This window comes from Streptomyces sp. NPDC092369 (assembly GCF_044755245.1).
Classification (GTDB): Bacteria; Actinomycetota; Actinomycetes; order Streptomycetales; family Streptomycetaceae; genus Streptomyces.
In genome coordinates this window covers 430,062-487,520 of sequence record NZ_JBIVQP010000008.1, presented here as the reverse complement: position 1 = coordinate 487,520, position 57,459 = coordinate 430,062, and the positions used below count along the sequence as shown (strand labels likewise).

General features: G+C 69.8%; 51 protein-coding genes and 1 tRNA gene (2 of these 52 running past the window's edge). 13 read left to right on the top strand and 39 right to left on the bottom strand.

Features of this window, described 5'->3' with window-relative positions:
- Window positions 1-210, top strand: partial view of a transcriptional regulator BldD gene (gene bldD / locus ACIQI8_RS40200; RefSeq protein ID WP_124002855.1) — the 3' portion only. It extends 294 nt beyond the left edge of the window; the window shows 210 of its 504 coding nt (coding positions 295-504); the start codon falls outside the window, past its left edge; its stop codon occupies window positions 208-210.
- Window positions 211-515: 305 nt separating this feature from the next.
- Here bldD and nusB read toward each other — a convergent pair whose 3' ends face one another.
- The 13 genes from nusB to ACIQI8_RS40135 form a co-directional block, all read right to left on the bottom strand.
- The gene (gene nusB, locus ACIQI8_RS40195; RefSeq protein WP_402362465.1) at window positions 516-950 is read right to left on the bottom strand and encodes a transcription antitermination factor NusB; all 435 of its coding nucleotides are present in this window, start codon (window positions 948-950) and stop codon (window positions 516-518) included.
- Between the two features lie 2 nt (window positions 951-952).
- Complete coding sequence (efp, locus tag ACIQI8_RS40190) at window positions 953-1,519, bottom strand: elongation factor P (protein WP_093831276.1); 567 nt, start codon at window positions 1,517-1,519, stop codon at window positions 953-955.
- A 48-nt stretch (window positions 1,520-1,567) separates the two neighbouring features.
- On the bottom strand, window positions 1,568-2,674 hold the full coding sequence (locus ACIQI8_RS40185; RefSeq protein ID WP_402362461.1) for an aminopeptidase P family protein: 1,107 nt from the start codon (window positions 2,672-2,674) through the stop codon (window positions 1,568-1,570).
- Between the two features lie 149 nt (window positions 2,675-2,823).
- Window positions 2,824-3,696, bottom strand: a complete 873-nt coding sequence (locus tag ACIQI8_RS40180; RefSeq protein WP_402362458.1) for a Pro-rich N-terminal domain-containing protein — start codon at window positions 3,694-3,696, stop codon at window positions 2,824-2,826.
- Between the two features lie 226 nt (window positions 3,697-3,922).
- Window positions 3,923-5,014, bottom strand: coding sequence for a 3-dehydroquinate synthase (gene aroB, locus ACIQI8_RS40175; protein ID WP_402362455.1), 1,092 nt, complete (start codon window positions 5,012-5,014; stop codon window positions 3,923-3,925).
- Entirely contained in the window at window positions 5,011-5,493 is a 483-nt protein-coding gene (locus ACIQI8_RS40170) for a shikimate kinase (RefSeq protein WP_402362803.1), read from the bottom strand. The genes aroB and ACIQI8_RS40170 overlap by 4 nt, the downstream gene beginning before the upstream one ends.
- Before the next feature lie 32 nt (window positions 5,494-5,525).
- Entirely contained in the window at window positions 5,526-6,710 is a 1,185-nt protein-coding gene (aroC, locus tag ACIQI8_RS40165; protein ID WP_402362452.1) for a chorismate synthase, read from the bottom strand.
- 1,054 nt (window positions 6,711-7,764) lie between these two features.
- Window positions 7,765-8,598, bottom strand: a complete 834-nt coding sequence (locus ACIQI8_RS40160) for a shikimate dehydrogenase (RefSeq protein ID WP_402362449.1) — start codon at window positions 8,596-8,598, stop codon at window positions 7,765-7,767.
- Entirely contained in the window at window positions 8,579-10,351 is a 1,773-nt protein-coding gene (mltG, locus tag ACIQI8_RS40155; protein ID WP_402362446.1) for an endolytic transglycosylase MltG, read from the bottom strand. Before mltG ends, ACIQI8_RS40160 begins: the two co-directional genes overlap by 20 nt.
- A 122-nt stretch (window positions 10,352-10,473) precedes the next feature.
- A complete protein-coding gene (ruvX, locus tag ACIQI8_RS40150; protein WP_402362443.1) occupies window positions 10,474-10,938 on the bottom strand; it encodes a Holliday junction resolvase RuvX in 465 nt (154 codons plus the stop codon).
- Between the two features lie 13 nt (window positions 10,939-10,951).
- Window positions 10,952-13,624, bottom strand: a complete 2,673-nt coding sequence (alaS, locus tag ACIQI8_RS40145) for an alanine--tRNA ligase (RefSeq protein ID WP_402362440.1) — start codon at window positions 13,622-13,624, stop codon at window positions 10,952-10,954.
- On the bottom strand, window positions 13,624-13,998 hold the full coding sequence (locus ACIQI8_RS40140; protein WP_402362437.1) for a hypothetical protein: 375 nt from the start codon (window positions 13,996-13,998) through the stop codon (window positions 13,624-13,626). Before ACIQI8_RS40140 ends, alaS begins: the two co-directional genes overlap by 1 nt.
- An 8-nt stretch (window positions 13,999-14,006) precedes the next feature.
- Window positions 14,007-14,468: a DUF948 domain-containing protein gene (locus ACIQI8_RS40135; RefSeq protein WP_402362435.1), complete on the bottom strand. Its 462-nt coding sequence runs from the start codon at window positions 14,466-14,468 to the stop codon at window positions 14,007-14,009.
- A 152-nt stretch (window positions 14,469-14,620) separates the two neighbouring features.
- Between ACIQI8_RS40135 and ACIQI8_RS40130 the strand changes: the two genes are divergently transcribed.
- Window positions 14,621-16,774 (top strand): ATP-binding protein, encoded by a 2,154-nt coding sequence (locus ACIQI8_RS40130; RefSeq protein WP_402362432.1) that lies wholly within the window; start codon window positions 14,621-14,623, stop codon window positions 16,772-16,774.
- A 24-nt stretch (window positions 16,775-16,798) separates the two neighbouring features.
- Here the strand turns inward: ACIQI8_RS40130 and rpsD are convergent, their stop codons facing one another.
- The 3 genes from rpsD to ACIQI8_RS40115 form a co-directional block, all read right to left on the bottom strand.
- Entirely contained in the window at window positions 16,799-17,413 is a 615-nt protein-coding gene (rpsD, locus tag ACIQI8_RS40125) for a 30S ribosomal protein S4 (protein ID WP_124002842.1), read from the bottom strand.
- Between the two features lie 301 nt (window positions 17,414-17,714).
- Complete coding sequence (locus tag ACIQI8_RS40120; RefSeq protein ID WP_402362429.1) at window positions 17,715-19,070, bottom strand: replication-associated recombination protein A; 1,356 nt, start codon at window positions 19,068-19,070, stop codon at window positions 17,715-17,717.
- A 67-nt stretch (window positions 19,071-19,137) separates the two neighbouring features.
- Window positions 19,138-19,800, bottom strand: coding sequence for a vitamin K epoxide reductase family protein (locus tag ACIQI8_RS40115; protein WP_402362426.1), 663 nt, complete (start codon window positions 19,798-19,800; stop codon window positions 19,138-19,140).
- Between the two features lie 146 nt (window positions 19,801-19,946).
- On the opposite strand from ACIQI8_RS40115, the gene ACIQI8_RS40110 reads away from it, so the two are divergent.
- From ACIQI8_RS40110 to ACIQI8_RS40095, 4 genes are read left to right on the top strand one after another with little or no spacing between them, the layout of a single operon-like run.
- Window positions 19,947-20,813, top strand: a complete 867-nt coding sequence (locus ACIQI8_RS40110; RefSeq protein WP_402362423.1) for an ABC transporter ATP-binding protein — start codon at window positions 19,947-19,949, stop codon at window positions 20,811-20,813.
- Complete coding sequence (locus ACIQI8_RS40105; RefSeq protein WP_402362420.1) at window positions 20,810-21,655, top strand: ABC transporter permease; 846 nt, start codon at window positions 20,810-20,812, stop codon at window positions 21,653-21,655. Before ACIQI8_RS40110 ends, ACIQI8_RS40105 begins: the two co-directional genes overlap by 4 nt.
- Window positions 21,652-22,851 carry a sensor histidine kinase gene (locus ACIQI8_RS40100; RefSeq protein WP_402362800.1) on the top strand — a complete coding sequence of 400 codons (1,200 nt, stop codon included), beginning with the start codon at window positions 21,652-21,654 and terminating at the stop codon, window positions 22,849-22,851. Before ACIQI8_RS40105 ends, ACIQI8_RS40100 begins: the two co-directional genes overlap by 4 nt.
- Window positions 22,848-23,474 carry a response regulator gene (locus ACIQI8_RS40095; RefSeq protein ID WP_402362418.1) on the top strand — a complete coding sequence of 209 codons (627 nt, stop codon included), beginning with the start codon at window positions 22,848-22,850 and terminating at the stop codon, window positions 23,472-23,474. Before ACIQI8_RS40100 ends, ACIQI8_RS40095 begins: the two co-directional genes overlap by 4 nt.
- A 236-nt stretch (window positions 23,475-23,710) precedes the next feature.
- Here ACIQI8_RS40095 and hisS read toward each other — a convergent pair whose 3' ends face one another.
- Window positions 23,711-24,973 (bottom strand): histidine--tRNA ligase, encoded by a 1,263-nt coding sequence (gene hisS, locus ACIQI8_RS40090; protein WP_402362415.1) that lies wholly within the window; start codon window positions 24,971-24,973, stop codon window positions 23,711-23,713.
- 13 nt (window positions 24,974-24,986) lie between these two features.
- Complete coding sequence (locus tag ACIQI8_RS40085) at window positions 24,987-25,694, bottom strand: MBL fold metallo-hydrolase (protein ID WP_402362412.1); 708 nt, start codon at window positions 25,692-25,694, stop codon at window positions 24,987-24,989.
- Window positions 25,695-25,874: 180 nt separating this feature from the next.
- Here ACIQI8_RS40085 and ACIQI8_RS40080 point away from each other — a divergent pair, with 180 nt between their 5' ends.
- Window positions 25,875-26,699 (top strand): peptidylprolyl isomerase, encoded by an 825-nt coding sequence (locus tag ACIQI8_RS40080; RefSeq protein ID WP_402362409.1) that lies wholly within the window; start codon window positions 25,875-25,877, stop codon window positions 26,697-26,699.
- 167 nt (window positions 26,700-26,866) lie between these two features.
- Window positions 26,867-28,096, top strand: coding sequence for a DUF349 domain-containing protein (locus tag ACIQI8_RS40075; protein WP_402362406.1), 1,230 nt, complete (start codon window positions 26,867-26,869; stop codon window positions 28,094-28,096).
- 112 nt (window positions 28,097-28,208) lie between these two features.
- Here the strand turns inward: ACIQI8_RS40075 and ACIQI8_RS40070 are convergent, their stop codons facing one another.
- From ACIQI8_RS40070 to pgsA, 15 genes are all read right to left on the bottom strand, one after another.
- Window positions 28,209-30,767, bottom strand: coding sequence for a RelA/SpoT family protein (locus ACIQI8_RS40070; protein WP_402362404.1), 2,559 nt, complete (start codon window positions 30,765-30,767; stop codon window positions 28,209-28,211).
- A 528-nt stretch (window positions 30,768-31,295) separates the two neighbouring features.
- Window positions 31,296-31,835, bottom strand: coding sequence for an adenine phosphoribosyltransferase (locus ACIQI8_RS40065; protein WP_402362401.1), 540 nt, complete (start codon window positions 31,833-31,835; stop codon window positions 31,296-31,298).
- A complete protein-coding gene (gene secF / locus ACIQI8_RS40060) occupies window positions 31,832-32,953 on the bottom strand; it encodes a protein translocase subunit SecF (RefSeq protein WP_402362398.1) in 1,122 nt (373 codons plus the stop codon). Before secF ends, ACIQI8_RS40065 begins: the two co-directional genes overlap by 4 nt.
- A gap of 1 nt (window position 32,954) precedes the next feature.
- Window positions 32,955-34,724, bottom strand: coding sequence for a protein translocase subunit SecD (gene secD, locus ACIQI8_RS40055; protein ID WP_402362395.1), 1,770 nt, complete (start codon window positions 34,722-34,724; stop codon window positions 32,955-32,957).
- 132 nt (window positions 34,725-34,856) lie between these two features.
- The gene (gene yajC / locus ACIQI8_RS40050; protein ID WP_401725232.1) at window positions 34,857-35,360 is read right to left on the bottom strand and encodes a preprotein translocase subunit YajC; all 504 of its coding nucleotides are present in this window, start codon (window positions 35,358-35,360) and stop codon (window positions 34,857-34,859) included.
- A 174-nt stretch (window positions 35,361-35,534) separates the two neighbouring features.
- Window positions 35,535-36,605, bottom strand: coding sequence for a Holliday junction branch migration DNA helicase RuvB (gene ruvB, locus ACIQI8_RS40045; RefSeq protein ID WP_402362392.1), 1,071 nt, complete (start codon window positions 36,603-36,605; stop codon window positions 35,535-35,537).
- Window positions 36,606-36,615: 10 nt separating this feature from the next.
- The gene (gene ruvA / locus ACIQI8_RS40040; RefSeq protein WP_402362389.1) at window positions 36,616-37,221 is read right to left on the bottom strand and encodes a Holliday junction branch migration protein RuvA; all 606 of its coding nucleotides are present in this window, start codon (window positions 37,219-37,221) and stop codon (window positions 36,616-36,618) included.
- Window positions 37,218-37,820, bottom strand: a complete 603-nt coding sequence (gene ruvC, locus ACIQI8_RS40035) for a crossover junction endodeoxyribonuclease RuvC (RefSeq protein ID WP_402362386.1) — start codon at window positions 37,818-37,820, stop codon at window positions 37,218-37,220. The genes ruvA and ruvC overlap by 4 nt, the downstream gene beginning before the upstream one ends.
- Window positions 37,821-37,960: 140 nt before the next feature.
- A complete protein-coding gene (locus ACIQI8_RS40030; RefSeq protein ID WP_124002824.1) occupies window positions 37,961-38,713 on the bottom strand; it encodes a YebC/PmpR family DNA-binding transcriptional regulator in 753 nt (250 codons plus the stop codon).
- A gap of 51 nt (window positions 38,714-38,764) precedes the next feature.
- Entirely contained in the window at window positions 38,765-39,373 is a 609-nt protein-coding gene (gene pdxT, locus ACIQI8_RS40025; RefSeq protein ID WP_402362383.1) for a pyridoxal 5'-phosphate synthase glutaminase subunit PdxT, read from the bottom strand.
- A gap of 8 nt (window positions 39,374-39,381) precedes the next feature.
- Window positions 39,382-40,293, bottom strand: coding sequence for a pyridoxal 5'-phosphate synthase lyase subunit PdxS (gene pdxS / locus ACIQI8_RS40020; protein ID WP_402362380.1), 912 nt, complete (start codon window positions 40,291-40,293; stop codon window positions 39,382-39,384).
- Between the two features lie 147 nt (window positions 40,294-40,440).
- Complete coding sequence (locus tag ACIQI8_RS40015; RefSeq protein WP_124002821.1) at window positions 40,441-40,983, bottom strand: hypothetical protein; 543 nt, start codon at window positions 40,981-40,983, stop codon at window positions 40,441-40,443.
- Window positions 40,984-41,225: 242 nt separating this feature from the next.
- Window positions 41,226-42,398 carry a glycosyltransferase family 4 protein gene (locus ACIQI8_RS40010; protein ID WP_402362376.1) on the bottom strand — a complete coding sequence of 391 codons (1,173 nt, stop codon included), beginning with the start codon at window positions 42,396-42,398 and terminating at the stop codon, window positions 41,226-41,228.
- Window positions 42,395-43,348 (bottom strand): phosphatidylinositol mannoside acyltransferase, encoded by a 954-nt coding sequence (locus ACIQI8_RS40005; RefSeq protein WP_402362373.1) that lies wholly within the window; start codon window positions 43,346-43,348, stop codon window positions 42,395-42,397. The genes ACIQI8_RS40010 and ACIQI8_RS40005 overlap by 4 nt, the downstream gene beginning before the upstream one ends.
- Entirely contained in the window at window positions 43,345-44,073 is a 729-nt protein-coding gene (gene pgsA, locus ACIQI8_RS40000) for a phosphatidylinositol phosphate synthase (RefSeq protein WP_402362797.1), read from the bottom strand. The genes ACIQI8_RS40005 and pgsA overlap by 4 nt, the downstream gene beginning before the upstream one ends.
- 230 nt (window positions 44,074-44,303) lie before the next feature.
- Between pgsA and ACIQI8_RS39995 the strand changes: the two genes are divergently transcribed.
- On the top strand, window positions 44,304-46,502 hold the full coding sequence (locus tag ACIQI8_RS39995) for an elongation factor G-like protein EF-G2 (RefSeq protein WP_402362370.1): 2,199 nt from the start codon (window positions 44,304-44,306) through the stop codon (window positions 46,500-46,502).
- A 209-nt stretch (window positions 46,503-46,711) separates the two neighbouring features.
- The gene (locus ACIQI8_RS39990) at window positions 46,712-48,379 is read left to right on the top strand and encodes a hypothetical protein (RefSeq protein ID WP_402362367.1); all 1,668 of its coding nucleotides are present in this window, start codon (window positions 46,712-46,714) and stop codon (window positions 48,377-48,379) included.
- Window positions 48,380-48,411: 32 nt separating this feature from the next.
- On the opposite strand, the gene ACIQI8_RS39985 is transcribed toward ACIQI8_RS39990, so the two are convergent.
- On the bottom strand, window positions 48,412-48,972 hold the full coding sequence (locus ACIQI8_RS39985) for an HIT family protein (protein ID WP_402362364.1): 561 nt from the start codon (window positions 48,970-48,972) through the stop codon (window positions 48,412-48,414).
- A 67-nt stretch (window positions 48,973-49,039) separates the two neighbouring features.
- Here ACIQI8_RS39985 and ACIQI8_RS39980 point away from each other — a divergent pair, with 67 nt between their 5' ends.
- Complete coding sequence (locus ACIQI8_RS39980) at window positions 49,040-49,708, top strand: potassium channel family protein (RefSeq protein WP_402362361.1); 669 nt, start codon at window positions 49,040-49,042, stop codon at window positions 49,706-49,708.
- A 37-nt stretch (window positions 49,709-49,745) separates the two neighbouring features.
- On the opposite strand, the gene thrS is transcribed toward ACIQI8_RS39980, so the two are convergent.
- The 3 genes from thrS to ACIQI8_RS39965 form a co-directional block, all read right to left on the bottom strand.
- Window positions 49,746-51,722, bottom strand: coding sequence for a threonine--tRNA ligase (thrS, locus tag ACIQI8_RS39975; RefSeq protein WP_402362358.1), 1,977 nt, complete (start codon window positions 51,720-51,722; stop codon window positions 49,746-49,748).
- A gap of 344 nt (window positions 51,723-52,066) precedes the next feature.
- Complete coding sequence (locus ACIQI8_RS39970) at window positions 52,067-53,302, bottom strand: hypothetical protein (RefSeq protein ID WP_402362355.1); 1,236 nt, start codon at window positions 53,300-53,302, stop codon at window positions 52,067-52,069.
- On the bottom strand, window positions 53,299-53,865 hold the full coding sequence (locus tag ACIQI8_RS39965) for a DUF4365 domain-containing protein (protein WP_124002811.1): 567 nt from the start codon (window positions 53,863-53,865) through the stop codon (window positions 53,299-53,301). The genes ACIQI8_RS39970 and ACIQI8_RS39965 overlap by 4 nt, the downstream gene beginning before the upstream one ends.
- Window positions 53,866-54,033: 168 nt before the next feature.
- On the opposite strand from ACIQI8_RS39965, the gene ACIQI8_RS39960 reads away from it, so the two are divergent.
- Window positions 54,034-54,759, top strand: a complete 726-nt coding sequence (locus ACIQI8_RS39960; protein ID WP_402362352.1) for a 3'-5' exonuclease — start codon at window positions 54,034-54,036, stop codon at window positions 54,757-54,759.
- A 53-nt stretch (window positions 54,760-54,812) separates the two neighbouring features.
- Here the strand turns inward: ACIQI8_RS39960 and ACIQI8_RS39955 are convergent.
- A tRNA-Val gene (locus ACIQI8_RS39955) sits at window positions 54,813-54,884 on the bottom strand.
- Between the two features lie 39 nt (window positions 54,885-54,923).
- A complete protein-coding gene (locus tag ACIQI8_RS39950; RefSeq protein ID WP_402362349.1) occupies window positions 54,924-55,379 on the bottom strand; it encodes an SRPBCC family protein in 456 nt (151 codons plus the stop codon).
- Between the two features lie 102 nt (window positions 55,380-55,481).
- On the opposite strand from ACIQI8_RS39950, the gene ACIQI8_RS39945 reads away from it, so the two are divergent.
- Window positions 55,482-57,459, top strand: the 5' portion of a protein-coding gene (locus ACIQI8_RS39945; protein ID WP_402362346.1) for an SCO7613 C-terminal domain-containing membrane protein. 437 nt of this gene lie beyond the right edge of the window; only the first 1,978 of its 2,415 coding nucleotides appear in the window; the start codon lies at window positions 55,482-55,484; its stop codon lies beyond the right edge, outside the window.

Genomic DNA, 57,459 nt, shown 5'->3' with positions numbered 1-57,459 from the left:
AAGGCGGGCCCGCTGCAGCGGTACGCGGCCACGATCCAGTCCCAGCGCGGCGACTACAACGGCAAGGTGCTGTCGATCCGCCAGGACGACCTGCGCACACTCGCCGTCATCTACGACCAGTCCCCCTCGGTCCTCACCGAGCAGCTGATCAGCTGGGGCGTCCTGGACGCGGACGCCCGGCGCGCGGTGGCCTCCCACGAGGAGAACTGAGCCGTACAGCGCTTGAGCAGAAACGTGCCGCCGGGGTGGCCGGAACTTTGGGGTTCCGGCCACCCCGGCGTTCTTTTGTCCGTGCTCCATCGCCGTTCACGTCTCGGGAGACGTGAGGCCGGCTCCCCAGGGGCGCGGGGCTGTGTCGATATGCGGCTCCGCCGCGCGGGCGCGACAAGCCACACACGGCCCGCAGCCGCCCTACGACGTCATCACCCACCCCCTTGGGCGCACGAACGCCGGGAGCCCGCAGCAGGCGCGCTGCGGGCTCCCGGCGTTCGTGGTGGGCGCTACGCCCGGAGGACCTACGCCTGGTCCCGCCTCAGCGAGGGCTTCAGCTCCTTGAAGCGGGCCAGCAGGCCATTGACGAACGCGGGCGAGTCGTCCGTCGAGAACTCCTTCGCCAGCTGCACCATCTCGTCGAGGACGACCGCGTCCGGGGTCTCGTCGACCCAGATCAGCTCATAGGCGCCGAGCCTCAGGATGTTGCGGTCCACGACCGGCATCCGGTCGAGCGTCCAGCCGACCGAGTACTGGGCGATCAGATCGTCGATACGCCGCTCGTGCTGGGCGTAGCCCTCGACGAGCTGCATCGTGTACTCACTCACCGGCGGCTGCCGGGTGTCGTCCCGGGAGAGTCGGATCCAGTCCGCGAGGACCGTCAGGACGTCGGCGCCGCGCTGGTCGCCCTCGAAGAGGATCTGGAAGGCGCGCTTGCGGGCCGTGTTGCGAGCAGCCACGGTTAGCTGTTCACCCGGCCGAGGTAGTCGCTCGTGCGGGTGTCGACCTTGATCTTCTCGCCGGTGGTGATGAAGAGCGGGACCTGGATCTGGTGGCCCGTCTCCAGCGTGGCGGGCTTGGTGCCGCCGGTGGAGCGGTCGCCCTGGACGCCCGGCTCGGTCTCCTGGACGACCAGCTCGACGGCGGCCGGCAGCTCGACGAAGAGCACCTCGCCCTCGTGCTGCGCCACGGTGGCCGTGAAGCCCTCGATCAGGAAGTTGGCGGCGTCGCCGACGGCCTTGCGGTCGACCATGAGCTGGTCGTAGGTCTCCATGTCCATGAAGACGAAGTACTCGCCGTCCATGTACGAGAACTGCATGTCGCGCTTGTCGACAGTGGCCGTCTCGACCTTGACGCCGGCGTTGAACGTCTTGTCGACGACCTTGCCGGAGAGCACGTTCTTGAGCTTGGTGCGCACGAAGGCAGGGCCCTTGCCGGGCTTGACGTGCTGGAACTCGACGACGGACCAGAGCTGGCCTCCGTCGAGCTTGAGCACCAGGCCGTTCTTGAGGTCGTTCGTGGAAGCCACGGTTGCGGAATCTCCTGGACTGACGTGGACGACCACGGGGCACGCGCGTTACAGCGCTAGAAGCTCCTTGGTCGTAATGGTGAGTAGCTCGGGTCCGCCGTCCGCCTCGGGGCGGACGACGAGCGTGTCATCGATCCGGACACCGCCCCGGCCCGGGAGGTGGACCCCCGGTTCGACGGTGACCGGCACGCAAGCGTCCAGTTTACCCATGGCCGCAGGGGCCAACTGCGGGTCCTCGTCGATTTCGAGCCCCACCCCGTGCCCCATCAGCGCCGACAGCCCCTCCGCATGCCCCGCCGAGTCCAGTACCTGACGGGCCGCCCGGTCCACATCGCGGTAGGCGGCGCCGGGCGCCAGAGCCTCGCGGCCGGCGCGCTGGGCGGCGAAGACGAGGTCGTAGAGCTCGATCTGCCAGTCGGCGGGCGAGGTCCCGATGACGAACGTACGGCCGATCTCGCAGCGGTAGCCGCGGTACCTCGCGCCGAGGCAGACCGAGAGGAAATCGCCCTCCTCGACGCGGCGGTCGGTGGGCAGGTGTGTGCGCCGGCCGGCGTTGGGGCCGGTCGCGACGGAGGTGGCGAAGGCGGGGCCGTCGGCGCCGTGGTCGACCAGTCGGCGCTCCAGTTCCAGGGCGAGGTGGCGTTCGGTGCGGCCCACGAGGATGGATTCCAGGAGTTCGCCCAGGGCCTGGTCGGCGATCTCCGCGCCGATGCGGAGGCAGGAGATCTCCTCCTCGTCCTTGACCACTCGGAGCTGTTCCACGGCCCCGCCGAGGTCTGCGACGCGGATGCGGGGGGCTACCGAGCGGATCTCCCGGTGTCTGGCGACGGTGAGGTGGTGTTCCTCCACCGCGAGGGATTCCGCGCCCTGGGTCTTGGCGAGACCCGCGGCCGCGACGGCCGGGTCGCCTGCGCTGCTCGGGAGGCTCTGTACGCGGATCGTCTCGTCGGGGCGGCCGTCAGTGGGTCTTTCGTCCGGCGGGCCGGTGCAGAGGAGAAGGTCTTCTGTTTTCCCCAGGAGCAGGACGGACCCCTGCGGGGACGCTCCTGCGAGGTAGCGGACGTTGGCCGGGCGGGAGATGAGCGCTGCCGTGTTGCCGGCGGCGTTGCATTGTTCCCTGAGCCGGGTTCGGCGGATTGCGTACATCTCTGACATGAGATGAGCGTAGGAGCGGTGGGTGATTTGTGCCGGTTGGAGGAGTGCCGTTCGGGGGACGCGGGGGGACCGGTTGTGTCCCGACTGACGGCCGGTGGGGGTTGCTCGCGCAGTTCCCCGCGCCCCTGGGTTGGCAAAGTCCCCTGCGTCTACCAGTTCGGGGGGCTTGCTATTGATCTTGCCAGTACGTCGTTCAGGACCGCGGCCGTCTGGGCCACGTCCAACTGGGAGTTGTCGATGATGGGGAGGCCCGAGCCGTACCAGCCCGCCATGCGGCCGTGGATGCGGGCGACCTCCTCGTCGGTGAGGCGGCGGTTGCCGGCGCGCTCGGCGTTGCGTTCCAGGACTACTTCGAGGCCGGGGAGCAGGACGACGGGGAGGAGGCCGGGGCCGACGTGGCGCTTCCAGCCGCCGAGGCCGACGACCGGGCGGTCGGGGAAGACGGCGTCGTCGAGGATGCAGGAGATGCCGTTGGCGAGGAAGTTGCGGGCGGCGAAGCCGCAGGTGCGGCGGGCCAGGCGGTACTGCGCCTCGGAGTGGTCGTTCCAGCCGGACTGCGGGTCGGCGAAGCCCGAGCGGACCCATTCGCGTACGTCGTCGAGGCTGATGTGGGCCGTGGGGACCCGGCGGTGGTCCGCCCAGTACTTGGCGACGCTCGTCTTGCCCGCGCCGGCGGGGCCGATCAGCAGAACGGCGAGGGTGGTGGACGTCGGGTCCGCGCCCGCCGTGGCGGTCGGCGGGACGCTCGGCATCGCGACCGGGCCGCCGGGCGGCAGCGGGACGTGGCCGGTGGTGTCCGGGACGAGGGGCGGTGGAGTCGGGGCCTGGGGCGGTGCGGGCGGCGGGGCCATGGCCGGAGGGGCTCCGGGATAGCCCGGGGCCTGAGGCGGTGGCGGCACGGGGGCCGAACTCTGGTGCGGGCCCGGGTGACCCGGGTGGTGCGCGGCCGGCGACCAGCCGGCGGCCGGTCCGTGCCCCGGCTGATGGGGCGGCGGCAGCGGAGAACCCACTGCGTGCTGCATCCGGTGCCACTCCGTCTCACTCTTTTTGGCTCAGTTCGCCTCCGGGGCGCTGCACCCCTTCGGCTCACTCGCCGCAGGCGATGGGCGCTGGCGAGGGGGCCGACCCCCACTCCCTACCGAACGGTACCTTCCCCGGCCGCCGTTTGGTGAACGGCCGGGGGCGGTCCGAAGTGCCCATGCCCACAAGGGCAGATCGGCATTTCGGACGGACGGCGCTCCAGTGGACCTACTCGCCCACCTCGCCGTACGCGGCGAGCAGTACGGCCGGGTCGGGGCCCTCCAGGACGGTCGGCTTGGCCAGGCCGTCCAGCACGATGAAGCGGAGCAGGTCGCCGCGGGACTTCTTGTCGACCCGCATGTTCTCCAGGAGCTTGGGCCACTGGTCGTAGCGGTAGTGCAGCGGCAGCCCGACCGATTCGAGGATCGTGCGGTGGCGGTCGGCCGTCGCGTCGTCCAACCGCCCTGCCAGACGGCCGAGTTCGGCGGCGAAGTGCAGGCCGACAGAGACGGCCGCGCCGTGCCGCCACTTGTAGCGCTCGTTCTTCTCGATCGCGTGGCCCAGCGTGTGGCCGTAGTTGAGGATCTCGCGCAGGCCCGCTTCCTTGAGGTCCGAGGAGACCACCTCGGCCTTGACGCGGATGGAGCGTTCGATCAGCTCGGCCGTGTGCGGGCCCGCTGGGGTGCGGGCCGCCTGCGGGTCGGACTCGATGAGGTCCAGGATCACCGGGTCGGCGATGAAGCCCGCCTTGATGATCTCGGCGAGTCCGGAGACGTAGTCGTTGACCGGCAGGGAGTCCAGCGCGGCCAGGTCGCACAGCACGCCGGCCGGCGGATGGAAGGCGCCCACCAGGTTCTTGCCCTCGGCGGTGTTGATGCCGGTCTTGCCGCCGACGGCCGCGTCCACCATGGCAAGGACGGTGGTCGGTACGGCGATCCAGCGCACCCCGCGCAGCCAGGTCGCGGCGACGAATCCGGCCAGGTCGGTGCTGGCCCCGCCGCCCACGCCGACGATGACGTCGGAGCGGGTGAAGCCGGACTGGCCGAGCGCCTTCCAGCAGTAGGCGGCGACCTCGGCGGTCTTGGCCTCCTCCGCGTTCGGCACCTGGATGGCGACGGCCTCGAAGCCCTGCTCGGCCAGATCGGCGCGGAGCGCCTCGCCGGTCTCGGCCAGCGCCTCGGGGTGCACGATTGCGACGCGCTTGGCCTTCTCGCCGATCAACCCGGCCAGTTCGCCGAGGAGTTGACGGCCCACCAGGACCTCGTACGGTTCGTTGCCCGCTGTGCCGCCGACCTGGATCCGGGTCACTGCCTCGCTCATGCTTCCTTCAACTCCAGTGCGTCCAGGGCGACTTGGGTGACCTCTTCGGGCGTACGGCCGTCGGTGGACACGACCGCGGTGGCGATCTCCTCGTACAAGTGCCGCCTGACCTCCATCAGTTCGCGCCACTGCTTGCGCGGGTTGATCATGAGGAGGGGGCGGGCGACGTTCAGGCCGGTGCGCTTGACGGCTTCCTCGACGTCCATCGAGAGGTAGACGACCCGCTGCCCGGCCAGCAGCGCGCGGGTGTCCTCGTCGAGGACCGAGCCGCCGCCCAGGGCGAGGACGCCGTCGTGCTCGGCGAGTGCCCGGCGCACCGCCTGCTTCTCGATCGCGCGGAAGGCGGGCTCGCCCCCGTCGACGAAGATCTCGGCGATGGTCCGGCCCTGCTCGGCGACGATGTCCTCGTCGGTGTCCCGGTAGCCGACGCCGAGGCGCTCGGCCAGCAGTTGTCCGACGGTCGACTTGCCGACCCCCATCGGGCCCACCAGCACGACCACGGGCGCGGGGCTCACCGGATGGCCAGGTGGTCGAGGTAGGAGCGCACATTGCGGCGGGTCTCGGGGACCGAGTCGCCGCCGAACTTCTCCGCGACCGCGTCGGCGAGGACGAGCGCGACCATCGCCTCGGCGACGATGCCGGCGGCCGGCACCGCGGACACGTCGGACCGCTGGTGGTGGGCCTGCGTGGCCTCGCCGGTGACCACGTCGACGGTCCGCAGGGCGTGCGGCACGGTGGCGATGGGCTTCATCGCGGCGCGTACACGCAGCAGTTCACCGGTGGACAGGCCGCCCTCGGTGCCACCGGAACGCCCTGAGACCCGTCGGATGCCCTCGTCGGTGTTCACGATCTCGTCGTGCGCCTGCGAACCGGGCACCCGGGCCAGCTCGAAGCCGTCGCCGATCTCGACGCCCTTGATGGCCTGGATGCCCATGAGGGCACCGGCGAGGCGGGCGTCCAGCTTGCGGTCCCAGTGGACGTGCGAGCCGAGGCCCACCGGCACACCGTAGGCCAGGATCTCGACCACACCGCCGAGGGTGTCGCCGTCCTTGTGGGCCTGGTCGATCTCGGCGACCATCGCCTTCGACGCGTCCGCGTCCAGGCAGCGCACCGGGTCGGCATCGAGCTTCTCGACGTCGGCCGGCGTGGGCAGGACGCCCCGCGGGGCCTTGGCCGCGGCCAGTTCGACCACGTGCGAGACGATCTCGATGCCGGCCGTCTCCTTGAGGTACGACCGGGCCACCGCGCCCAGCGCCACCCGGGCCGCGGTCTCCCGGGCCGAGGCGCGCTCCAGGATCGGGCGGGCTTCGTCGAAACCGTACTTCTGCATGCCCGCGAGGTCGGCGTGGCCGGGGCGCGGGCGGGTCAGCGGGGCGTTGCGGGCGAGCCCGGCGAGGATCTCCGGGTCGACCGGATCGGCCGCCATGACCTGCTCCCACTTGGGCCACTCGGTGTTGCCCACCATGATCGCGACCGGTGAGCCGAGCGTGAGACCGTGCCGGACGCCACCGAGGAAGGTGACCTCGTCGCGCTCGAACTTCATCCGGGCACCGCGGCCGTAGCCGAGCCGACGCCGGGCCAGGTGGTCGGCGACCATGTCGGTGGTGATCGGCACGCCGGCGGGAAGGCCCTCCAGCGTCGCGACAAGTGCGGGACCGTGGGACTCTCCCGCGGTCAGCCAACGCAGCCTGCTCAACGATGCTCCTCAGTGCTCGCGCCCTGGTACTGCCTGCGTACGCGCGTCCTCGCGTACGGCGACGGCAACCAGGTGCGCGGCCCGGACCGCCGTCCTCGATCCTCCCACGTCCGGACGACGGGTCCGGCCCGCGGTCCATCAAGCGGACAGGTCCGTGGCCTACCCACGGGCCGCCCGCATGTGCTTGCCCACCTTGCGCATAGTGCCGACAGGCACAGGGCTTGAGCCCTCGCATCTGCTCGGTGTCCAGCCGCTACCTGTACAACTAAATTCCAGGCGCCCCTGGACGCACAGTATCCACCCCCGTTATAAATAAGACACGATATATAAACATTAAGAATAATGGCACTTATCCCCACATTTCACTACCCGACACCTCCTTGACGGCAGCATGAAGACTTTGAAAAGATCCACGACAGCACAGATTGCCCCGCATGCACGTTTAGCAGCTCCACCTTTCACAAATCCAACACAAGACGGAAGGAAGTAGAATGATGAGGAAACATTTCACACTAACCTTCGCTGGCTGCCTACTAATGGGAGTTGCAGTCACCACGGGAACGGCGCAGGCCGACTCAGCCGACTACTACGCGGACTGCCTCACTACAGGCGCATTTGGCTCCATGTCCGGGACATTCGAAGGTGGCCTTACCGAACCTGTCGACATAGCCCTTGGCGTTGACGACATGAATGCAGACGGACATCACGTGGCAGTCCGACTTATTACCAAAGACAGCAACGGAGATCGCCATAACTGGTCCTGGCATCATTGGTACGATGGGCAAGGAACGGGTTACACCTGGTACACAACAGCACGAGATTCCGACAAGGGAATCAGAGACCTAGGGGTACAGGTCGGCCGTTTCGAGGGAAGCGACCTCTTGAATTCATGCACGGAGTGGGCCTAATTCTAACGTAGCACGCGATGACCGCGGCCTGTCACCCCCTCCACTCATTGCTGAACTATAGGAATCCACGGGTTTCTAAGTTCCGATGATTGAATTCGAACCGTAATGGATCACTCATTCGATGAGTGATCCATTACGGTTCGGCCTTAACGGGCCAATGCCGCCTCGCCCACCTCTCTAAAAACCTCAACAGGTACAGCACTTCCCGTCATTCTTTCCACTTGTAGCACCGCTTGGTGAACAAGCAAATCGAGTCCCCCGAGGACAGCACCTCCATGCATCGACCAGCGTGCAGACAATGGCGTAGGCCACGGGTCGTAGAGTACGTCAAAGAGGACCCCCGGCCGGTCCGGAACGCTAGCAGCGAGCATGTCAATTGCACCAGCCGGGGTAGTGGCTATAACAAGTGGGAAGTTCAGGGATTCGGCCACGTCCGCCCAGTCAGTGACACGTACGTCTATACCGAGGCGCTCGCCCCACTGCCGCATCTCAGCAGCGCGGGCCGCGTTGCGAACATACACGACCACCTCACCGACACAGATCCGAGACAGCGCAGCAAGCGCCGAAGATGCAGTGGCTCCAGCACCGAGGATCGCTGCGCTGTCGACTTGCTCGATGCCACGTTCTTGTAGGGCAGCAACCATCCCGGGAATATCAGTGTTGTCACCGAGACGGCAGCCACCCTCGGCGAAGACGACCGTGTTAACGGCGTCAACCGAGGCGGCTGTCTCGCTGATCCTATCGAGCAGTGGGATAACGGCCCGCTTGAGCGGCATGGTCACCGACAGCCCGGCCCACTCCTCGCCCAGCTCGGCGAGGAAGCCAGGCAGGGCGTCCTCGTCGAGCTCGAACCGGTCGTACGTCCAGTCAGTGAGCCCCAGTTGCGCGTAGGCGGCGCGATGCAGTAAGGGGGAGAGGGAGTGGGCGATGGGCTTGCCAATAACGGCGGCCCGTCGAGCGTCAGTTACCCGTGCTTTCATTGAATTTATCCTTGAGCTTCTGGAATTCTTCGTGAGTCTTGGCGAATTCTGTCTTGCTGACGCCATCGGTCGCCACGAAGTAATACCAACCCTGCTTCGTCGGATTCAAGGTCGCCTTGAGCGCGACTTCACCCGGGTTGTCGATCGGGCCCGGAGGTAGACCCTTGTTGGTGTACGTATTGTACGGGTCCTTGTTGGTGTTGATCTCCTTCTCGGAGATGTCGATGTTGCTCTCGTTCTTCACGTAGTTGAAGGTCGAGTCGAACTGGAGGAAGCCGTAGGTCTCGGGATTCACGAGATCGAGGCGGTTGTAGACTACCTCCGCCATCTTGCGGTAGTCGTCCTCGGTCTTGCCTTCGGCCTGAACCAGGCTAGCGACCGTGACCAGCTCCAACGGGCTGTCCAGCTCGAGGGCCTTGGCCTTGGCCTCCAGGTGGTAGCTGTCGTACTTCTGGGCGGCGGCGGTCACCATCGCCTTGAGCACCGTTTCCGGTTTCATACCCTTGGCCGCCGGATATGTGCCAGGCCAGAGGAAGCCCTCCAGCGGGTCCTTGATCTTGCTACTGTCGTTCGCCCAGTCAGGAAGCCCGAGAGTCTTGTACTTCTCTCCGGCGATTTTCCCGGTGGTACCGGACTTCAGATCGAGTTTCTCGTCGATTCTTTGGTAGACGGCAATATTGCGCAGCCCCGGGGCAACCAACACGTTGTTCTGGCTCTTCGGGTCGAGCATCATCGCGACGGCGCTCTCGCCGGACATCTCCGTCTTCAGCAGATAGGCGCCTGCCTGAATCGTTTTTCCCTTGGAGTTCTGCGACTGGGCGGCGACGAACGCGTCGACACTCTTGACGACACCCGCCTCCTTCAGCCGCCGGCCGATCTCATAGCCGCCCGCGCCCTTCGGGATCTCGACGCTCACCGTCTTACTGGTGCCGTCACCCGCGTAGTCCGGCGCCGAGCCGAAACGATTTTGGTAGAACTGGTACCCGAAGTAGGAGACCCCGCCGAGTCCGCCGCCGAACACCAGCACTACCACCAGGCAGGCGCAGCCGCTGCGGCGTTTCTTGCCTTTGCCGTCCTTGCCCTTCCGCTCGCCCCGGCCGCGGCGACTGTCGGCCTCGTCGTCGGGCTCCTCGTCGTCATCGCCACCGCCGCCCGCGAAGAAGGCGTGCTCGCCCTGGTCGGGTCCGGGGTCCCAGTCGGGTTTCGGCTCCGGCTCGGGCTGCCTGCGACTGGGCGGCTCGGGCGGCGGATACGCGTCCGGCGTGCCGTAGTAGTCGGGCTGCTCGCCCCCGTACGAGGCGGCCTGCTGACCGTAGGGATCGGAGGGGTCCGTGTACTGGACGTGTGTGCCGGAACCCCAGGCTCCGTTGTCGTAGGGCTGCTGCTGGGGCCGGCCGCTGTTGTCGTACGGCTGCTGGGTGTGACCCGCGTAGTTCTGCTGCTGCCCCTGGACGCCGTACTGCTGTTCGTACTGCTGCTGGTCGTACTGCTGCTGGGCATACTGCTGTTGGTCGTACTGCTGCTGGTCGTACTGGGGATACTGCTGCTGCGCCTGACCGTAGGCGTTCTGCCCGCCGTCGCCCCACTCGCCGTACTGCTGCTGGGGCTGCTGCTGGTCCGAATAATGCTGCGGCTGGCCGCCGTAGGACTGCTGGCCCGACTGGGCCTGCTGTCCCTCCCATCCACCGTCCCCGAACAACGGGTCCTCGGGATGCCACGGTTCGGAGCCGTGACCCCGGCCATACTCAGTCATCGATCCCCTAGAGCCGACGGACGGCGCGGCACGCGGCTGGTGGGCCGGATTCCGTTTCGCCTCTTGCTGTGCGGTGGCTGTTCGAAAACCATCGCATCGCGCGGAACGTTACCGTATCGCGATCAGATGACCACTTCGACGCCTTCGCCGGGTGCTTTACCTGACACCCGTTCGGATTCAAGTGCTTGCTGCAAAATAATCACAGCGGCGGCCTGATCGATGACGGAGCGTCCCTTTTTGGCCTTCACTCCGGAGGCACGCAGCCCTTGACTGGCCGTCACCGTGGTCATCCGCTCGTCGACCAGTCGGACCGGGATCGGCGCGATGCCCTTGGCCAGTTCGTGGGTGAAGGTGCGGACCTTGACCGCGGCCGGTCCCTCGCCGCCCTTGAGGGAGCGGGGCAGACCGACGACGACCTCGATCGGCTCGTACTCCTCGACGAGTTCCCGCAGCCGACGATGGGCCGCGGGGATGTCCCGTCCGGGGACCGTCTCCACCGGAGTGGCGAGGATCCCGTCGGGGTCGCACGAGGCGACCCCGATACGGGCGTCCCCGACGTCGATCGCGAGCCGACGTCCTCTTCTCATCGTCGGACCGCTTCTACTTGGCCGTCTCGGCGACGAGTCGTTCGACGGCGTCGATCGCCTCGCCGACCGCGGCCGGGTTCTGGCCGCCGCCCTGGGCGACGTCCGGCTTGCCGCCGCCACCGCCACCGAGGGTCTTGGCGGCCGCGCGGACCAGTTCGCCGGCCTTGAGACCGCGGTCACGGGCGCCGTCGTTGGTCGCGATGACCGTGAGCGGCTTGCCGTTGTTGACCGTGAAGAGCGCGACCACGGCGGCCCGGCCGCCCTGGATGCGACCGCGCACGTCGAGGACCAGCCGGCGCAGGTCGTCCGGGGTCGTGCCGTCCGGGACCTGCCCGGTCACGACCGCGACACCCTGCACGTCCTTGGCCGACTCGACGAGGCCGGCGGCGGCCTGCAGCACCTTCTCGGCGCGGAACTTCTCGATCTCCTTCTCGGCGTCCTTCAGCTTGCCGAGCATCGCGGAGACCTTCTCCGGCAGCTCCTCCGGACGACCCTTGATCAGCTCCTGGAGCTGCGCGACGACCGTGTGCTCGCGCGCGAGGAAGTTGTAGGCGTCGACACCGACGAGGGCTTCGATACGGCGGACACCAGAGCCGATCGACGACTCGCCGAGCAGCTTCACCAGGCCGAGCTGGGCGGTGTTGTGCACGTGCGTGCCGCCGCACAGCTCCTTGGAGAAGTCGCCGATGGTCACGACGCGGACGCGCTCGCCGTACTTCTCGCCGAACTCGGCGATGGCGCCTTCCTTCTTGGCCTGGTCGATGCCCATGACCTCGGCGCGCACGTCGAGATCGCGGGCGAGCACCTCGTTGATCTTCTGCTCGACGTCGGTCATCACGGCCGTCGGAACGGCGGAGGGCGAACCGAAGTCGAAGCGGAAGCGGCCGGGCTGGTTCTCGGAACCGGCCTGCGCGGCCGTCGGGCCCAGCGCGTCGCGCAGCGCCTGGTGGGTGAGGTGGGTGGCCGAGTGGGCGCGGGCGATGGCCGTGCGCCGGCGGCCGTCGATCGAGGCGAGCGCCTTGGCGCCGACGGTGACCTCGCCGACCTGGACGACGCCCTTGTGGACGTAGACGCCCGGGACCGGCTTCTGGGTGTCGCGGATCTCGATGACGGCACCGGTGTCGACCTTGATGCGGCCGGTGTCGCCGATCTGGCCGCCGCCCTCGGCGTAGAAGGGGGTGCGGTCGAGGACGATCTCGACCTCGTCGCCCTCGGTGGCGGCCGGCGAGGAGACGCCGTCGACCAGGATGCCGACGACCGTGGTCTCGCTCTCGGTCTCGGTGTAACCGATGAAGTCGGTGGCCCCCGAGGCGTCGGCGATCGCCCGGTACGCGCCAGTGCCGGCGTGGCCGGTCTTCTTGGCCTGGGAGTCGGCCTTGGCGCGCTCCCGCTGCTCCTTCATCAGACGGCGGAAGCCGTCCTCGTCCACCGAGAGGCCCTGTTCGGCGGCCATTTCGAGGGTGAGGTCGATCGGGAAGCCCCAGGTGTCGTGGAGCAGAAACGCCTTGTCGCCGGCGAGGACGGTGCCGCCGCCGGACTTGGTCTCGCTGACGGCGGTGTCGAGGATGTTGGTGCCGGCCTTCAGCGTCTTGAGGAAGGCGTTCTCCTCGGCGACGGCGACCTTCTCGATGCGCTCGCGGTCGGTGACCAGCTCCGGGTACTGCTGGCCCATCATCCCGATGACGGTGTCGATCAGGTCGAGGACGACCGGGCCGGTGGCGCCCAGCAGGCGCATGTTGCGGATGGCGCGGCGCATGATGCGGCGCAGCACATAGCCGCGACCCTCGTTGCCGGGGCTCACGCCGTCGCCGATGAGCATCACGGACGTCCGCATGTGGTCGGTGACCACGCGCAGGGAGACGTCGGAGTCGTGCGCGGCGCCGTACTCGACGCCGGTCAGCTCGGTGGCCTTCTTGATGACCGCCATGGAGGTGTCGATCTCGTACATGTTCTGCACGCCCTGCAGAATCATCGCGAGACGCTCCAGGCCGAGGCCCGTGTCGATGTTCTTGCTGGGGAGTTCCCCGAGGATCTCGAAGTTGTCCTTGCCGATGCCCTCGCCGCGCTCGTACTGCATGAAGACGAGGTTCCAGATCTCCACGTACCGCTCGTCGTTGACGGCGGGACCGCCCTCGGCGCCGAACTCGGGGCCGCGGTCGTAGTTGATCTCGGAGCACGGGCCGCAGGGTCCGGGGACGCCCATGGACCAGTAGTTGTCCTTCATGCCCAGGCGCTGGATGCGCTCCTTGGGCACACCGATGACGTCGTGCCAGATGCGCTCGGCCTCGTCGTCGTCCTTGTAGACGGTGATCCAGAGCTTCTCCGGCTCCAGGCCGTAACCACCCTTGTCCTGAGGGCTGGTGAGCAGCTCCCAGGCGTACTTGATGGCGCCTTCCTTGAAGTAGTCGCCGAAGGAGAAGTTGCCGCACATCTGGAAGAAGGTGCCGTGGCGGGTGGTCTTGCCGACCTCTTCGATGTCGGGCGTGCGCACGCACTTCTGCACGCTGGTCGCACGCGCCCACGGCGGCTTGACCTCACCGAGGAAATACGGCTTGAAGGGGACCATGCCGGCGGGGACCAGGAGCAGAGTCGGGTCGTCCGCGATGAGCGACGCCGAAGGGACGACGGTGTGGCCGCGCTCCTCGTAGAAGCTCAGCCAGCGGCGGCGGATCTCTGCCGACTCCATCAGTGGTCCTCATTCCGGTTGTACGGGTTCTTCGTCGACGAGGTGTTCGTCGGCGAGGACGTCGGGGCTTCGATGTACTTGGTGGCGCTGCGGTTCTCGATCGCCGCGTAGCGCCGGGGCGCGGGGAGTTCGGGGGACGCGTTGATGCCCAGCGCCTCGCCCAGCTCTTCCTCCCGCCGGGCCATGTTGTCGCGGACGTCGAGCGCGAAGCCGACCGCCCGGTCCTTGAGCCGGTGACCCGCGTCGAGCGCCTTGTTGGCCGCGGCGGCGGCCAGGTTCTCGGGGGTCAGCTGCTTCAGCTTGCGGTTGACCTTGGTGGTGGCCCAGACACCGGCGGCGACGCCGGTCGAGAACCAGAAGGTACGACGGAACATCGCTGGTCTCAGTCCCTCTTTCCGCGGAGGTCTCGCTTGCCCCGCCGCGTGCCCGGGACCGTGCGGCCCACGATCACGGTACGCCTGGACGCCTTGGCGGGCGCGGGCACGTCGTCCCGGCGGGCGCCGAGGGCGCGGCGGACGCCGTAGCCGAAGGCCGCGACCTTGACCAGGGGGCCGCCGAAGGTGGAGGCGACGGTGGTGGACAGCGCCGACGCGTTCGACGTGACCTCCTGGACGTCGGTGGCGATCGCGTCGACCCGGTCGATCTGCGTCTGCGCGGAGCGCACCGCCGCGGAGGCGTCGGCCAGCAGCGGGACCGCCTGATCGGTCACGTCCGCCACCAGCTTGGTCGTCGCCCTGAGCGTCTGGGCCAACCTCACCAGCGCTACGGCGAGGAAGGAGACCAGGATCGCCCAGAAGACGGCCACCAGGATCCCGGCCACCTCTCCACCGGACACCGCGTGCACCCGCTCCCTGAAACGTGCCTGAACATCGAGAAAGTCGTGACCGAGCCTATCGCGCCGGGGATGCCGCTCTGTACCGGATTCCGGGCCGCGAGGGCAAGAGTTGCGGGAAGCGATTGTACGGAGTGATTACGGTTCAGTACGCTCCGTGTCCCATGCGAGGTTCTCAGCCAGGCGGTACCCCTGTGACCGGCAATCTCCCCCTGGAGCTCGACGCCTTCGTCGGCCGCACGGCCGAACTCACCGCACTGGCGCGGTCTCTGGACGGCGCGCGGCTGGTCACCGTGACCGGGGCCGGCGGGGTCGGCAAGTCGCGGCTCGCGGTGCGGGCGGCCTCTCGGCGCGCGCCACGGGACGGGGTGTGGCGCGTCGAGCTGGCGCAGGTGAGCGATCCGGACTTCGTCGACTACGCCGTCGTGGACGCCCTCGGCCTCACCGACCACACGACCAGGCCCCCGCGCGAGACGCTGCTCGCGCATCTCGCCGAGCGTCAACTCCTGCTGGTCCTGGACGGGTTCGAGCATCTGGTGGACGTCTGTGCCGGCCTGGTGGGCGAGCTGCTGCGCGAGGTGCCCGGGCTCCGGGTGCTCGCGGCGGGCCGCAGGCCGCTGGCCGTGGCGGGCGAGCGGGTCTTCCCGCTGGCGCCGCTGGACGAGCGCGAGGCGGTGGAGCTGTTCCTGCGCCGGGCCGCGCAGCAGGGGCTGGAGACGGCGGACGGGCCGGAGGTACGGGAGCTGTGCCGGCGCCTGGACGGCATCCCGCTGGCGATCGAGCTGGCCGCGGGACGGCTGCGGGCACTGCCTCCCGAGGAGCTGCTGGCCCGGCTCGACGACCGGTTCCGCCTGCTGACCGGCGGTGGCCGCGACGCGCTGCCGCGCCATCAGACGCTGCGGACGGCGATCGGCTGGAGCCATGAACTGTGCACGCCCGAACAGCGGTTGCTGTGGGCACGGCTCGCGGTCTTCGCCGGGCAGTTCGACCTGGAGGCCGTCGAGTACGTGTGCGGCGGACACGGCCTGGTCGCCGACGGCGTCCTCGACGTGCTCTCAGAACTGCTCGCGCAGTCGGTCATCGTGCGCGAGGACACGCCCTCGGGTCTGCGCTACCGCATGCTCGACACCGTCCGGGCCTACGGCGCCGACTGGCTGGAGGCGACCGGGGACGCGGCCCGGCTGCGGCGCCGGCACCGCGACTGGTATCTGGGCCTGGCCACCTGGTGCGAACTGGACTGGTTCTCACCGCGCCAGGCGGAGGTCGCCGTGCGCGTGGAGGCGGAGCTGCCGAATCTGCGCAGCGCCCTCGAACACTGCCTCACCGAGCCGGAGGAGGCGCACCTGGGCCAGTACCTCGCGGCCTCGCTCTGGTTCTACTGGGCCGGCTGCGGCCGTCTCTCGGAGGGCCGGCACTGGCTGGAGCAGGTCGTACGGCTGGACTCCGGCCACGAGGACTCCCGCCTCAAGGCCCTGTGGGTGCTCGGCTACGTGGCGATCCTCCAGGGCGACCGGGTGCCCGCTCTGGCAGCCCTCCAGGAGTGCCGCGAGGAGGCGGAACTCTCCGCCAGTCCTACGGCGGTGGCGTACGCGGAACACCGCACGGGCTGTCTGGCCCTGGTGACCGACGACATGCCCCGCGCGGAGAAGCTGCTGCGCTCGGCGCTCGACCGCTACCAGGAGATCGGCGAGCTGAACAGCAGTGTCCTGATGGGCCAGGTCGAGCTGGCCATGTCGCTGGCGTTCCAGGGCGATCTGGCCGGCGCGGTGGGCCTGTGCGAGGACGTGCGCCGGGTCTGCGAGGACCACGGCGAGCGCTGGACCCGCGCCTACGCGCTGTACGTCCTGGCGTACGCGGCCTGGGCCGACGGCGACCTGATCCGCGCCCGCGCCCTGCTCACCGACTGCCTCGGCAGCGCGCACGCCTTCCACGACCTGCTCGGCTCGGTGCTCGCGGTCGAACTGCTCGCCCTGGTCACGGCGGTGCAGGGCGACGCGGCCGAGGCCGCGGTGCTGCAAGGGGCGGCCGGCCGGATGTGGCGCTCGGTGGGCCTGCCGCTGTTCGGCTCGGCGTACTACAACGCCCCGCACGAACTGTGCGAGGCGAAGGCCCGCGAGGGCCTGGGCGACGCACGGTACGAGGAGTGCGTACGGGAAGGGGCTCGGCTGGTGCGGGAGGCGGCGGTGTCCCGGGCGCTGGAGCGGCCGCTGGACGGGCTGCCCGCGCCCCGGGGGCCGGTGCTGCGGGCCCCGGCGGGGGTGCAGACGCACGAACCCGCCGCCTCCCGCGCCCACAAGGGCGGGGAGACGGCGGGCTGAGGTGGTGCTACCGCCTGCCGGTGATCAGCGGGCGTAGTACTCGACGACGAGCTGCTCGTCGCAGATGACCGGAACTTCCTTGCGGTTCGGCTCGCGGTCCAGGCGGAAGGCCAGGGCGCGGAGGTTCACCTGGAGGTAGCGGGGGGTCTCGCCGTCGGGGGCGAAGCCACCCTCACGCGCGACCTGGAACAGGGTCTTCTCGCGGCTGCGCTCGCGGACCATCACGACGTCGTCGGGACGGACACGGAACGACGGCTTGTCGACCTTGCCACCGTTGACCTCGATGTGGCCGTGCACGACCATCTGACGGGCCTGGTAGATGGTGCGGGCGATGCCCGAACGCAGGACCAGGGCGTCGAGACGGCGCTCGAGCTCGACGATCAGGGCCTCACCGGTCTTGCCCTGCACCTTGGAGGCACGCTCGTAGGCACGGACCAGCTGACGCTCGGAGAGGTCGTACTGCGCGCGCAGACGCTGCTTCTCCAGCAGACGGACCTTGTAGTCCGAGTTCTGCTTGCGGCCACGGCCGTGCTCACCCGGCGGGTAGGGGCGGGCCTCGAAGTACTTGACGGCCTTCGGGGTCAGCGCGATGCCGAGGGCACGCGACTTCTTGACCTTGGGGCGGGACTGATTCGCCACTGTCTCTCATTTCTTGTGTTCGGCTTGTCAGAGTCGTGGGAGGTCGCATCCGCAGCCGGGGAAACCCGCCTCGTCCTGACGGACGGAGTGGGCAGCCGCTCCCCTGATCTGGGCACTCTGTGCAGCACGCGAGTGGCCCACCGACCGGTCCCATCCTGCGACGAGTGGTGGTGGGCTGCCCGCGACACCGTTCAACGGTGCGCGACGCTCCTGGAGCCGGTCCACGAGGGACCGGGTCTCCGGCCGGTTGTCCCGCTCTGACTGCGCGGAACTCGGCACTTCGAGGGATTCTACAGGGTGCTCAGGACCGCTTTCGACCCAGGTGCTTGCGGGTCCACTCCACCGCGTCCGCGTACCGCGCCTCCGCGCCGTGCCGGGTCGGGGTGTAGTACTCGCGGTCCTTGAGCTCCTCCGGTGCGTACTGCTGCTCGGCGATGCCCTCCGGCAGGTCGTGCGGGTAGACGTACCCCTGCGCGTGCCCGAGCTTGGCCGCGCCCTTGTAGTGCCCGTCCCGCAGATGCATCGGCACCGGTCCCGCGTGCCCCTTGCGTACGTCGTCCAGGGCGGCGCCGATCGCTGTCGTCGCCGCGTTGGACTTGGGGGCCAGAGCCAGCGCGATGGTGGCGTGGCTGAGGGTCAGCGCGGCCTCCGGGAAGCCGATCATCGCGACGGCCTGGGCGGCGGCCACCGCTGTCGGCAGGGCGTTGGCGTCGGCCAGGCCGATGTCCTCGCTCGCCGAGATCATCAGGCGGCGGGCGATGAAGCGGGGGTCCTCGCCGGCCTCGATCATGCGGGCCAGGTAGTGCAGGGCCGCGTCGACGTCCGAGCCGCGGATGGACTTGATCAGGGCGCTGGCGACGTCGTAGTGCTGGTCGCCGTCGCGGTCGTACTTCACCGCGGCCCGGTCGACGACCTCCTCCAGCGTCTGCAGGGCGACCTCCGCCTCGCCCTTGTCGAGGGCGGCCCCGGCGGCTGCCTCCAACGCGGTCAGGGCGCGGCGGGCGTCGCCGCCCGCGATGCGCAGGAGGTGCTCCTCGGTGTCCTCGGGGAGGGTGACGGCGCCCTTGAGGCCGCGCTCGTCGGTCAGCGCGCGGCGGAGCAGGGCGCGCAGGTCGTCGTCCGTGAGGGGTTCGAGGGTCAGCAGCAGGGAGCGGGAGAGCAGGGGGGAGATGATCGAGAAGTACGGGTTCTCCGTGGTCGCCGCGATCAGGGTCACCCAGCGGTTCTCGACGGCGGGGAGCAGGGAGTCCTGCTGGGCCTTGCTGAAACGGTGGATCTCGTCCAGGAAGAGGACGGTCTCCTTGCCGTAGCCGCCGGTGGCGCGGCGGGCGCCCTCGATGACCGCGCGGACCTCCTTGACGCCCGCGGTGATCGCCGACAGCTCGACGAAGCGTTTGTTGGTGGCCTTCGAGACGACGTACGCCAGAGTCGTCTTGCCCGTGCCCGGCGGTCCCCACAGGATCACGGACGACGCCCCGGCCGGGCCGCCGGCGCCCTCGCCGACCAGTCGGCGCAGGGGCGAGCCCGGCTTCAGCAGGTGCTGCTGGCCCACCACCTCGTCGAGGGTGCGCGGGCGCATCCGAACGGCCAGGGGGCTGCCGGTCGGGTCCTTCTCCTGGCGTTCTTCTGCTGCTGCGGTGAACAGGTCGGGCTCCACGCTGAAACCCTAGTTCACCGCACTGACAGTCGGGTCCGGGCCGTCGGACGGTCCGTACCCGTCCCCGTCAGCTGGTCCAGAAGTCCCACCAGCGGGTCAGGATCAGCATGCCGATGATGCCGATGTGCAGGACGGGCAGGACCCAGGTGAACTCGCCGAAGAACGACTTCAGCCAGCCCGGGCTCGGCAGGAAGCCCTTGCGGACGTTGAACGAGGTCACGTACCAGAACATGATGATCGTGGCGACCCAGGCCAGCGAGCACCACAGGCACAGCGCGTTGATCCGGTACAGGGACTGGAACTGCAGCCAGGTGCAGAAGCCCACACCGAAGAGCGTGCCGAAGTTGAAGGTCAGCCAGTACCAGCGCGGGTAGCGGGCCCGGGCGAGCAGGCTCATGCCGACGCAGATGACGATGCCGTAGCAGACCAGGCCGAGCATCGGGTTCGGGAAGCCGAAGGCCTCCGCCTGCTTGCTCTCCATGACGCTGCCGCAGGAGACGACCGGGTTCAGGCTGCAGCCGGGGGTGAAGGACGTGCCCGCCACCTTGGCTTCCAGCAGCTTGAACTTGTCGACCGTGATGACCCACGCGGCGAGCAGACCGGCCGCGCCGGTGATGATCAGCAGCAGGGCGAGGGCACGGCTGCCGCCCTCCGTGCGCGGTCCCGCCGAGGCGCTTTCCTCGGAAGGCTCGGGCTCGGTGGAGACGTCTTTGACTGTCGTCTTGCTCATCACGCCGATTCCATCTGCTTGAGAGTTGGACCTTCTTCAGGCAGGTGCCATTGTGCCGCACGGAGGCCTCTGTCCACCGTTCGGTGGACATAAGGAGGTACGCACGGTCGTCCCTGAGCGTTCGATTCCGGACGACGCTGTACGGCATGACAGCACACGCGGACGAACTCGCCGTGGACGTTCGAGGCCTGCGCAAGCGGTACGGGGACGTGATCGCGGTCGACGGCATCGATCTCGGCATCCGGCGCGGCGAGGTGTTCGGCCTGCTGGGACCCAACGGCGCCGGCAAGAGCACCACCGTGGAGATCCTCCAGGGCAACCGCGCGCGGGACGCGGGCGAGGTGTCCGTGCTGGGCGCGGACCCGGCGAGCGGCACGCGCGCGTGGCGATCGCGTGTCGGAATCGTCTGGCAGGACGAATCCGCGCCCGCCGAGTTGACGGTCCGCGAGACCGTGCGGCACTTCGCCCACTACTACCCGAGGCCGCGCGACCCGGAGGAGGTCATCGGACTGGTCGGCCTGGAGGCCAAGGCGGGCGCCCGGATCAAGGCCCTCTCCGGCGGACAGCGCCGCCGCCTCGACGTGGCTCTGGGGGTGATCGGCGACCCCGAGCTGCTGCTCCTGGACGAGCCGACCACCGGATTCGACCCGGCGGCCCGGCGGCAGTTCTGGGACCTGATCCGCAAGCTGTCCGGCGAGGGCACCACCATCCTTCTCACGACGCACTACCTGGAGGAGGCGGAGGCCCTCGCCGACCGGCTCGCGGTGATCGCCGAGGGCCGGGTCGTCGCCGAGGGCGAGCCGGCCACCCTGCGGGAGCACTACGGCACCGGCGCGACCGTCGGCTGGATCGAGCCCGACGGCACCGCGCGCAGCGAGCACACGGACACCCCCACCAGGACGGTCGCCGCGCTCACGCACCGCTTCGACGGCGAGATCCCGGGCCTCACGGTGGCCCGCCCCACGCTGGAGGACGTCTACCTCCGGCTGACCGGACAGGAGGACGGACGATGACCACGACAGCCGTACGGACCCGGACCGACGCGCCCGCCGGACGCCTGCCCGGAACGTGGGGACTGGGGATCAGGCGAGGCGGGCTGGAGATCAGACAGTTCTTCCGGCAGCGCGACCAAGTGGTGTTCACGTTCGCGTTCCCGGTGGTGTTCCTGTTCCTGTTCGCGTCGATCTTCCACGACGACGTGCGCGGATCGGGCGTCACCGCCTCGCAGTTGTACGTCCCCGCGATGATGGCCTCCGGGATCATGTCCACGAGTTTCCAGTCGCTGGGCATCTCGATCGCCGTCGAACGGGACGAGAAGGTGCTGCGTCGGCTGCGCGGGACGCCGATGCCACCGGCCTCGTACTTCCTGGGCAAGATCTGGCTGGTTCTGTTCACCGGGATCCTGGAGACGGCCGTCCTGCTTCTGGTCGGCACCACCCTGTACGACGTCGACCTGCCGTCGGACGCGACCAGGTGGCTCGACTTCGGCTGGATCTTCGTGCTCGGTCTGACGGGGTGCGCGCTGCTGGGCATCGCGATCAGCTCGGTGCCGAAGTCGGCCAAGAGCGCCAGCTCCGTGGTCGTACTCCCCTTCCTGGTCCTGCAGTTCATCTCCGGGGTGTACATCTCCATCGACACCATCCCGGACTGGATGCTGAACGTCGGCGCCCTGTTCCCGCTGAAGTGGCTGTGCCAGGGGCTGCGGGGCGTCTTCCTGCCCGACTCGGCACAGGTCCTGGAGCAGGCCGGGAGCTGGGAGTTCGGGCGGATCGCGCTGGTGCTCGCGGCCTGGTGCGTCGGAGGATTGGTGCTGTGTCTGCTGACCTTCCGCTGGAAGACCCGGCGCGACGGATGACCGGCCCGGGCGTGGCCCGCGACGAGCACGCCTGGGACCGGACGATCCGGCTCTGGGACGCGTACTTCGCGGTCGCCTGGGCGGCCACCCTCGCCTTCGTGCTCGCCGCGGCGCATCCGGCCCTGCCCGTCCGCGCGGTCGCGGCGGCGCTGCTCGTGCCGCTGGTGCCCTGGTACGCCCTGGTGGGGCGCCGGTTGCTCCAGGAGGATCCGCCCGACCAGCGGCAGGCGCTGCGCTATCTCGCCGGGGCGATCGCGCTGTTCCTGCCGTCGGCGGTCCTGGTCGGGGAGACGCGCCTGATGGCGTTCGCGCTCGTCCCGCAGTGCTTCATGACGTTGCGGATGCGCTGGACGCTGGTGGCCGTGACGCTCATCAACCTGGCGCCGGTGGCGGGTTGGGCACTGCTGTGGCACCCCGGCATCGAGGACCTGTTCGCCAACTCCCTGTTCGCCGTGGTCACCTTCGTCTTCTCGGTGGTGGTCGGCAGCTGGATCGTCCGGATCATCGAACAGAGCTGGGAGCGGGCCGAGTTGATAGCCGAGCTGGACGCGAGCCGCCACGAGGTCTCCCGACTCTCGGCGGCGCACGGCGCGTTGGCGGAGCGCGAACGCATGGCCCGCGAGATCCACGACACGCTCGCGCAGGGCTTCACCAGCCTGCTGATGCTGATCCAGGCCGTGGAGGCGGAACTGGACCACGACGCCCCGCAGGCCCGCCGCCATCTCGCCCTGATGGACGAGACGGCCCGCCAGAACCTCGCCGAAGCCCGCGCCCTGGTGGCCGGCGGCGCACCGGCCGACCTCGCCGGCGCGTCCCTCCCCGACGCACTGCGCCGCCTCGCGGCCCGCCACGAGGCGACGCTCGAAGTGACCGGTCCGGTCCGCGCGTTGCCCGCCGCCCCCGAGGTGGTGGCCCTGCGTTCCTGCCAGGAGGCACTGGCGAACGCCCGCAAGCACGCGGGGAGTTCGGCGGAAGTGGGTGTAGCACTGACCTACGCGGAGGACACGGTGACGGTGTCCGTCCGGGACGACGGCTGCGGTTTCGACGCGGGCGTGCCGTGCGGGGGCTACGGCCTGGCCGGGTTGCGGGCGAGGGCGACGGAGGTGGGCGGGAGGGCCCGGATCCGCAGTTCGCCTGGTGACGGCACGACGGTGACGGTGGTCCTGCCGGTTGCTCTTCCGAGGAGCACTCCATGACGATCCGGATCATCCTGGCCGACGACCATCCCGTGGTACGGGAGGGTCTGCGCGCGATGCTCAGCGCCGAGCCGGACCTCGAAGTCGTCGCCGACGCGGCGAGCGGTCCGCAGGCGGAGGCGTTGGCGGCCGAACTGCGGCCCGACATCGTGCTGATGGATCTGCGGATGCCCGGTGGTGGGGGCGTGGACTCGATCGTGCGGATGAGTGAGACGGGGTTGTCGTGCCGGGTGATCGTGCTGACGACGTACGAGACGGACCGCGACATTCTGCGGGCGGTGGAGGCCGGGGCGGCGGGTTATCTGCTCAAGGACATGCCGCGGGCTCAGTTGGCGGAGGCGGTTCGCGCTGCGGCGCGCGGGGAGACGGTGTTGGCGCCGTCCGTGGCCGCGCGGTTGGTGGACCGGTTGCGGGTGCGGCCGGAGCGGCCACGGTTGTCCGAGCGGGAGGTTGCGGTGCTGCGGTTGGTGGCGGAGGGGTGTACCAACGCGGAGATCGGGCGGCGGTTGTTCATCGGGGAGTCGACGGTGAAGACCCATCTGCTGCGGGCCTTCGGGAAACTGGGGGTCGATGACCGGACGGCGGCGGTTACGTGTGCGATGCGGTACGGCTTGCTGGACTGAGTTCCTTCGCCCCCGCCGCCCCTACCCGTCCCATCCTGGGGCTCCGCCCCAGACCCCGCTCCTCAAACGCCGGAGGGGCTGGATTGAGCGGACCGGCGCTTGAAGGCCACGGTCCGCACCACTCAGCCCGTCCGGCGTTTGAGGACGAGGCCGTTCAGGCCGAAGCGGGGGTCTGGGGGCGGCAGCCCCCAGAAGGATGGGACGGGTAGGGGCGGCGGGGGCGAAAGAGGCAGGTCCTAGCCCAGCCTCGACTCCAGTTCGGCCACGATCTCGTTCACTCCGATCGCCGTCTGCTCCCCGGACTCCATGTCCTTCAGCTGCACCACGCCCTCGGCGAGGTCGCGTTCGCCGGCGACAACAGTGAAGCGCGCGCCACTGCGATTCGCGTTCTTCATCGCGCCCTTGAGGCCCTTGTGCCCGTAGGAGAAGTCCGCCGCGATCCCGACCTTCCGCAACTCCGTGACCTTGGCGAACAGCAGCCGACGAGCCTCGTCGCCCAGCGGCACCGCGAACACACTGGTCGTGGAAGGGAGTTCGAGCTCCACGCCCTCCGCCTCCAGGGCCAGGACCGTGCGGTCGACGCCCAACGCCCAGCCCACGGACGGCAACGCCGGGCCACCGATCATCTCCGACAGTCCGTCGTAGCGGCCACCACCGCCCACCGCCGACTGCGAGCCCAGCCCGTCGTGGACGAACTCGAAGGTCGTACGCGTGTAGTAGTCGAGGCCACGCACCAGCCGGGGGTCGTCCTCGAAGCTCACGCCCGCCGCCGTGATCAGCTCGCGGACCTCCTCGTGGTACGCCTTGCAGGCGTCGCACAGGTAGTCGCGCAGCAGCGGCGCGTCCGTCAACTGCTTCTGGACGTCGGGCCGTTTGTCGTCCAGGACGCGCAGGGGGTTGATGTCCGCGCGGCGGAGGGTCTCCTCGTCGAGGTCGAGGCCCCGGAGGAAGGTCTGCAGCGCCTCCCGGTACACCGGACGGCACTCCTTGTCGCCCAGGCTGTTGAGGAGGATGCGGAACTCACGCAGCCCCAGCGAGCGGTACGCCTGGTCGGCCAGGATGATCAACTCGGCGTCCAGCGCCGGGTCCTCCGCACCGATCGCCTCCGCACCGACCTGCGAGAAGTGGCGGTAACGGCCCTTCTGGGGACGCTCGTAGCGGTAGTACGAGCCCGAGTACCAGAGCTTGACGGGGAGGTTGCCCAGCTTGTGCAGGTTGGCCTCAAGTGCGGCGCGCAGTACGGAGGCGGTGCCTTCGGGGCGCAGGGCGAGCTTGTCGCCGCCCTTGGTCTCGAAGGCGTACATCTCCTTGGTCACGATGTCGGTGGACTCGCCGACACCGCGCGCGAAGAGTTCGACCTTCTCGAAGCCGGGGGTCTCGATGTAGCCGTAGCCGGAGTTGCGCAGGGGCGCGGCGATCGCCTCACGGACGGCCAGGTACTTGGCGCTGTCCGGCGGGATCAGGTCGTACGTGCCCTTGGGGGCCTGAAAGGTGCTCACGGGAGGTCTCTCGTCACATTCCTCGTCGGGGAGCGTCCGCGCTCCCGAGGCCGGCGGCCACCTGCCGCAGATACGGGTTGGTGGCGCGCTCCTGGCCGATGGTCGTGTATTCGTTGTGACCGGGCAGCACCACGGTGGCGTCGTCGAGCGGCAGGACCACGCGGGCCAGCGATTCGAGCATGTCGTCCATGGAGCCACCGGGAAAGTCGGTGCGTCCGATGGAGCCGGCGAACAGCAGGTCGCCCGAGAAGAAGACCGGCGGGATGTCCGCCGACTCGGGCATACCGAAGGTCACCGACCCCTTCGTATGGCCGGGCGCGTGCGTGACGGACAGCTCAAGGCCCGCCAGTTCCAGCTTCGCGCCGTCGGTCAGCTCCTTGACGTCGTCCGGCTCCCCCACTGTCAGCTCGCCCATGAGTGGCATGCCGATGGTGCGGCCGAGCGCCTTCTCGGGGTCGGCCATCATGTAGCGGTCCTCGGGGTGGATCCAGGCGGGTACGCCGTGCGCGCCGCACACCGGGACGACCGAGGCCACGTGGTCGATGTGGCCGTGGGTCAGGACGACGGCGACGGGCTTGAGCCGATGCTTCTTGAGCGTCTCCTCGACTCCCGCGGTGGCCTGGTGGCCCGGGTCGATGATCACGCACTCCTCACCGGCGGCGGGGGCGACGAGATAACAGTTCGTCCCCCAGGCCCCGGCGGGGAACCCGGCAATGAGCACGATCGTCCTTCGTTGTGTCGATACGGGTGCGCTCGGAAGAGGCGGCACCTGCCGTCAGAGCCTACCGGCGCTGCCGAATCCTCAGCGAACCCATATACGGTACGGGACACACGCAGGCGGTCGGCACAACAAGACGCACGCGTCCCAGTAGACGTACGAGACGCATGAGGAGAAAACCCCGTGGTCACCCAGGAACAGCGGAAGCGGCAGCTAGCCCGGGAGAAGTTCTTGCGGCAGCAGCAGCGGCGCACGGCCTCGCGGCGCAAGGCGCGCATGCGCAACTCGGTGATCGCGTCGGTGCTCGGCGTGATCCTGATCGGCAGCGTCGCCCTCTACACGACCGGAGTCCTGAAGGACGACGACAACAAGGCCAACGCGAGTTCGGAGACGACTCCCAGTGCCGCGGCGTCCAGCAAGGCACCGGCGGATCCGTGCGAGAAGCCGGCCGCGGGCTCGGTGAAGAAGCTGAGCTGGAAGAAGGAGCCGGCCCTCACCATCGACAAGTCGGCGAAGTACACGATGAACCTCGCGACGACGTGCGGTGACATAGGCATCGCGCTGAAGACGTCGGCGGCCCCGCACACGGTGAATTCCTTCGACTTCCTCGCAGGCAAGGGCTTCTTCGACCACACGAAGTGCCACCGGCTCACCACCAACGGCATCTACGTGCTGCAGTGCGGCGACCCGACGGCGGCCGGCAGCGGCGGTCCCGGATACACCATTCCGGACGAGAACCTGAAGGACAAATCGCTCAAGGGCGGCATCTACCCCGCGGGCACCGTGGCGATGGCCAACACCGGTCAGAAGCACACCGGCGGCAGCCAGTTCTTCCTGGTCTACCAGGACAGTCAGCTGCCGGCGAGCTACACGCCCTTCGGCACGATCTCCGACTCCGGGATGAAGGTCCTGAAGAAGATCGCCGCCGCCGGAGAGAACACCGGAGCGGGTGACGGAGCCCCGAACGCTACCGTTGTGATCAACAAGGCGACGGTCACGAAATCCTGATCGCGTCCTGATCCCATCCCGACCGCATCCCGCCCCGAGGTGCGAAACTTCGGTCGCGCGGGATGCGGACAGGCAACCCGCCGGTCGCCTATGTTGGCCGTGACGAAACTGTGGACGATGCCCGGGGGCGCTGACGCCCCACGCAGGCATCATGTGGAGGAGGCGCTGTGAGCAGCGACCCGTGGGGCCGCGTCGACGAGACGGGGACCGTGTACGTGCGTACGGCCGACGGCGAGCAGGTCGTCGGTTCCTGGCAGGCGGGCTCCCCTGAGGAGGCGCTGGCCTACTTCGAGCGCAAGTACGAGGGCTTGGTTGTCGAGATCGGCCTCCTCGAGAAGCGAGTGAAGACCACCGACCTGTCCGCCAAGGATGCTCAGGCCGCCATCGACCACATCCGCGAGCAGGTGGACGCCCACCATGCGGTGGGCGACCTGGCCGCGCTGCGGGTGCGGCTCGACAAGCTCGTAGAAACTGTCGAGTCGCGTCGTGAGGAGCGCAAGCAGCAGCGGGCGAAGCAGTCGGACGAGGCGCGCAACTCCAAGGAGGCGCTGGTCGCCGAGGCGGAGCAGCTCGCGCAGTCCGACCAGTGGCGGGCCGCCGGTGAGCGGCTGCGCGCGCTGGTGGACACCTGGAAGGGGCTCCCCCGCCTCGACCGCAAGTCGGACGACGAGCTGTGGCACCGCTTCTCGCACGCCCGGTCGGCCTTCTCCAAGCGCCGCAAGGCGCACTTCGCGTCGCTCGACGCGCAGCGCGAGGAGGCCCGCAAGACCAAGGAGCGGCTGGTCGGCGAGGCCGAGGGGCTGTCCGGTTCCACGGACTGGGGTCCCACGGCCGCGCGCTACCGCGAGCTGATGTCCGAGTGGAAGGCCGCGGGGCGTGCCCAGCGCGAGCACGAGGACGATCTGTGGAACCGCTTCCGCGGTGCCCAGGACGTCTTCTTCGCCGCCCGCAGCTCGGTCTTCGCCGAGCGGGACGCCGAGCAGACGGAGAACCTGAAGCTCAAGGAGGAGCTGGCCGAGGAGGCCGAGAAGATCCTCCCGATCACGGACCTCCGCGCGGCGCGCGCCGCCTTCCGCTCGCTCAACGAGCGCTGGGAGGCCATCGGCCATGTCCCGCGCGACGCGCGGCCGAAGGTCGAGGGCCGGATGCACGCCGTCGAGCGGGCGATCCAGGAGTCCGAGGAGGCCGAGTGGCGCCGGACGAACCCGGAGGCACGCGCGCGTGCCGCGGGTCTGACCGGCCAGCTCCAGGCGGCCGTGGACAAGCTCCGCGGCCAGATCGAGCAGGCACGCGCCCAGGGCAACAACTCCAAGGCCGAGAAGCTGGAGCGCGAGCTGGAGGGCCGCCAGGCCCTGCTGGACCAGGCGCTGAAGGGCCTGCAGGAGTTCGGCGGCTGACGGCTGACGCACCTCCCGCGCACTGGCCTCGCGCACAAGGGCCTCGCGCACAACGAAAGGGCTCCCGTACGTGACCGTACGGGAGCCCTTTCGTGTTGCCTGCGTACCTGCGCTACGACCTGCTGCGCGCCGACGTCACCCGGTAGACGTCGTAGACGCCCTCCACTCCCCGGACCGCCTTCAGGACGTGCCCCAGGTGCTTGGGGTCGCCCATCTCGAAGGTGAAGCGGGAGGTGGCGACGCGGTCGCGGGAGGTCTGGACGGCCGCGGAGAGGATGTTGACGTGCTGGTCGGACAGGACGCGGGTGACGTCCGACAGGAGCCGGGAGCGGTCCAGGGCCTCGACCTGGATGGCGACCAGGAAGACCGAGGACTGGGTGGGCGCCCACTCGACCTCGAGAATGCGTTCGGGCTCGCGGGACAGTGACTCCACGTTGACGCAGTCGCTGCGGTGAACCGATACGCCACTACCCCGCGTGACGAAACCGATGATGGGGTCGCCGGGTACCGGGGTACAACAGCGGGCCAGCTTGACCCACACGTCCTCGACGCCCTTGACGATGACGCCCGGGTCGGCGTTGGAACGGCGTTTGCGGCTGCGGCTCCTGGTCGGCGGGACCGACTCGTCGATCTCCTCGGTCGCGGCCTCCTCGCCGCCGAGCGCGGAGACGAGCTTCTGCACGACGTTCTGCGCCGAGACATGGCCCTCGCCGATCGCCGCGTACAGCGCGGAGATGTCCGGGTAGCGCATCTCGTGCGCCAGCGTGACCAGGGAGTCGCCGGTCAGGATGCGCTGGATCGGCAGGTTCTGCTTGCGCATGGCGCGGACGATGGCGTCCTTGCCCTGCTCGATCGCTTCGTCGCGGCGCTCCTTGGAGAACCAGGCGCGGATCTTGTTGCGGGCACGCGGTGACTTGACGAAGCCGAGCCAGTCGCGGGACGGCCCCGCCCCGGCCGCCTTGGAGGTGAAGACCTCCACCAAGTCGCCGTTGTCCAGGGTGGATTCGAGGGGTACGAGTCTTCCGTTGACCCGTGCTCCTATGGTCCGGTGGCCGACCTCCGTGTGGACCGCGTACGAGAAGTCCACCGGGGTGGAACCGGCGGGCAGCGCTATCACGTCGCCCTTCGGCGTGAAGACGAAGACCTCGTTGCGGGACAGGTCGAAGCGCAGGGACTCCAGGAACTCCCCCGGGTCCTCGGTCTCCTTCTGCCAGTCGAGCAACTGGCGCAGCCACGCCATGTCGTTGAGGTGGTCCTCCTTGCCGGTGCTCTTGGGCGCGTCCGAACGCACCTTGGAGGCACCGGCGACGGCCTCCTGCTTGTACTTCCAGTGCGCGGCGATGCCGTACTCGGCCCGGCGGTGCATGTCGAAGGTGCGGATCTGGAGCTCGACAGGCTTGCCGTTGGGGCCGATCACCGTCGTGTGCAGCGACTGGTACATGTTGAACTTGGGCATCGCGATGTAGTCCTTGAACCGGCCGGGGACCGGGTTCCATCGCGCGTGCACGGTGCCGAGGGCGGCGTAGCAGTCGCGGACCGTGTCCACGAGGACGCGGATGCCCACCAGGTCGTAGATCTCCGCGAAGTCGCGACCGCGGACGATCATCTTCTGGTAGACGCTGTAGTAGTGCTTCGGCCGGCCCGTGACGGTCGCCTTGATGCGTGCGGCGCGCAGATCCTGCTGCACCTCGTCGGTCACTATGGCCAGGTACTCGTCACGCTTCGGCGCCCGCTCGGCCACGAGCCGCACGATCTCGTCGTACATCTTGGGGTAGAGGATCGCGAAGGCGAGGTCCTCCAGTTCCCACTTGATGGTGTTCATGCCCAGGCGATGGGCGAGCGGCGCGTAGATCTCCAGCGTCTCGCGCGCCTTCTTCTCCTGCTTCTCGCGCTTGAGATAGCGCATGGTGCGCATGTTGTGCAGCCGGTCGGCGAGCTTGATGACCAGGACGCGCGGGTCCTTGGCCATGGCGACGACCATCTTGCGTACGGTCTCGGCCTGCGCGGCCTCGCCGAACTTGACCTTGTCCAGCTTGGTGACGCCGTCGACGAGCAGGGCCACGGAGTCGCCGAAGTCGCGGCGGAGCTGGTCGAGGCCGTACTCGGTGTCCTCGACGGTGTCGTGCAGCAGCCCGGCCATGAGGGTCGCCGGATCCATGCCCAGCTCGGCGAGGATCGTGGTCACGGCGAGCGGGTGCGTGATGTACGGGTCGCCGCTCTTGCGCTTCTGCCCGCGGTGCCAGCGCTCGGCGACCTGATAGGCCTTCTCGATCTGCCGCAGCGTCGCGGTCTCGATCTTCGGGTCGTTGCTGCGCACTATCCGCAGCAGCGGTTCCAGGACCGGGTTGTACGGGTTGGAGCGCTGCACTCCGAGACGGGCGAGGCGGGCGCGGACGCGGTTGGAGGAGCCGCCGGAACGGGCGGGCTGGCCGGTGTTCGGGCGGACCGCGGGCTCGGCCGACGGCGTCGCCCCGGCCGGGGTGGGCTCGGGTGCGGGGGGCGGCTTGGGGCGCGACTGCTCGGCCGACTTGTCCACGGGGCCGGACTGGGCGTGCTCGACCGTCCCGCGGGAGTCGTTCTTCGCGTGCGGCTCCGTCGGCGCAGGCTTGGCCGCGGCTGCCGAGGCGGACTCGGGCTTGGCGGCGGTCAGGTGTTGGGCCTCGTCTGGCAAGAGGACTCCTCGTGCGCGATCCGGGTCCCCCGGTCAGGCTCCGGAGACCCCATGGTAGCGATCCTGCGCCCCAGGATCGCCTTCAGCCCGATGTGAGGGCCGTCTACCCCTGAAACACGAGGGGCTCCCGCCGGATTCCGGAGGGGTGGCTTCGGGGTGATCGAGTGGTGTCCTGGGGGTGACCGCGGGGGCCTGCGGCGGCTTGGGCGCGCACCCCATCGGACGGAGTCATCGCGTCGGCGCGGTCGTCCGCACGCCTCGGGTTGCGCCCACCAGGCAACCGTTGCCGGGGGCGCCCGAAGGCCGGGCCCACTGGGGCTCCTGCCCGGAGCGGGGTGCTCTCGTCATGCGCTCGCGCGGACGCGTGCCGGCGGGGCCGCCCCGCACGAGCGTGTGCCGCGCCTCGGAGGCCGTACCGCATCGGACAACCCGAGGTGGGCGGACGGTCGAACCGCCGGAGGTCGACATGCGAACGGCCGTTCCGGAGGACCGGGACGGCCGTTCGTGTTGCTGCCAGTACTGCTGGGGTCAGACGACCAGGAGCGCGTCCAGTGGGGCGCCCGCGAGGGCCGGTTCCAGGCGGGCCCGGCCGTTCAGGAAGCCGAGTTCCATCAGGACCGCCAGGCCCGCGATCTCGGCGCCCGCGCGGCGGATGAGCTGGATCGACGCCTCGGCGGTGCCGCCGGTGGCGAGGACGTCGTCGACGATCAGGATGCGGTCGCCGGCGCTCAGATCCTCGGCGTGCACCTCGATCTCCGCCGAGCCGTACTCCAGCTCGTACGACTGCGCGAGGGTCGCTCCGGGGAGCTTGCCCGCCTTGCGTACGGGGATGAAGCCGAGGCCCGCCCGGACGGCGACCGGAGCACCCAGGATGAAGCCGCGGGCCTCCAGGCCGACGACCTTGGTCGCGCCGACGCGCTCCGCGATCTCGGCCAGCGCGTCGGTGAGCGCCGTGAAGGCGGCCGGGTCCGCCAGGAGCGGGGTGATGTCCTTGAACATCACGCCCGGCTCCGGGTAGTCCGGCACATCGCGGATACGGCTGAGCAGCAGCTCCTGGATGTCGGTCATCGACGCTTCCCGGACGGCCTGCCCCGGCCGCGGTTACGGGAGGCGGGCTGGTTGCGCGGCCCGACGACCGCGTGCGCGGCGTCCTCCGGCTCGTCGTCGTACGCCGTGGCCGCGTCGTCGTGCGCCTGGGCCTGCTCCCCCTCGGCGGCGGCCTGCGCCCGCTTGGCGAGGACGCGCTTCTTGAGCGCCTTCATCTGCGGCTCCGCCTCCTTGAGGTCGGCGACGAGCGGCGTGGCGATGAAGATCGAGGAGTACGCACCGGCCGCGAGGCCGACGAACAGCGACAGCGAGATGTCGTTCAGCATGCCCGCGCCGAGGAAGGCGCCACCGATGAACAGCAGGGCCCCGACCGGCAGCAGCGCCACCACCGTGGTGTTGATGGACCGCATCAGGGTGCTGTTGATCGAGCGGTTGGCCACATCGCTGTAGGTCCACCGGGTCTGCTTGGTGATGTCCTTCGTCTGCTCCTTGAGGCTGTCGAAGACGACGACCGTGTCGTAGAGCGAGTAACCGAGAATGGTCAGCAGACCGATCACCGTACCCGGCGTGACCTCGAAGCCGACGAGGGCGTAGATACCGGTGGTGATGGTGATGTCGTGGATCAGGGCGACCAGGGCCGCCAGAGCCATGCGCCACTCGAAGGCGATGGCCAGATAGATCACGACCAGCACCATGAAGATCGCCAGGCCCTCCCAGGCCTTGTTGGCGACCTGGTCACCCCAGCTGGGGCCGACCAGGTCCGCGGCGATGTTCTCGGAAGGGACCTTGAGGTCCTTGGACAGCTGCGTCTTGATGCCGTCGGACTTGTCGGTGTCGATGCCGGCGATCTGGATGCGCAGGCTGCCGTCGCCGAGCTTCTGCACGATCGCGTCGTGACCGGAGGCGTCCTCGGCGTAGGTCTCCGCCTGGTTCACCGAGACGGTCATGTGCTTGGGCGTGGTGAAGACCGCGCCGCCCTGGAACTCGATGCCCATGTTCAGGCCGCGCACCGCCAGGCCGAGGATGGCCGTGATGGTGATCAGGATCGAGATGCCGTACCAGATCTTGCGGTTGCCGACGAAGTCGTAACCGACCTCGCCGCGGTGCAGTCGGGCGCCGAGGCTGCCGAGTTTCGACATCTCACGCCTCCTTCGGGTCGACGGGGGCGTGGGGACGGCGGGTGCGGCGCAGCGGCGCCTTGGCTCCCAGGGCCTTCGGGTCGAGGCCGGACCACTTGTGGCCGTTGGCGAAGAACTTCCGGCGGGCCAGGAGCGTCATCAGCGGCTTGGTGAAGAGGAAGACCACGACGACGTCGAGCACGGTGGTCAGACCGAGCGTGAACGCGAAGCCCTGGACCTTGCCGACGGTGACGATGAACAGCACCGCGGCGGCGAGGAACGACACGAAGTCGGAGACCAGGATGGTGCGCCGGGCTCGCGGCCAGGCCCGCTCCACCGCGGGACGCAGCGATCGGCCCTCGCGGATCTCGTCCCTGATGCGTTCGAAGAACACGATGAACGAGTCCGCCGTGATACCGATCGCGACGATCGCACCGCAGACGGCCGGCAGGTTCAGCGCGAAGCCGATGGCCGGGCCGAGCAGCGCCATGATCACGTAGGTGAGGATCGCGGAGACCAGCAGCGACGGGATGGCGATGACCGAGAGGCCGCGGTAGAAGATCAGCAGGTAGATCACGACCAGCGCGAGGCCGATCGCGCCCGCGATCAGACCGGCGTGCAGCTGCTCACCGCCGAGGGCCGCGGTCACCGTGGTGACGCTGTCCTCCTTGAAGGTCAGCGGCAGGGCGCCGTACGACAGCATGTTGGCGAGGCTCTGGGCCTCTTCCTGGGTGAAGCTGCCGGAGATCTCCGCGCTGCCGCCCGCGATGGACGAACTGACACTCGGAGCGGAGACGACCTGGCCGTCGAGGACGATGCCGAACTGGTTCTGCGGCTGCTGGTTCTGCGCGAGCTGGCCGGTGATCGTGGCGAACTTCTTGGAGCCGCTGCCCGTGAAGTCCATCGTGACCTGCCAGCCGGCGGCCGTGGTCGTGTTGTAGATGGCCTGGGCCTTCTTGACCTCGGTGCCGTCCACGGCCGCGGGGCCGAGCAGGTACTTGAACCAGACGCCGTCGTTCTCGCCGCACGCGACGGTCGACTCGGTGGCCTTGGCGCTCTTGCCCGCGGTGTTCTGCACCGACTTCTTGGAGCAGTCCAGCGCGGTGTACTGGGCCTCCAGCTTGGCGTTCGCGTCGCTGGCGGCGCTGCTGCCGCTCGGCGACGGGGAGGCGCTGGAGGAGGCCGAGGAGCTGGCGCTCGCGGACGGGGTCTCGTCGGCCTTCAGGGCGTCGGTGACGGCACGGCCCTGCGAGGTGGCGGAGTCCGAGGGGCTAGCGGAACTCGACGCGGACGAGGAGCCGGTGGCCTTGGGAGTGCTCGAGCTCGACGGGCTGCCGGAGGCGCTGCTGGACGCGCTGGGCGAGGCGCTCGGCGTCGCGCCGGCGGAGGCCTCGGTGGCGATCACCGGGCGGAAGTACAGCTTGGCCGTGGTACCGACCTGCTGGCGGGCTTCCTCGGAGTTCGTGCCCTTGGGGATGTTGACGATGATGTTGCGGTCGCCCTGGGTCTGAACCTCCGCTTCCGAGACACCGAGACCATTGACACGGCGGTTCATGATGTCGACCGCGGTGTCCATGTTGGTCTTGTTGATCGCGGACTCCTGGCCCTTCTCCGGGACCGCCCGGAGAGTGATGCTCGTGCCCCCGGCCAGATCGATACCGAGGCGCGGAGTGGTGTGCCCGGAGGCGAACATCCCTCCGGTGAGCGCCACGATCGCGATCAGGATGAGGGCCAGCGAACGCCCTGGCTTGCTCTGGGCACTCGCGCTCCGGCCCTTCTTAGGTGCTGCCACCTTCTCGTACTCCCTCTCGGGCCGCCGCGCGCCGGATCTGCGGGCGGGCGGCCATGACATGGTGTCGGGATCCCGTGCGAGCTGCGCGTGCTCCAGGGCGTGCGGGAACGGTCCGCACGCCCCTTGGCGCGGCTACTTCGCCTCGGACTCGCCGTCCTTCTTCTTCGGCTCTTCGTCCGACTTCGCCTCGGCGGTCACGATCTCGTCGGCCGGTTCCTCGGGCGCGTCCTTCTTGCCGAGGTCGACGGACTTGTCGTCGGAGGCGGCGGCAGCTTCGTCGGCGGAGTCGTCGGTCTCGGTGAGGGAGGAGGCGTCGTCAGGGACGACGTCGGAGTCGGACTTCAGGTCGTGCTCGACGCCGTGGACGATGCGGTTGTACTCGTCGTCCGACAGGACGGCACCGATGGCGTTCTTGGCGAAGAGGAGATCGACGCCCGGACCGGCGTCGAGGAGGACCGTCTCTTCGTTCACTTCCTTGACCGTCGCGTAGATACCCCCGATCGTGCGGACGCCGGAGCCTGGCTGCATCTCGTTCCGCATGGACGCGGCCGCCTGCTGCTTGCGCTTGGCCGAGCGGGTCATCAGGAACATGGCCCCGATGAGCACGATGAACGGGAGAAGGGTCACGATATTCACGGGACGGAATTTCCTTCGCACGACCGCGACGGGGAGCGGCCTCATGGATGGGGGTATGCATACCGCCGACAAAGGCGGCATCGGCGGAGTCTAAGCGAGTCCGCGCGCATGGAACAACGCTCAGCATGGCACCTGGGTTCCTGACCGGGCCAATGCCGGGTCGTCACGATGCCGTCACGTCCCGAACAGGTCCTGTTGTCCGTTTCCCGCCTGCACCGACTGCGGCGGGGTGAGGCCGAGATGTGACCAGGCGGCGGGCGTGGCGACCCGCCCGCGCGGGGTCCGGGCCAGCAGCCCTTCGCGTACGAGAAAGGGTTCGGCGACCTCTTCCACCGTCTCGCGCTCCTCCCCCACCGCGACGGCGAGCGTGGACAGGCCGACCGGCCCGCCGCCGAACAGCTTGAGCAAAGCTTGCAGGACGGCGCGGTCCAGGCGGTCGAGGCCGCGTACGTCGACCTCGTAGATGGCGAGGGCCGCGGCGGCGATGTCCCGGGTGATCACGCCGTCGGCCTTGACCTGGGCGTAGTCGCGGACCCGGCGCAGCAGGCGGTTGGCGATACGGGGCGTGCCGCGGGAGCGGCCGGCGATCTCGGCGGCACCCTCGGTGTCGATCTCGACGTCGAGGAGGTTCGCCGAGCGGTGGATGACGCGCTCCAGTTCGAGGGGTTCGTAGAACTCCATGTGCCCGGTGAAGCCGAAGCGGTCGCGCAGCGGGGGCGGCAGCAGTCCCGCGCGCGTGGTGGCGCCGACCAGGGTGAAGGGGGGCAGCTCCAGGGGGATGGCGGTGGCGCCGGGGCCCTTGCCGACGATGACGTCGACGCGGAAGTCCTCCATCGCCATGTACAGCATTTCTTCGGCGGGCCGGGACATGCGGTGGATCTCGTCCAGGAAGAGGACCTCGCCCTCCTGGAGGGAGGACAGGATCGCGGCGAGGTCGCCGGCGTGCTGGATCGCGGGGCCGCTGGTGATGCGGATCGGGGCGCCCATCTCGGCCGCGATGATCATCGACAGGGTGGTCTTGCCGAGGCCGGGGGCGCCGGAGAGCAGCACGTGGTCGGCGGTGGCGCCCCGCGCGCGTGCGGCGCGCAGGACCAGGTCCAGCTGCTCGCGGACCTTCTCCTGGCCGATGAACTCGCCGAGGTCCTTGGGGCGCAGGGCAGCCTCGACGGCCTGGTCCTCACCGTCGGCGACCGAGCCCACCAGCCGCTCGGGGGCGGTCTCGTCGGTGGTGTCGTCCCAGTTCACTGACGGTCTCCTAGCGGGCGCGGTTCAGGGTCTGGAGGGCGGCCTTGAGCAACTGGCCCACCTGGGGCACGCCCTCGGCGGCCTCCGCCTGCGGGGTCACGGCGGCGACCGCCTCGTCGGCCTCGCGGGTGGCGTAGCCGAGGCCGATCAGGGCGGCGTGCAGCTGGTCGCGCCAGCCGCTGCTGATCGGGGCGCCGACCACCGCGGCGCCGATCGGCTCGCCCAGCCGGTCCTTGAACTCCAGCAGCAGCTTCTGCGCGCCCTTCTTGCCGATGCCCGGGACGGCCATGAGCGCCTTCTCGTCGCCCGTGGCCACCGCCCGGCGCAGGGCGTCCGGGGTGTGCACGGCCAGCATGGCCTGGGCGAGGCGGGGGCCGACGCCGGTCGCGGTCTGGAGCAGCTCGAAGATCTGGCGTTCGTCGTCGTCCACGAAGCCGTACAGGGTCAGCGAGTCCTCGCGGACGACGAGGGAGGTGGCGAGCTTGGCCTGCTTGCCCAGGCGGAGGGTGGACAGCGTGTTCGGCGTGCACTGGAGAGCCATGCCGACACCGCCCACCTCGACCACCGCGGCATCGGGAGCGAGTGCGGCGACCGTGCCGCTGACGAAGGCGATCATGCGGGGCGGCCTTTCGGGGCGTTCGATTCTCGGGCTGCTTGGGCGGCTCGGGCTGCTTGGACGGCCGTGGCCGCCTTGCCCGCTGTGGCCGCGTGCAGGGCGACGGCCTGCTGGAGTCGGTTCTGGGCGGGGGCGCGCCAGATGTGGCAGATGGCGAGCGCGAGGGCGTCGGCGGCGTCGGCGGGCTTCGGGGGCGCGTCGAGCCTGAGCAACCGGGTCACCATGGCGCCGACCTGTGCCTTGTCGGCGCGACCGCTGCCGGTGACGGCGGCCTTGACCTCGCTCGGGGTGTGCAGGGCGACGGGGATGCCGCGGCGGGCGGCGCAGAGCATGGCGACGGCGCTGGCCTGGGCCGTACCCATCACCGTGCTGACGTTGTGCTGGCTGAACACCCGCTCCACGGCGACGAATTCGGGCCGGTGTTCGTCCAGCCACGCCTCGATGCCCTGCTCGATGGCGACCAGGCGCAGGCCCAACTCGGCGTCCGACGGGGTCCGTACGACACCGACGCCCACCATCGTGAGCGGCCGGCCCGCGACGCCTTCGACGACACCGACACCGCATCGCGTGAGACCGGGGTCCACCCCGAGTACCCGCACCGTGCCCCCCCCTTCGCCTCTTCGCGGCCGAACGTGATCTTTGACTTCACGCCAGGCTATCCGCTGCCACCGACAACAGCGGCGGGCCGGGGGACGTGTGTCCCATCCGGCCCGCCGATACCGCTGAGCTCGCGGCAGCGCTACGCGTCGACCTTCTCCATGACCTCGTCGCTGACGTCGAAGTTGGCGAAGACGTTCTGCACGTCGTCGCTGTCCTCCAGGGCGTCGATCAGCTTGAAGATCTTCCGGGCGCCGTCCTCGTCGAGCTCGACCTGCATGGTCGGGACGAAGTTGGCGTCGGCGGAGTCGTAGTCGATCCCGGCGTCCTGGAGGGCGGTGCGGACCGCGACCAGGTCGGTGGCCTCGGAGATGACCTCGAAGGTCTCCCCCAGGTCGTTGACCTCCTCGGCACCCGCGTCCAGCACGGCACCGAGGACGTCGTCCTCGCCCAGCTCGCCCTTGGGGACGATGACGACGCCCTTGCGGTTGAAGAGGTACGAGACGGAGCCGGGGTCGGCCATGTTCCCGCCGTTGCGGGTCATGGCGACACGGACGTCCGAGGCGGCACGGTTGCGGTTGTCGGTGAGGCACTCGATGAGCACCGCGACTCCGTTCGGGCCGTAACCCTCGTACATGATCGTCTCGTAGTCGGCGCCACCGGCTTCGAGACCGGCGCCGCGCTTGACCGCGGAGTCGATGTTCTTGTTCGGGACCGAGCTCTTCTTGGCCTTCTGGATGGCGTCGAACAGCGTCGGGTTACCGGCGGGGTCGGCACCTCCGGTGCGGGCCGCGACCTCGATGTTCTTGATCATCTTCGCGAAGAGCTTGCCGCGCTTGGCGTCGATCACGGCCTTCTTGTGCTTCGTCGTAGCCCATTTAGAGTGGCCGGACATCTGCCTGTCTCCTTCGCGTAACCCAACTCTTTACGAACCCCAGGAATCCTACTAGGACCCCGGAGCCAGGTTCGCGCGCACCATGTCGACGAACAGGGAGTGCACGCGGTGGTCGCCGGTCAGTTCCGGGTGGAACGACGTGGCGAGCGCGTTGCCCTGGCGGACCGCGACGATGTGGCCGTCGTGCTCGGCGAGCACCTCGGTCTCGGCGCCGACCGACTCGACCCAGGGGGCGCGGATGAAGACGCCTTCTACAGGATCGCCCTCGACGCCCTTCACGTCGACCGTCGCTTCGAAGGATTCGTTCTGACGTCCGAAGGCGTTGCGGCGCACGATCATGTCGATGCCGCCGATCGTCTCCTGGCCCGAGCGCGGGTCGAGGATCTTGTCGGCGAGCATGATCATCCCGGCGCAGGTGCCGTAGACGGGCAGACCGGCACGCACGCGTGCGCGCAGGGAGTCCATCAGCCCGAAGAGGACGGCCAGCTTGGAGATGGTGGTGGACTCGCCGCCTGGGATGACGAGACCGTCCACCTCGGCGAGTTCCTCGGGGCGCCTGACCTGCCTGGCCACGGCGTCGGCCGCGGCCAGGGCGATCAGGTGCTCCCGGACGTCGCCCTGGAGGGCCAGGACGCCTATGACAGGGGCTGTGTCGCTCATCTACGTGACTACCAGCCGCGGTTGGCGTAGCGCTCGGCCTCGGGGAGGGTGTCGCAGTTGATGCCGACCATGGCCTCGCCGAGGTTGCGGGACGCGTCCGCGATGATCTTCGGGTCGTCGTAGAAGGTGGTCGCCTTCACGATGGCGGCGGCGCGCTTGGCCGGGTCGCCCGACTTGAAGATGCCGGAGCCCACGAAGACGCCCTCGGCGCCGAGCTGACGCATGAGCGCCGCGTCCGCGGGAGTGGCGACACCACCGGCGGAGAACAGCACGACCGGGAGCTTGCCGAGCGCGGCGACCTCCTTGACGATCTCGTACGGGGCGCGCAGTTCCTTGGCGGCGGCGTACAGCTCGTTGTTGTCGTAGCCGCGCAGGCGGGCTATCTCGTTCTTGATCTGGCGCAGGTGGCGGACGGCCTCGACGACGTTCCCGGTGCCGGCCTCGCCCTTGGAGCGGATCATCGCGGCGCCCTCGGCGATGCGGCGCAGGGCCTCGCCCAGGTTGGTGGCACCGCAGACGAACGGGGTGGTGAAGGCCCACTTGTCGGAGTGGTTGACCTCGTCGGCCGGGGTGAGGACCTCGGACTCGTCGATGTAGTCGACGCCGAGGGACTGCAGCACCTGGGCCTCGACGAAGTGGCCGATGCGGGACTTCGCCATGACCGGGATGGAGACGGCCTCGATGATGCCCTCGATCATGTCCGGGTCGGACATCCGGGCCACGCCGCCGTCCTTGCGGATGTCGGCCGGGACCCGCTCCAGGGCCATGACGGCGACGGCGCCCGCGTCCTCGGCGATCTTCGCCTGCTCCGGCGTGACGACGTCCATGATCACGCCGCCCTTGAGCTGCTCGGCCATGCCGCGCTTCACGCGCGCGGTGCCGGTCTCGGGGGTCTGGTTTTCGGAGAACGTGCTGGACACGGGTGACCTCACTCGGTGAAAGAGGGTTTCTGCACCACCGAGGAAACGCGAGTGGACCAGTCCACTGCAAGGGCCAATGGGTAGGCGGTGGATCCTTTTCGGGTGCGGAGGTCGCGCGAGTGTCCGCTCGGGGACCGGCGAAGTCGGCTACGCGGCCCGGTCCACCAGTGCCGCCGGCGGCTCGTCGTCCATCTCGAACGCCATCGGGAACGGGGCGTGTCCTGCCAGGTGGAACCAGCGGACCTTGCGGTGGTCGCGCAGGCGGCGGGCCGCGCCGACGGCGTCGTTGTGGAAGCGCCGGGCCATCGGCACGCGGCGTACGGCCTCGGTGAGTTCGTGGGCCGCCGAGTCTCCCCCGGGTGCCTCGCGCACCACCTCGACCTGCTGGGCCTCCGCGAAGACGGCCCGCAGCGCCTGGCTCAGGTCGCTCTCGGCGACCTCCCGCTGCTCCTCCTCGGCCTGCCTCGCCGCGTGCGCCGCCTCGTACAGGACGATCGAGGCGGCCGGGTCGAGGACACCGGAGGTCGCCAACTCCTGCGCCACGGAGGCCCTGCGGAGCAGCTGGGCGTCAAGTGCCGCGCGGGCGGCGTCGATCCGGGCGTGCAGCCGGTCGAGGCGGCCGGCCGTCCAGCTCAGGTAGAGGCCGATCGCCACGAGAACGACGAGGATCCAGATCAAGGTAGCGCTCACGCGCCGCACCCTACGCTCTGCGGGTTCAGCGTTGTGACGTGCGGGGTGTCACGGCGGCGTGCGGGGTCTTGGCGTGGCCGTCGTTCCGGGGGCCGCCGCCCCCGGACCCCCGCTTCGGCCTGAACGGCCTCGTCCTCAAGCTCCCCCAGAGGGGGCACCCCCAGCGGGCTGAAAGATGCCGACCAGCGTCCGGAAGTCCGCCTCGCCGCAAGACCGTTGCCCACGGCGCCGAGCCGTCCGCCTCAGTCCCGCGCCAAGCCGAACCGCGCCCGCAGCCCCGGCCCGCGCCCCTCCTCGTCCGCCGCAGCCACCGCCGCCGCGCCCTGTGTCACCGTCTCGTACACCGAGAGGATGTCCGCGCCGACTGTCGACCAGTCGAAGCGGCGTACGTGGGCGCTTCCCCGGGTGCGGAGTTCGGCCAGGCGGGCCGGGTCGGCGAGGAGGCGGACCGCGGCCTCGGCCAGGGAGTCGGGGTTCTCGTTGGTGAAGAGCTCGCCCGCGGCGCCCTGGTCGAGGACCTGGGCGAAGGCGTCCAGGTCGGAGGCGAGGACCGGGGCGCCCGCGGACATGGCCTCCACGAGGATGATGCCGAAGCTTTCGCCGCCGGTGTTGGGGGCCACGTAGAGGTCGACACTGCGCAGAAGGCGGCCCTTGTCCTCGTCGCTGATCATGCCCAGGAACTCGACGCGCGGGCGGAGTTCGGCCGGAAGGGACTCGACCGCCTCCTTCTCGTCGCCCCGGCCGGCCACCAGGAGCCTGGTCTGCGGGCGCTCGGCGAGAATCCTCGGCAGGGCGCGCATCAGGACCGGCAGGCCTTTGCGGGGCTCGTCGATGCGGCCGATGAAGCCGATCGTGTCCCCCTGCCACTCTGGCTTGGGCTCGGCGCGGGCGAAGAAGTCGACGTCCACGCCGTTGGGGATCACGACCGCGTCGCCGCCGAGGTGTTCGACCAGCGTGCGCCGGGCGTACTCGCTGACCGCGATGCGCGCGCTGATCTTCTCCAGGGCCGCCTGGAGGATGGCGTACGCGGCGATCATGGCCCGCGAGCGCGGGTTGGAGGTGTGGAAGGTGGCCACGATGGGACCGGAGGCCGCCCAGCAGGCCAGCAGGCCGAGCGAGGGCGAGGTCGGCTCGTGGATGTGGATGACGTCGAACTCGCCGTCGTGCAGCCAGCGGCGCACCCGCGCGGCGCTCAGGAAGCCGAAGTTGAGGCGGGCCACCGAGCCGTTGTACGGCACCGGGACCGCGCGGCCCGCCGAGACGACGTACGGCGGCAGCGGGGTGTCGTCGTCGGCGGGCGCGAGGACCGAGACCTCGTGGCCCAGGCGGATGAAGTACGCGGCGAGGTCGCGGATGTGGAACTGGACGCCGCCGGGCACGTCCCAGGAGTAGGGGCAGACGATGCCGATCCTCACGAGGTCCCCTTCTCGGCATCCGCGGGCTTGTCCGCCCCGGTGTCCGAGGGCTTCTTCCCGGGGTCGAGATCCTTCAGCCACAAGCGCTGCAGCATGTGCCAGTCCTCCGGGTGGTCGGCGATCCCCGTGGCGAAGGCATCCGCCAGCGCCTGTGTCATGACAGACGTCTTTTCCGCCCGGTTGCCTGTCTCCGGCACCGCGATCGGTGGATGGACGCGCCCCTGCATCACGGGCGAGTCGTCGTACCAAAGGGTCACCGGCAGGAGCAGCGCGCCGGTCTGCTGCGCCAGCAGGGCCGGCCCCGCGGGCATCCGGGTGGCCTCGCCGAAGAACCGCACCTCCACGCCGGAGGAGGACAGGTCGCGCTCGGCGACCAGGCACACCAGGCCCCCGTCGCGCAGCCGCCGGGCCAGCGTGCCGAAGGCGGTGCCGCCGCTGTGCGGGAGGACCTCCATGCCGAGGCCCTCGCGGTAGGCGACGAAACGGTCGTACAGGGTCTCCGGCTTGAGGCGCTCGGCGACCGTCGTGAAGGGCGTCTCCAGTTTGGTGGTGACCCAGGCGCCGGCGAGATCCCAGTTGGCCATGTGGGGCAGCGCGAGGATGACGCCCTTGCCGGAGGCGATCCCGTCGGTCAGGTGGTGGACGTCCTTGGGGTCGAAGCCGTTCTTGACCCGGTCGGCGCTCCAGGCGGGCAGCCGGAAGGACTCCATCCAGTAGCGCAGGTACGAGCGCATGCCCGCGCGCGAGAGCTCGGCGAGGCGCTCGGGGCTCGCGTCGGGCACCACGCGCGCGTAGTTGCTCTCAAGCCGCTGCACGCCCTTGCCACGCCGTTTCCAGGCCAGGTCGGCGATGGTGCGGCCGAGCCGGACGGCGACCGGTTCGGGGAGCTTCTTGACCGTGCCCCAGCCCAGGCCGTACAGCCCGTCGGTCAGCCGGTCCCGCGCACTCACGTGGCCGCACCGCTCTCCTGCTCGGCCGCCTCGGCCTGCGCCTCCGCCTCCGCCGACTCGCGCCGGACGGTGACCACCCGCTGAATCAGCGTGACCAGGCTGCCGACGGCGACGATCCACAACGCGACCGGCAGCAGGTACTGGATGCCAGGGACACCGAATGTGTGCAGACCGGCGAGACCGCACGCGACCAGCGAGATCACCAGGCGCTCGGCCCGCTCGATCAGCCCGTTGACGGCGACCGGCAGACCGATCGACTCGCCGCGCGCCTTGGTGTACGACACCACCTGGCCGCTGGCCAGGCAGAAGATCGAGACGGCGCACAGGGCGATGTCGTCTCCGCCACCCGCGTACCAGAGGGCCAGGCCGCCGAAGACCGCGCTGTCGGCCACCCGGTCCAGCGTGGAGTCCAGGAAGGCGCCCCAGCGGCTGGAGCGGCCCAGCTGGCGGGCCATGTTGCCGTCGACGAGGTCGGAGAAGACGAAGAGCGTGATCACGACCGTGCCCCAGAAGAACTCGCCCATGGGGTAGAAGACCAGCGCGCCCGCGACCACTCCGGCGGTGCCCAGGAGTGTGACCGCGTCGGGGCTGACGCCCCGCCGGATCAGGAACGAGGCGAACGGCGTGAGAACACGCGTGAAGAAAGCACGCGCGTACTTGTTCAGCATGGCCTTCCCGAGGGTCGGTGTGGCCGCGCGGCCCCTGCTGGCCACCGGCTGGCCCATCGTAGCCACGCGTGCGCGTGTACGACGTCCGGGCACCCGGACGCCCGGTCCGCGGATCCCGTGGATGGCCCATGACCGACAGCATGCGGCGGGATCGCGTCCGCTGTATGGACGCACCGTGACGGTAGTGGAAAGCTCGAAGCACCGCGGGCGTCACCGGAGCCGCCACCGCACGCGGCCCCCGCATGTCCGCGCCCACAGTGACCTCACCGTGCACGGGAGGCAAGGCCATGGGCGACAAGGCGAACGCACACCCCGGAGCCGCCGGCAGGGCAACAGCGGCCGACCACCCCGCGTCCGTACGGAATGTGGTGCTGGTCGGCCACTCCGGATCGGGCAAGACGACTTTGGTGGAAGCTCTCGCGCTCACCGCGGGGGCAGTGAACCGGGCGGGCCGCGTCGAGGACGGCGGCACCGTTTCCGACTACGACGAGATAGAGCACCGGCAACAGCGCTCGGTGCAGCTCTCCCTGGTGCCGGTCGAATGGGACGGCATCAAGGTCAATGTTCTCGACACCCCCGGATACGCCGACTTCGTCGGGGAACTCAGGGCCGGTCTGCGAGCGGCGGACGCGGCCCTTTTCGTCGTCTCGGCGTCCGACGGCGTGGACGGCTCGACGCGCATGGTGTGGGAGGAGTGCGCGGCGGTCGGCATGCCGCGGGCCATCGTGATCACGCATCTGGAGTCCGCCCGGGCGGACTTCGACGAGATGACCCGGATCTGCGCGCAGGCCTTCGGCCGGGACGACCCCGACGCCGTGCTGCCGCTCTATCTGCCGCTGCACGGCCCGGAGGGGCCCGACGGGCACGCGCCCGTGACCGGACTGATCGGGCTGCTGTCGCAGAAGCTGTTCGACTACTCCTCCGGGGAGCGCAAGGAGTCCGAGCCGGGCCCGGAGCAGCTGCCCGAGATCGAGGAGGCCCGCAACCGGCTGATCGAAGGGATCATCGCGGAGGGCGAGGACGAGACCCTCATGGACCGCTATCTCGGCGGCGAGGAGATCGACTTCAAGACACTCGTGGAGGACCTGGAGCGGGCCGTCGCGCGCGGGGTGTTCTTCCCGGTCCTGGCAGCCGCCCCCGCGGCCGACGGCGCCCGGCAGGGCCTGGGCACCGTCGAGCTCCTGGAACTGGTCACCGGCGGCTTCCCGACCCCGCTGGAGCGCGCGGCGCCCGGTGTCACCACGGTCGCCGGCAAGCCGCGCGAGCTGAAGCCGTGCGACCCGAACGGGCCGCTGGTCGCGGAGGTCGTGAAGACGGCGTCCGACCCGTACGTCGGCCGGGTCTCGCTGGTACGGGTCTTCTCCGGCACCCTGCGCCCCGACGAGACGGTGCACGTCTCCGGGCACGGGCTGGCCGACCGCGGCCACGAGGACCACGACGTCGACGAGCGCGTCGGCGCCCTGTCCGCGCCCTTCGGCAAACAGCAGCGCACCCTCACCCACTGCATCGCCGGTGACCTCGCGTGCGTGGCGAAGCTGAGCCGCGCGGAGACCGGCGACACCCTCTCCGCCAAGGACGACCCGCTGCTGATGGAGCCGTGGGAGATGCCCGACCCGTTGCTGCCGCTCGCCATCGAGGCGCACAGCAAGGCGGACGAGGACAAGCTCTCGCAGGGTCTGTCCCGGCTGGTCGCCGAGGACCCGACGATGCGGCTCGAACAGAACCCGGACACCCACCAGGTGGTGCTGTGGTGTCTGGGCGAGGCCCACGCGGACGTGGCACTGGAACGACTGCGCAGCCGATACGGCGTCCAGGTCGACGTCGTGGCGCACAAGGTCTCCCTGCGGGAGACGTTCGCCGGCCGGTCGGCGGGGCGCGGCCGGCATGTCAAACAGTCCGGCGGGCACGGGCAGTTCGCGATCTGCGAGATCGAGGTGGAGCCGCTGCCCGGCGGTTCGGGCATCGAGTTCGTGGACAAGGTGATCGGCGGCGCGGTACCACGCCAGTTCATCCCCTCGGTGGAGAAGGGGGTACGCACCCAGGCGGCCAGGGGCGTGGCGGCCGGCTACCCGCTCATCGACGTCCGGGTGACGCTCCTCGACGGCAAGGCGCACTCCGTGGACTCCTCGGACGCGGCCTTCCAGACGGCCGGCGCACTCGCGCTGCGGGAAGCCGCTTCCGACGTGGGGATCCATCTGCTGGAGCCGGTGGCCGAGGTGACGATCCTGGTCGGCGACGACTACGTGGGCGCGGTCATGAGCGACCTGTCCGGACGGCGCGGCCGGGTGCTGGGCACGGAACAGACCAGCGGCGGACGCACCCTCGTACGGGCCGAGGTGCCGGAGATCGAGATCGGGCGGTACGCCGTCGATCTGCGCTCGCTCTCGCACGGCACCGCGCGCTTCAACCGGGCGTACGCCCGGCACGAGCCGATGCCCCAGCAGATCGCCGAGAGGCTCCGTGAAGACACCCGCGACGCCTCGTAGTTGACGCCGGAAGCGCCCGGCGAACGGTCACCGGGCGCTGTTCCGGCGGCTGTTGCGGAACGTTTCCCTCCGTCTCGGCGGGCGGCTTCGGCCGTCCGCCGACTAATGTCATTGCCTGCGGATACGCTGATGACCTGATCAACAGGTGTGCGGAGCACGGAAGTCGGGAAGGCCGCAGGAGCGACACCGGCGGCGATCGGGGGCGGTAGATGACAGTCGGGACCGGTTACGAGGACGCCTTCGGGCCACAGGTGCCTCTGTCGGGCGGTGGCAGCCAGACGGCGACGTTCGCCCTCGCGTCCGCCGCCTACCGGGACAGTCCGATCGAGGAGATCAAGAAGGCCGACAACGAGTGGCACCAGACGACCCTCAAAGAGGGCCAGAAATGGTCCACCGGGCTCTTCAAGCCCAATCTCGGCGAGGCGTTCTCCAGGGCCGTGATCGACCGCATGATCGGGCCGGACCGCAAGCCGCTCATCCAGTCCTTCGGCATGGAGCCCCAGGTCGTCGTCGAGCACTGTCTCGCCGCGTACCGGCTCCGCCGTGAGCGCGACAAGCGGCTGTCCACGGTCATGGTGCTCTGCGGGCTGCTGTTCCTGCCCGGGCTGCTGGTCTGGCTGCTGGTCTTCCAGATCCGCTCGGTGATCGACAAGAACAGCAACAAGCGGGCCTCGGCCCTCGCCACGACCCTGCTCGTCGGCGTCGGCGCCCTCGCCGTCATCTTCCTGGTCAAGATGCCCTTCACTGGCTTCTGGGCCTGGTACGCGCGTGCGTGCGTGGTCGTTCCCGTCCTCGGCTGGTTCTGGGCCAAGCAGATCTGCGAGAGCGCGGCGAAGGACCTGCGGGGGCGCTGGGACAGCCTGCTCGCGGGCGGCAGCATCGGCGCCCAGGTCCCCGAGGCGGTGCCGACCAGCCCCGGTGAGACCCAGGCCGAGCAGCTGCGCCAGTCGCTCGCCAGGCTCAGCGCCGAGCAGCGGTCCAACGGCGTCTTCTACGCCGGCCCCAAGGGCATCCTCGGCATGGGCACCCGCTGGGGCAGCTGGCAGCTCGCCGAGGACCTCACCCCGGCCGACCCGGCCCGCGAGATCCACCCGTTCCGCAGCTGGGACGTCATACGCGCGATCCACGACCAGCTGCGCATGCTGGAGCGGGGCCCGCTCAACACGGGCGGCTTCCCGCCGCCCTCGATACGGCACTGGATCGTCACGCCGATCGGCGAGGGCGCGAAGGCGGTGTCCCGGACCGAGCAGTCCGCGGACGTGGAGGCCTTCCAGCACCGGACCCACTCGATACAGGACATCTGCAACAAGCAGCAGTTCGGCAGCGGGGAGCGGCACTACCTCGGCGTCCAATGGACGCTGTGGGACGGCCAGTTGATCATCACGATGATGATCACCGTCACGGTGCTGCACGAGACGCTGCGCATCGAGGTGACGGGGCACGCGCTGGGCCCGGTGAATCCGTTGTTCATGGGGAAGCCCGAGGCCCCGACCAGGAGCGTCCAGCGGTCGGTCAGGCGGTGGGAGACCCGCACGGTGAAGCTGCCCCTGGTCCCCACGAACGAGGTCGTACGGCTCGCCGTCCGCGCCCCGATCACCTGGTACCCGCCGCTGCTGAACCACCTCGGCGGCACGATGGTGCTGCCCGAGCCGTTCGGCCTGCGGCACGCCTGGGCCGACCAGCCCTGGCGCCACCGCTTCATGGCCGACGACGCGCTGCGCGCCGCCACGCCGGTCCTGCGGGTCGTGCACGCGGCCGCGATCCGGGTCCTGGCGGAGAACGGCGTGGACACGGAGAAGTTCGGCGCGAGGTCGGCGTTCCTGAGCGGCGCGGTCCAGGACCCGAGCCCGAGGAAAGCGGATCTCTACGACGCGTAGGGACGACCCCGCCCGGGCCCGCGGGTGTCACCTCAGCCCGTGGGCCACGCGTCCGCCAGCATCTTCCGTGTGTCCGCCAGCAGCTGCGGCAGCACCCGCGTGTGCCCCACCACCGGCATGAAGTTCGTGTCGCCGCCCCAGCGCGGGACGATGTGCTGGTGCAGGTGCGCGGCGATGCCCGCGCCGGCGACCGAGCCCTGGTTCATGCCGATGTTGAAGCCGTGGGCGCCGGAAGCGGTGCGCAGGGCGGTCATCGCCTGCTTGGTGAGGGCGGCCAGTTCGGCCGTCTCCGGGTCGGTGAGGTCCGTGTAGTCGGCGACGTGCCGATAGGGCACGACCATGAGGTGACCGCCGTTGTACGGGTACAGATTGAGCACCGCGTAGACGTGCTCACCGCGCCGGACGATCAGACCGTCCTCGTCGGATTTCGCCGGGATCGAGCAGAAGGGGCAACCGTCGTCGGCGCCGGGACCGGTCGGCTTGTTCTCGCCCTGGATGTAGGCCATCCGATGCGGCGTCCACAGGCGCTGGAAGGCGTCCCGCGTCCCCACTCCCAACTGCTGCTCCGGCTCACTCGTCATGCAGTGCAGCATATTGCGTCGCCCGTTCGCGGCGTGTCGCCGGGGTTGCGCGAAAACCCCGCCGGGCCAAGCTGGGCCGATGGACGATGCGAAGGTCGATGACAGCACCGCGGCCCGCTGGGAGCGGCGCACGGAGGTCCCCCTCGCGGTGGCGTCGCTGGTGTATCTCGCGTCGTACGCGATCCAGGTCCTCGCCCGGGATCTCCCGGACGACCTGCGGGACCTCTGCCTGGCCGTCCTGCTGGCCGCGTGGGCGCTGTTCGCCGTCGACTACGCGGTCCGGTGGCGGCTGAGCGGACAGCGGCTGCGCTTCGTACGGACGCACTGGCTGGACACCGTGGTGCTGATCCTGCCGCTGCTGCGCCCGCTGCGGGTCGTGCGGGTCTACGAGGCCGTGCAGCGCCGGCACGGCAGGCCCCGGCTCGTGCTGCACGCGCGCGTGATCGTCTACGCCGGTCTGTCCACGGTGCTGCTCGGCTTCGCCGGGGCGCTCGCCGTCTACCAGCAGGAGCGCGGGGCGCCGCACGCGACGATGCGCACCTTCGGGGACGCCGTCTGGTGGACCTGCTCGACCCTGGCCACCGTCGGCTACGGCGACATCTCCCCCGTGACCCCGGTGGGCCGGCTGATCGCGGTCGGCCTGATGGCCATCGGCCTGGCCCTGCTCGGCGCGGTGACCGGCACGTTCGCCTCCTGGCTGCTCCAGGTGTTCTCGCGGGAGGACGACGAGAGGCCCCCGGGAAGCTGAACTCCCCGAGGGCCACGGCGTCCTGGAGCGGGCGGGATCAGACCTGAACGCGGTCCTCGACGACCTTCTGGATCTTCGCGATGGCCTCGTCGAACGGGATGCCGTTCTCCTGCGAGCCGTCGCGGTAGCGGAAGGACACCGAGGTGTTGGACATGTCCTCGTCGCCCGCGATGACCATGAAGGGCACCTTCTGCTTCTGGGCGTTGCGGATCTTCTTCTGCATGCGGTCGGACGAGGAGTCGACCTCGACGCGCAGCCCCTTCTTCTTGGCGGCGGCGGCGAACTTCTCCAGGTACTCGACGTGACCGTCACCGATCGGGATGCCGACCGCCTGGACGGGCGCGAGCCAGGCCGGGAAGGCACCCGCGTAGTGCTCCAGGAGCACCGCGAAGAAGCGCTCGATCGAGCCGAAGAGGGCGCGGTGGATCATCACCGGGCGCTGCTTGGCGCCGTCGGGACCGGTGTACTCCAGGTCGAAGCGCTCGGGCAGGTTGAAGTCGAGCTGGATCGTCGACATCTGCCAGGTCCGGCCGATCGCGTCCTTGGTCTGGACGGAGATCTTCGGTCCGTAGAACGCGGCGCCGCCCGGGTCGGGCACCAGGGGCAGCCCCTGCTTCTCGGCCACCTGACGCAGGGTCTCCGTGGCCTCTTCCCAGGCCTCGTCGGAGCCGACGAACTTCTCCGGGTCCTTGGTGGACAGCTCCAGGTAGAAGTCGGTCAGACCGTAGTCCCGCAGCAGGCCGAGGACGAAGGTGAGCGTCTTGTCGAGCTCCTCCGACATCTGCTCACGCGTGCAGTAGATGTGCGCGTCGTCCTGCGTGAAGCCACGCGCGCGGGTGAGCCCGTGCACGACGCCCGACTTCTCGTACCGGTACACGGTCCCGAACTCGAAGAGGCGCAGCGGCAGTTCACGGTAGGAGCGGCCGCGCGCGTCGAAGATCAGGTTGTGCATCGGGCAGTTCATGGGCTTGAGGTAGTAGTCCACGCCCTCGTCGAGCTGCATGGGCGGGTACATGCCGTCGGCGTACCAGTCCAGGTGCCCGGACGTCTCGAAGAGCTTCCCCTTCGTGGCGTGCGGGGTGTAGACGAACTCGTAGCCCTCCTCCTCGTGCCGGCGGCGCGAGTAGTCCTCCATCACGCGGCGGATGATGCCGCCCTTGGGGTGGAAGACGGCGAGGCCGGAGCCGATCTGCTCGGGGATCGAGAAGAGGTCCAGCTCGGAGCCGAGCTTGCGGTGGTCGCGCTTCTCGGCCTCGGCGAGGAAGTCGAGGTAGCCCTTCAGCTCTTCCTTGGTGGGCCAGGCGGTGCCGTAGATGCGCTGGAGCATCGGGTTCTTCTCGCTGCCGCGCCAGTAGGCGGCCGCGTTGCGCATCAGCTTGAACGCCGGGATGTTCCGGGTGGAGGGCAGGTGGGGACCGCGGCACAGGTCCTTCCAGCACAGCTCGCCGGTCTTGGCGTCAAGGTTGTCGTAGATCGTCAGCTCGCCGGCGCCGACCTCGACGTCCGCGCCGTCGTCGTGCGAGGCCGAGCCCTTGAGACCGATCAGCTCCAACTTGTACGGCTCGTCGGCGAGTTCCGCGCGGGCGTCCTCGTCGGTCATCACGCGCCGCGAGAAGCGCTGCCCGCGCTTCTGGATCTCCTGCATCTTCTTCTCGACGGCCTTGAGGTCCTCGGGTGTGAACGGCTTCTCGACGTCGAAGTCGTAGTAGAAGCCGTCCTTGACCGGCGGGCCGATGCCCAGCTTGGCGTCCGGGAAGAGCTCCTGCACGGCCTGCGCCATGACGTGCGCGGTGGAGTGGCGCAGGATGTTGAGGCCGTCCTCGGAGGAGATCTCGACGCCCTCGACCTCGTCACCGTCGGACAGCTGGTAGGCGAGGTCCTTCAGCTCGCCGCCCACGCGCGCGGCGACGATGGAGCGCTCGCCCGCGAAGAGGTCGGCGGCCGTAGTGCCCGTCGTCACCACGCGTTCGTCCCGCTCGGAATCGCGTTGGATGATCACACGGACGTCTGACACCGGTCTCTCCTGACTGAAGGTGGGTGCGGCGCCATACCAGGAGCGCGCGCAATAGGGGATCGTACCGACCCCGACCCACCCACCGCGAAACGGCCGTCCCAGGACCGGTCCCGCCGATCACCAAGCGTCGCCGGACCCGGCACACCCTCCCGCGGACCGTCCCACCCCCGCCCCGACCGGCGCACACGCCCTCGGCGGAGGAATCCCGTCCCCTCGCCGCCCTGCCTCCGCCTCCACCCCCCGACCGGCCGTCCCACGCCTCAGCCGGCGCACCGATCAGCAACCGCCCGCACCGATCAGCGCCGCCTCCCACAATCCGGGCCGGTCCGCCGGAGGCCCCGCGCTCAGCCGCAGTCGTCCCCGCTGCACGCCTCCTCGAAGAAGTCGAGGTTGTCCTGGAGGGACTTCATCAGCCGGTCCCGCTCCGCCTCGTCCACCTGTACAGGTACGACCCCGCCCGCGCCGCTCAGCCGCCGGAACCCGCCCCGGCTCTCCAGCCGCCCGTGCACGCGCACCGGGAGTCCTACGAGGTGGGCCTGCCCGGCGATGCGGTAGTCCTCCTCGTCCAGGGTGACGCGCAGGTGCGGGACCTCGGCGCCGGCGATCACGCGCAGCCGTACGCTGCCCTCGCCGCGCGGCCCCGATCTGCGCATCCGGACCACTGTGCCGGTGATGCGGACGGGCACGGACGGTTCGTCGCGCAGGAAGCGGGCGCCCGCCTCGCGCAGCACGGGCAGGTCGCCCGGCGAGAACTCGACGGGCTCGACACCGGCCGCGCAGTCCGCGGGGACGCCGGCGGCGGGTGCCCACTCGACGGCGATCCGGGCGCCCTCGGTGCCGCGCACGAGGGCGATCAGCGCCTCGGTGAGTTCACGGCTGACGCCCGCCTCGACGGCCCCGTCGAAGGCGTCCATGCCACCGGTGGCCCGCTGGTAGTCGATGGCCTCGCGGGCGGCGTACAGGGCCTGGTGGAGGCTTATGGCGAGCGGGCGGGCCGTGCCGACGGGCACGAATGCGGTCAGTCGGCCGCCGCCGGCCGCGGAGCCGACCAGGACGCTCTCCAGGAGCGCGGCTGCGGCTCGGCGGTGCCGGGCGCCGTAGTAACCGGCACGCGCGCGTGTGGCGAGTGCGCCGGCGAGGAGCATCTGGCGGGCGGCGGCGCGCAGTTGCTCCTCGACGGTCCAGGGCGTGGAGTCGGCGGGGCCGGTGGGTACGTCACGCCACCAGCGGATCTCGTCGCTGGGCACGGCGAGCCCGACCAGCACCTCGCGCGCGGAGGGCGTACCGCTGCGGGTCAGCGCGAGAAGCGCCTCGCCGAGCAGGTCGTCGCTGTCGGGGAAGGCGCGGCTCTCGGGCACGAGCAGGCTGGTGCCGCCGCCGCCCGGTCCGGGCGGGGTCCAGCGGCCGTAGCGCCCGGCGGCTCCGCCGCGGCGCTGCCAGCCGTGCCGGCGCAACAGGGCGCTGAGCACGGCCGGGTCGACCTGGTCGGGCTCGGGGGGACGGTGCCAGACCTCAGCCGAACTGCTGTCGGGGTGCGGCCTCACCGGTCGGAGTGGCTCCTCCAGGGGGCGGTGGGTCATGGTCTGCCTCCCGTCCCGACCCGCGTCATGATCTCGCAGAGCGCGCGGTCGTCGAAGATGCGTGAGGTCGGTACGCGCACGGTGGTCCGGGTCCGGCCGGTGATCGCGTGCCCGGCCAGGTTGACCCAGTAGCAGCAGTGCCGCAGATCGAGCCGGTCGTGGCTGGCGCGCAGCCAGTCGTCCTGGGATCTCGGCACCAGCATCACGACCAGGATCTTGTGCACCGAGACGGGCGTGCGCGCGAGCTTGCGCAGATGCTCGTTGTCCAGCGTGAACGAGAAGAAGCGGCCCGGTGGGTTGGGTGCGATCTGGTACGTGCACTTCAACTGCACCTTGATGGTGACCTCGTCGTCGACCGTGTGTCCGGGCGAGCCGTGACTGACGTGCCAGTCGATGCCGTTGTCCGGAAACGGCTGCGACAGCGAGCAACCGGCCGCCGCGGCGACGGCGTGCAGATACCCCACCTGCAGTGTCTCCATGCAGGCGGTGGTGGCGAGTGTGCCGCGATGAGGGCCCGTGCGTTCGGGCAGCAGCCCGCTCCGCTCGGGCTGCGCTATCGCCATGACCAACAGCCTTCCAAGCCGAGTGAATCCCCCTGTTGGGCCGCTGAACAGCAAAGACCCGTACTCCTGTTGTGTCCTTGCGGCGTACCGCGCAAACAGCCCGGGTATCACCAAACTGGCAGAAGACGGGACGTCAGCTGCCGTGGGTGAACGAGGAGTTGTGTAGGCATGACGTGCTGGTACGAGGGGCCGCTGGCCGCCTTTGACACGGAGACCACGGGCGTCGACGTCGAGACCGACCGGATCGTGTCGGCCGCCGTGGTCGTCCAGGACGCCCCGGGCACCCGCCCCCGGGTGTCCCGTTGGCTGATCAACCCGGGCGTGCCGGTGCCGGAGGCGGCGACCGCGGTGCACGGGCTGACCGACGAGCATCTGCAGCGCAACGGCCGTTGGCCGGCGCCGGTGATGTACGAGATAGCGGAGGTGCTGGCCGAGCAGGCTTCGGCGGGCCGTCCGCTGGTGGTGATGAACGCCCCCTTCGATCTGACCCTGCTGGACCGCGAGTTGCGCCGCCATCGGGCGTCCTCGCTCGACCACTGGTTCGAGGCGACCCCGCTGCGGGTGCTCGACCCACGCGTCCTGGACAAACACCTGGACCGCTACCGCAAGGGCCGCCGCACCCTGACGGACCTGTGCGCGCACTACGGAGTCACGCTGGAGGGCGCCCACGACGCGGGCGCGGACGCGCTGGCCTCACTGGATCTCGTACGCGCCCTCGGGCGTCGTTTCACGGCCAGACTGGAGCGCCTGACCCCCGCCGAGCTGCACACGTTGCAGATGACGTGGCACGCGGCGCAGGCGCGGGGCCTGCAGGCGTGGTTCGCGCGCAGCGGCACCCCGGAGTTGGTGAACACGTCGTGGCCGCTGCGTCCGGATCTGCCGGCCGCGGCCTGAGGGCACCATGAAGAAAGCCGGTCCGCGCGATGCGGACCGGCCTTTCCCGGCGGTGGGCGATACTGGGTTCGAACCAGTGACCTCTTCGGTGTGAACGAAGCGCTCTCCCACTGAGCTAATCGCCCGGGAACGCACTGAACAATACAGGCCTCCGCGGGTTTCCTTCAAACCGCTTCCAAGTAGGCCGCGAGGCCCCGCCGTCCGGCTCGCATCATCAGCCGGTGGTTGGCGCGGAACAGCGGTCGTCCGGGTACGGCGAGGTGCCTGAGCAACGGCTTGCGCACGTCGACGACCTGGTCGTAGCGGGCCAGCGTGGCACCCGGGTCGGCGGAGTCGGCGCCGAGTGTCCAGCGCGCCCAGCCCTCCAGGTCCCCGGACATGGCGATCTCCAGCACACCGGCCACCGGATCGCGCCGCGCCTCACGCGCGGTGAAGGTCAGGTCGTACGGGAGGAGGGCGCGGATCCGGATGGTGCCGGTGATGTCGTCGACCTTGGTCACCTCGCGCACCTGGGGCCACCAGCGCGGATAGTCCTCGGCCTGTTCGAGGACCTCGTACACCCGGGCCGGGGACGCGGGCAGCGGCCACAGGCTGCGGAAGCGGTAGTGGGACCAGTCCATGGGGAGAGTCTGCCCGCACACAGGGCGCCCGGGCGGAATCTGAGTACGTTCTGAGTACGTGCGCTCATGCCGCGTGACGTGACCCGCACCACACTCCAAGGCATGACATCCCTCCCGCCGCCGACCGAGGAACTCCGTTTCCTCGACATGGAGCTGCGCCAACTCGACGCCCGCCGGGCCCAGTTGCTGATGCGTCGCGCCTGGCTGGTCACCGCACTCCAACAGCCCGTCCCCCGAGCACCCCTCGCACCGCCCCGCCCCGAGGCCTCCGCACCGCGCGTCCAGAACGTGCTGCTCGTGCTCGGCGGAGTGCTCCTCACCATCGCGGCGATCGCGTTCACGCTGGTCAGCTGGGGTCACATGGGCATCGCCGGACGGTCCCTGGTGCTCGGCGCGGTCACGCTGGCCGCGCTCGGGACACCGGTGGCGCTGCTGAAGCGCGGACTGCGGTCGACGGCCGAGTCGGTGGCGGGCCTGGGCCTCGCACTGACAGTGCTCGACGCGTACGCCCTGCACGAGGTGGTGTTCACGGGCACCGACGGCACGGCGTACGCGGCCCTCGCGGCGACGGCTTTGGCGACGCTGTGGACGGCGTACGGGCTCCTCACCGTGACGGCCCCCCTGCGCCTGCCCGTCCCCTCGGCCCTGCTCACAGCCCAACTCCCGCTCCTCCTCTGGGCGATCGCGGTGGACGCGGGTCCGTACGGCATCACGGCCGCGCTACTGGTGACGGCCGGTCTCGACACGATCGTGGCGCTGTGGAACACCGCCAAGTCCGTCCGTCTCGTCGCCACCATCAGTGCCTGCGCGATGGGCGGCTTCGGCGCATGGGCGGCCGGCTGGCTCTCCTGGAACGCAGCCGGCCCGAGCGCCGCCGCCCGTGCGGCGGCGCTCCTCGTCCTCGCGGCGGTGATCGCGCTCGGCGCCGCATGGCGCCTGCGACAGCCGGTCACCGCCGCGAGTGCCGCCGGGGTGTCGGGCCTGCTGCTGGTCACCGCGGCCGGCGGCATCCTGCGCGTGTCCCTGCCGGCCGACTGGACGGTGCCGGCTCATCTCCTGTGCGGTGTCGCCCTGTTGGCGACCTGGCGGACCTCGCTCCCCGAACAGGTGCGGCGCGGTTTCGCCCTGGCCTCCGCCGGCGTCCAGGCCCTGGCCCTGCTCTGGGCCGTCCCCCTGGTCGCCCTCACCCTCCTCGGCCCCGCCTCCTGGACGGCCCGCGCTTGGTCCGGGGCTCCCTCCGACGCACGCGCCGCGCTGACCCTCGACACCCCGTGGCCGTCGCACGCGGTGGCGGTACCGGTGATCCTCGCGGTCGTCGCCGCCGTACTGCTGCTGGCGGTACGCGACACGGCTTGGCGCCCACGGGCCGCGATCGGCGCCCTGACGTTGGCATGGACAACGATCCTCGTCCTCCCGGCGGTGCTCGAACTGCCTTATACCGGTGCGCTGTTGATCCAGGGCGGCACGACGGTGGGGACGCTCGCGGCCCTCGCGTGGATACGCGGACGCGAACCGGAACAGGCAGCGGACCAGCCGCCCGCCCAACCAGCCACGCGGCCAAACACTTTGCTCCTCGCCCTCCTCGCGCTGCTCACCTCCCTCACCCTCTCGTTCACCGCACTCGCCTCGCAGACGGCGACCTTGACCGTCCTGTCCGCGCTCACGTCACTGTTCGCGGGAGCCTCCTGGCTCAAGCAACTCAGGCACCTCACGCCGGTCATGGCACCGACCGCTCTCGTCCACGCCGCCGCGCTGGCGGTCGCGACGGGCGCCGCCGCCGGCTGGCAGCCGCAGCACATCGCGCTGTTGGTGCTGGTGGTCTCTGTGGCCGCCGCACTTCTCGCCGCGCGACTGGGCGGCTCCCCCGCGACCGTGCCGATCGAGGTGACGGGTGCGGTGGCCGCTCTGCTCGCGCTGGGGCTGGCCGCCGTCGACCCGCCGATGCTCGCCCTGGTGCTCGGCCTGAGCGCGGTGATCACCGCGGGCGTGGCGATCCGCCCGGACCGCCGCTCGGTCGGTTACGCGTCCGTCGCCCTGTTCGTCCTGGCCGCGTGGGTGCGCCTGCTCGCCTGGCGCATCG

Excerpts from the sequence above, each read along its gene's own strand:
- secF (WP_402362398.1), bottom strand. The coding sequence starts at position 32,953 with ATGTCGAAACTCGGCAGCCTCGGCGCCCGACTGCACCGCGGCGAGGTC.
- ACIQI8_RS39995 (WP_402362370.1), top strand. The coding sequence starts at position 44,304 with ATGGGCGACAAGGCGAACGCACACCCCGGAGCCGCCGGCAGGGCAACA.
- ACIQI8_RS40100 (WP_402362800.1), top strand. The coding sequence starts at position 21,652 with ATGACCGGCCCGGGCGTGGCCCGCGACGAGCACGCCTGGGACCGGACG.
- ACIQI8_RS39950 (WP_402362349.1), bottom strand. The coding sequence starts at position 55,379 with ATGGACTGGTCCCACTACCGCTTCCGCAGCCTGTGGCCGCTGCCCGCG.
- ACIQI8_RS40170 (WP_402362803.1), bottom strand. The coding sequence starts at position 5,493 with ATGGGGGTCGGCAAGTCGACCGTCGGACAACTGCTGGCCGAGCGCCTC.
- ACIQI8_RS40105 (WP_402362420.1), top strand. The coding sequence starts at position 20,810 with ATGACCACGACAGCCGTACGGACCCGGACCGACGCGCCCGCCGGACGC.
- ACIQI8_RS40130 (WP_402362432.1), top strand. The coding sequence starts at position 14,621 with ATGCGAGGTTCTCAGCCAGGCGGTACCCCTGTGACCGGCAATCTCCCC.
- ACIQI8_RS40140 (WP_402362437.1), bottom strand. The coding sequence starts at position 13,998 with ATGTTCCGTCGTACCTTCTGGTTCTCGACCGGCGTCGCCGCCGGTGTC.
- ruvX (WP_402362443.1), bottom strand. The coding sequence starts at position 10,938 with ATGAGAAGAGGACGTCGGCTCGCGATCGACGTCGGGGACGCCCGTATC.
- aroB (WP_402362455.1), bottom strand. The coding sequence starts at position 5,014 with ATGAGCGAGGCAGTGACCCGGATCCAGGTCGGCGGCACAGCGGGCAAC.
- ACIQI8_RS40030 (WP_124002824.1), bottom strand. The coding sequence starts at position 38,713 with ATGTCCGGCCACTCTAAATGGGCTACGACGAAGCACAAGAAGGCCGTG.
- ACIQI8_RS40180 (WP_402362458.1), bottom strand. The coding sequence starts at position 3,696 with ATGCAGCACGCAGTGGGTTCTCCGCTGCCGCCGCCCCATCAGCCGGGG.
- ACIQI8_RS40065 (WP_402362401.1), bottom strand. The coding sequence starts at position 31,835 with ATGACCGACATCCAGGAGCTGCTGCTCAGCCGTATCCGCGATGTGCCG.
- ACIQI8_RS39960 (WP_402362352.1), top strand. The coding sequence starts at position 54,034 with ATGACGTGCTGGTACGAGGGGCCGCTGGCCGCCTTTGACACGGAGACC.
- ACIQI8_RS39965 (WP_124002811.1), bottom strand. The coding sequence starts at position 53,865 with ATGGCGATAGCGCAGCCCGAGCGGAGCGGGCTGCTGCCCGAACGCACG.
- ACIQI8_RS40160 (WP_402362449.1), bottom strand. The coding sequence starts at position 8,598 with ATGAAAGCACGGGTAACTGACGCTCGACGGGCCGCCGTTATTGGCAAG.
- ACIQI8_RS40115 (WP_402362426.1), bottom strand. The coding sequence starts at position 19,800 with ATGAGCAAGACGACAGTCAAAGACGTCTCCACCGAGCCCGAGCCTTCC.
- mltG (WP_402362446.1), bottom strand. The coding sequence starts at position 10,351 with ATGACTGAGTATGGCCGGGGTCACGGCTCCGAACCGTGGCATCCCGAG.
- ACIQI8_RS40095 (WP_402362418.1), top strand. The coding sequence starts at position 22,848 with ATGACGATCCGGATCATCCTGGCCGACGACCATCCCGTGGTACGGGAG.
- ACIQI8_RS39970 (WP_402362355.1), bottom strand. The coding sequence starts at position 53,302 with ATGACCCACCGCCCCCTGGAGGAGCCACTCCGACCGGTGAGGCCGCAC.
- ruvA (WP_402362389.1), bottom strand. The coding sequence starts at position 37,221 with ATGATCGCCTTCGTCAGCGGCACGGTCGCCGCACTCGCTCCCGATGCC.
- ACIQI8_RS40110 (WP_402362423.1), top strand. The coding sequence starts at position 19,947 with ATGACAGCACACGCGGACGAACTCGCCGTGGACGTTCGAGGCCTGCGC.
- alaS (WP_402362440.1), bottom strand. The coding sequence starts at position 13,624 with ATGGAGTCGGCAGAGATCCGCCGCCGCTGGCTGAGCTTCTACGAGGAG.
- pgsA (WP_402362797.1), bottom strand. The coding sequence starts at position 44,073 with ATGGGCCAGCCGGTGGCCAGCAGGGGCCGCGCGGCCACACCGACCCTC.
- ACIQI8_RS40185 (WP_402362461.1), bottom strand. The coding sequence starts at position 2,674 with ATGTCAGAGATGTACGCAATCCGCCGAACCCGGCTCAGGGAACAATGC.
- ACIQI8_RS39985 (WP_402362364.1), bottom strand. The coding sequence starts at position 48,972 with ATGCTGCACTGCATGACGAGTGAGCCGGAGCAGCAGTTGGGAGTGGGG.
- ACIQI8_RS39990 (WP_402362367.1), top strand. The coding sequence starts at position 46,712 with ATGACAGTCGGGACCGGTTACGAGGACGCCTTCGGGCCACAGGTGCCT.
- ACIQI8_RS39980 (WP_402362361.1), top strand. The coding sequence starts at position 49,040 with ATGGACGATGCGAAGGTCGATGACAGCACCGCGGCCCGCTGGGAGCGG.
- pdxT (WP_402362383.1), bottom strand. The coding sequence starts at position 39,373 with ATGAGCGACACAGCCCCTGTCATAGGCGTCCTGGCCCTCCAGGGCGAC.